Origin of the sequence: Methanosarcina sp. UBA411 (genome assembly GCF_002495725.1) — an archaeon.
Classification (GTDB): Archaea; Halobacteriota; Methanosarcinia; order Methanosarcinales; family Methanosarcinaceae; genus Methanosarcina.
The window spans coordinates 1-57,671 of record NZ_DAGK01000033.1 but is presented as its reverse complement, the minus strand read 5'-3'; the positions used below and the strand labels follow the sequence as shown (position 1 = coordinate 57,671).

The window sequence follows — 57,671 nt, the reverse complement described above, 5'->3', positions numbered from 1 at the left end:
TGCTTTTTGCAGTTTACGCCGTTCTTGCTATTGTCGTCTTCCTCTCTGTAAACTACATATTAGGACGTGTTACTAAATGAGAAATTATATTATAATCCATTGTGGCTTTTTTCAACATGCATCGCTGACTTTTCAGAGAGGTTCTAAGCTGGATTGTTAACTTGTATTGAAATTCTGCTAATGCTTTGGGGACTTCTAAGCGCATGAATTGAGGAGTTAATTAAATGAATACTGATAACACAGTCACTTATAGTCTAAAAATGAAAACTCTGCTTGGTTTTGTAGAGCTTATTATCATTATCGGTTTATTCCTTTTTGTTCCTGCAGGTTCATTTAATTTCTGGCAAGCGTGGGTTTATTCAATTATATTTGTTGGGTCATCAGCAGCGATTACTTTTTACTTATGGAGAGTAAACCCTGAACTTCTGGCTCGTAGGGTTAATGCTGGACTAGGTGCTGAAAAGGAAAAAACTCAGAAGATTATACAGCTCTTTTCCTTCATACTGTTTATTGCCTTTCTCGTTATTTCCACATTTGATCATCGTTTTGGTTGGTCGCATGTTCCTTTCTACATTGTCATCCTGGGCGATATTCTCGTAGTTATGGGATTTTTTCTACTTTTTCTCGTTTTCAGAGAAAACGTTTTTGCATCCGCAATCATCGAAGTAACCGCCGGTCAAAAAGTAATAACAACTGGACCGTATAGCGTAGTACGCCATCCATTGTATGTTAGTGGTCTCGTTATGATGTTAGGTACCCCTCTCGCGCTTGGTTCATGGTGGGGTTTACTTATATTTATTCCCTTTACGCTGGGAATTATCTGGAGACTTCTTGATGAGGAAAAGTTTCTATCTAAAAATCTAGCAGGCTATAAAGAATACTGTCAAAAAGTTCGCTATAGGTTAATCCCATTTTTGTGGTAGGTATTGCATCAGTTATAGTCAACTCAGTAATTAATCAGGACTTACACACTTGCTGGTGGACTCTGGAAAACATTGAGGAATTGAAGGGGTTGCTCAACTAAGAATTACAAGTACCTTATCATATGAAACGAATTTTCATTTCAGTCGAATCTTCGTTTATTGCAGTAGTGCGAGCCAGCGTAAATTTGATTATTGCAAGATATGTATCATAAAAGGGGTTTAAGGTACCATGGTGAATATTAGTGTTAAGCGAGTTTCAAAAGAGAAGTTACAGCAGGAAGTTGAAGACCATATTGTTTCTGGGTGGAAGCTTAAACGGCATAATGAAAATGTAGCCATTTTAACCAAACCTGGTGGGTGGGGTTCTGGGGCTGGTCATATATTGGTATTCTTATTAACTGCCTGGTTGACTATTTTTATTGGTAATTTCATTTATGCCTTATATTCTAGACTTACTTCCGGTAGCGAATTGCAGATTAAAGCTGATAATTAAATTGGATTTGTGCAGTTTCTGCGATTCAAATACACACTAGTGTCTCGTCAATCCTCAATGATTCAATGATTAAGAGTAATTGCAATAGATTTTGTACGTCATTTTACTGTTTACGCGACACTAGCCAAACTTTAGATGAGGCGTCACTCGCCTGATAGGAATCCGATGCCAGTGTATATCACAATCAGGTAATAGCGATAGTGATAACCTACTAGTAGTGATGACCTGGTGGCAGTAACAAAACTCCGGAAAAAAGGAGATTGCCGAATCAGAGTGGAGAAAATAAAATGAATATATCAAGAAAACCCTGGCCTATTTCACTGGCAATATTTACAATCTGGCTGATTGTTGTTGTGGGAGGAGGGCTGCTGCAGGTTAGAGGCCAGCCCACTCAACTTGATGAATTGGTTAAAAGTCAGCTTATTTTTGGAGTGATTGTTGCAGTAGTCTTTTTGACTGGGGTAATCACTTATTTAAACTGGTGGGATCAGATTGGATGGAAAGGCCTGAATAATTCACGAAATATGCACCTGTTGTGGTTACCAGCCATATTTCTTTTCTTCCTGCTAGTGATAGTTTTATTTACAGGCCTGCCGCCAACCCGGATACTTTTAATAGTGGTTATCAATACCTTGCTGGTAGGCATCAGCGAAGAGTTGATGTTTCGAGGTGTATTGTTTCATGGGGCCTCGTCATCATTTGGGATATGGCGTGCAGTGTGGATCACGGCAGCTATTTTCGGTTCGGTCCATACGTTAAATAGCTTAATAACAGGAGACTTTAATGCAAGTGCAGTCCAGGCCTTTTTTGCAGGTATGTTTGGGGTCTGGGCAGTAGCCTTGAGGGTTCGCCTCGACACTGTAATTCCTTTAATCATCATTCATTGGCTATGGGACTGCCTTGCTTTTCTTACAAGTTCCTCTCAGGGGCTGGTGTTGTTATTCTTTTCGTTTATTCTATTCTTTTATGGCATCTGGTTATTACGAAGCTTTCGATCAACCGTTGCTCCGTTTGCTCAAAACCGTTGCGCCGGTTTATCACGCCGATAGGGTTTGGGGCTAAGGTCCTCAGACTCAAACATTGCTAGGGGTTTTTCGGTCAAGCCTTTTTTTAAAAGGCTTGCGATCAAACTTTTTTTGAAAAGGCTTGGGGGCAAGCAATTTTTTGAAAAGGGTTGATTTTCAAATACATGTGATCATCTGACTCCACCGGAGATGAAAACGATATTAGCAATAAGTTTTAAGCAGGTTTTCCAGGAATATCCATATTTTCTCAATCGAAGGAATGAAGATTCTTTCAGAAGGGCAATGCGCATCTTTGATCGTTGGCCCGAAAGAAATCATTTCCATATCCTCATACACTGAACCGATTATTCCGCATTCAAGCCCTGCGTGAATCACTTTAATCTCAGGCTTTTCTCCAAAAGTTTCGGTATAAACTTGCTTGCATTTTAAGAGCAGTTCCGATTTCAGGTCAGGTTCCCAGGCAGGATATTCGGGCTCATGTTCAACCCATGCGCCTGCGAGTTTTGCGACGGCTTCCACCTTTCCGCTAATTTCAGCCAGCCTGGGATTATTTGAACTGCGCTGGCTTGATACTATCATCATTTCATTTTCAGCCGTCCGTACCGTTGCAAGGTTATTTGAGGTTTCGACAAGTCCCTGAATAGTCTCCGACATCCTGTAAACTCCATGAGGCAGTCCTAGAATTAGCTCGATCAGCTTCTCTTCGGTCCCGGCCGAAAAAAGCCGAATATTAAACATTTCATCTCTTGAGATCTTGTTTTCTGCAACTTCAAAAATTATTTCCCTGCTAATTTCTTCAAGATTCAAAGTAAGATTAGGGTCGGTTTTTGAATATTCAGCCTTAAATACCTGCCTGAGATCTGACACGGCTTTCTCGGCCTTTTCGAGTTTTTCCCTGTAGACTGCAATAAAAGCTTCTGCAGTACTGGGAATTGCATTATGGACACTACCCCCATTTAGCAGGACAATCCTTACATTTTCTGCCCCTATCTTTTCCTTTAAGCCAGCAAGTGCTAGGGAGAGCAACTGTATTCCATTTGCGCGCTGCTTATTGATTTCAACTCCAGAATGTCCGCCTTCCAGCCCTTCAACCGAGAGTCTGAAAAACTTGAATAAATTTTCTTTTTCAGTGTCAAGTAGTTCCCATTCAACAGGAAGTGTGATCAGTGAATTCTGTCCGCCTGCGCACCCTATTACGAAAACGCCTTCTTCTTCGGAGTCAAGATTAAGAAGTACCTTTCCTTCAAAGAAACCGGCCTCAAGCCCCCTTGCTCCAGTCAAACCTGTTTCCTCGTCTACTGTAAAAAGTAGCTCAAGAGGTGGATGTCCAATTTCTCCTTTTTTTCCTGCTTCTGCTAGTACTAGCCCAAGTGCAAGTGCAATCCCGTTATCCGCACCTATGGAAGTTCCTTCTCCCCGCATCCAGTCTCCATCGCAAATACACCTCACAGGATCTTTGGAAAAGTCGTGTTCTGAATCTTTACATTTCTCGCAGACCATATCCATATGCCCCTGCAGGATGAGTGTGGGAGAGTTCTCGTATCCAGCTGTTGCCGGGGCTTTAATAAGCACATTGTTTAAGGAATCAGCTCTTACCTCAAATCCTTTAGATCGGCCCCACTCCTGTAGCCAGATGGAAATCTGTTCTTCATACTTTGAACGTCTCGGGATTTTATTGATCTCCTCGAAGACTTCGAGGATCTGTTGAGTTTTCGGGTGCATAAGGATCAGTTTTTATTTTTCCTGGGTTGTTTATGGGATTATCTTAGATTGTTTTTAGGGTTGTTTTAGAGTATTATCAAGTTTTTATTAGGACTGTTATTAGGTTGTTACTAGTTTAGTTTACGGAATCACGTATTTTTATAATTAATTGAAAACCGTCATGTAGTTTGGATAAGTCTGAACAATATCTCAAAACTAGTCTGAACAATATCTCAAAACTAGTCTGAACAATATCTCAAAATTATATTGCCAAATTTAATCTAGAACTCCAGAGTCCTTTAGCCTTAATCTTTTTATTTGCTTTTCGGCTTTGTAGAAGTCCTAAATTGTAGATCTTTAGAAAAAGGTTTTAGATTAAGAGCTATATAAAAACCCTCCAATCTATGAACTATTTAATCTATGAAATGGATTGTAGCGCCGGTTTTCCGGGTTGAAGTAAACCTAAAGGAAACGGGTTTATGAAGAGTTTTTACAGAACTTCATTTTCTACTTCTTATCGTCAATACCGGACAAACAGCAGTTCTTATAACCTCGTCGGCAACGCTGCCTAACAGAAATCTTTCAATGCCACTTTTACCCTGTGTTCCGACAATAATAAGATCAACTTTTTTTTGTTCTGCAAATTCAGTGATTACATGTGCCGGCCTACCAGATAGTATGAAAGTTTCCAGATTCACACCTTGTGCAGTTTCTTTTACCCAGTTGACCGCTTTTTCTCCCTCGTCCCTGATTCTTCTGTAAAGATTCTCTGAAATTGGAACTTCAATAGCGGATTTCATGAGGCTTTCGTCCATTACATAGATGGCGTATATTGTGGATCCGCATGCGCGGGCAATTTTTACTGCTTCTTCAACCGCAGACTTATTTTTTTCAGATCCATCAGTTGCTATCAGTATTTTTTCGAATAACTTCATCATTAATTCACCCACTCATAATGTTAGCTTAAAGATCTGAATTGTATCTCAATTTTCACTGGCTTTTTTGCTGTTTCTGCTCTTCTATTGGATTTTTATCAGTCTCCCCATTAATCTCATGCATTTGCGTTGGACCGCGCATTGCTGATAGAACCGTAGCAGTGATAGAGAGGATTGCACCGATATAAAAGGACAATCGCAGAGAAGGCATAAATGCCTGTGCGAGGGTGGTCGGGAACCAGGTTGTACCGGTTAGGATCTTTATGGTCTCCGGGCTGATTGTAGCGACGACTGACTGAGGCACTCCAGCGAGGATAGTACTGACTGGATTATATCCCAGAAACGCTGCAAATAATGCACCGGTAGGAGGGATTTCACTCATTGGAGCAATGAGATTTGAGGCACCGACTTCTGTCAGTGATATTGCTAGTTCCTGAGGAAATAATCTCGTCAGGCTGACAATAACAATTGTAAAGAACATAGCCATAGAGGTAACCATGCCGCTATTCTGCAGCATTGCTCTCATTCCCGATGCAACACCCCGTTCATCAGAAGGCACGGAATTCATAATCGCTGCGATATTCGGTGCACCGAACATGCCGTTTCCCAGGCCCATGATAAGGAGAGCAACAGCAAAGATTGGGTAATCGAAATCATATGGCAGTTCAGCCAGTATCAAAAATGAGATGGTGGTAAGGAGAAGACCGGATGTCGCGAACAGTCGGGAACCGTATTTATCGGAGAGCCAGCCCGAAAGGGGTCCCATAATCACAAAGCCAGCAGTTAAAGGCAGCATGAAAATCCCTCCCCAAAGGGGTGTCGACTCATAACTATAGCCGTGGAGCGGCAGCCATATGCCCTGAAGCAGCATGATTAACATGAACATCATACCGCCACGGGCTATCGCGTTCAAAAATCCAGCTATGTTCGCAAAGGAAAACATCCGGCTCTTAAAAAGGCTTAGTCGGAACATCGGATCCTCTAAACGGCTCTCTATTATTGGAAATACAATTAAAAGAACAATCCCGATAAATAGCGATGCGATTACCCAGGGATCGCGCCATCCCATAGGATCTTGCTCGTATGGAAGCAAGGCATATGTAATACCAATCAAAAAGATTGTAAGGCCGCCTAAAAACGCCAGATTTCCCCATACATCTATTTTCTTGGCCTTTTCTGGTAAATTGGTCTCCTTGAGCTTAATGTAAGCCCATACAGTACCCAGGATCCCAACTGGCACGCTTACAAGAAATACGTATCGCCAGTGATAGAAGGCGAGTATGCCTCCAAGGATGAGTCCAATGAACTGTCCTGAGAGAAACGCAACCATATTCAGTCCTAATGCTTTGCCTCGTTCATTTTCCGGGAACGCATCTGTGAGAATCGCTGCGCTATTGGAGTAAGTAAATGATGCACCGACCGCCTGGACAAGTCTGAAGACAATTATTTCGATTGCTCCTGCATCACCAGTATCAGGAGTGAGATAAAGCAGGATTGAACCAAGAGTAAAAATAGCAAATCCGACATTATAAAGCCTAACTCTGCCATACATATCAGAGAGTCGGCCGAAACTAAGAAGAAGCGTTGCAGTGACCAGGTTATACCCCATAAGCACCCAAATCAGATACTGAAATGAGGTTAGAGGATCAATATTAATACCATCGAAGATAGCTGGCAGCGAAATGAGAATGATACTTCCATTAACGGATACCATGAACATCTCGATAGTCGTAATTGAAAGCACGATCCATTTATAACCAATGCCTTTATGCTGCATGCCTGCTGGGTTTTTTACACCTTGACTCCCTGTCAGTAATGACATAATTCTCATAATCATTAAATCCCACTAGCCTCCTCTTGGTGTATTCATCAAACGCCGGAAGTGAGTTCAGAATTATGTAGGAATAACAGAGAAATTCTACTGTTCACTGCTCTTAGTAACTCGCCCCCTTATTTTTTCGAGTCCCCGTATCCTGAAGATTAAAACCTCAAAAGTGGCACTTTTTTACATCCTAAAAGATAAGCATATCCACTGTTTAGACTTCAAAACATATCCCACGTAAGTAGACAGATGATGATACTAGACCTATAGCGTTTGCAATAATAGCAATAACCTAATAGTTGTTTTAAGTTTGTACTCGTTTGTAGATTCGTGGATTGCTAGTGGGATTGACAGTAAATAGTATACTGGCTTTATTCTATGATTAACAGAGAGTAGAGTGACAAAAAGGGACAAAATATTAATAAATGCTGATAACAGCACTGATGTATCTTACTGATGTTATTCACAAACAAAGTTCGATGGTTAAGTTATGGTAAATTACCTGAATAAAGGATCATACCAAGTTAACTAAATTAAAAAATTGGGCGTTATTTGACGCCCTCTCTGAAAATTAAAAGACTACATTCCTGTATCTAAATTAAATCCTGTATCTAAATTAAATGATATACTATAGGAGTTTTCATCAGGGATGAGGCATCATTTTTTCTCTTTGCGGAGCAATTACTTTTTGTGTCCTATCGGCTAACTGGCGCTTAAACTGTTTGACGTTTTCTGCCTGATCCCGTTTAGCTAGCTCACTGTTCGCTTTGCTGACGACCTCTTCACTTGGCACGCCAGCTCCATTCACTTTCCACTGGAACTTGAAACTGTACCATTTATCGGAGAGCTCACTGAGCCGTTTGTATTCCATATTCGAAGGCATGATGTCAAGCTGCTCATCGATTACCTTATTTACATAATCTTTATTCGGCTCGAAAACGACCAGTGGTTCGATAACATCAGCCTTTATGATATCTCTGATATCCCTGCCTTCGTACTTTTCAAGGAGGCTGGCACAGCCCTGGAAGTGCGAAATCTCCATTTTTGCAAAATCTTCCCAGATTGCTTTTATTCTTGGATCGGTTTCGGTCTGGGCGCAGGATAAATAGATATAAGCTTCACATAGCTGCATGAGTGTGGACTTTTCGAGCATTGTTTCATGCGGGTCACCGAGCAGCCCGTACTGTGTCACGTGCTGTTCTTCAACGTCGGCAATCTCGGAGTAAAGTTGCCTTGCAAGTTCGTCAGAATACATGAAACCGTGGGATTTGTAGAATAGCTCGGTCTGCTGCTCGCCTGCAACAATGGTGAGATAGTTCATCTTGGTTTTGATGTCAGCCGTATCTTTATCATAATGTTTGCGCATTGTGTCGTCAGGATGACGGTGGTGGGCAATTGTCGGTCTTGCGGCTTTTATCTCAGTTTTGCCCTGAACAATAGACTCAGGATCTCCTCCTTCCATGTAATCATAAAGGCAACTGTAGCGGTAAAGGTGGTCGAAGTCCTCAAGCAGGGCAAAGTCCAGCGTCTGCTTTACATATGGATCCAGTTCATTTTTGGCAAGATTTGCAGTGAGATCAACAGCTACCTGTTCATAACCAAGTGTGGTCTCTATAATAGTCTGTAATAGTCTGGTTAGCAGGATTTAGCCAGTTAACCGTCTGCTGCTGCATTGAATCCGCACGCCTCATCGCTGCCATCTGACGTTTAACTTCCGGATCGACAGTCATTCGCTCCATCGCATGCGACATAAGAACCGAAGCATTCTCAATTCCGTTCATCAAGATTACCCGGGTTCGAGTGTATGTATCGACAGATTTTTTGTAATAAGGAGGTTTGACAATATCCTTCCAGTTCATAAACTGCTCTTTTATCGGAATATTATCCATTTCAAAAGGTCTGAATTGTGCCATTACCGTTTCCCCTAGATCTTTTACCAGTTCTGGCCCTTTATATAATATCAACACCTGGCATAACTCTAGTTGCCGAGTACAGAACTCTACAAAGAGCGAGGCCATTCCCTTTTGCCACAACATCTTCTCAGCAGAGTACCCCCACATATCTGCAATAATTCCTGTCCTGAGCTTCAATAACCTCGGCTGCAGGCAAGAGGACTGGCATCTAGCTGGCCCTATTTAATTTGAATTAATTGGATATATCTATAAATCCGACCTATAAAAATCAATCATATAATATGTTTGAGATGAGTATCTCGGTCTCAATATGAAAAATAATAATCAAGCAATAGAAAGCTGTACAAATAATAAAAACAATATAATAAACAAGAGTATATTACTAATTTGTTAATTCAAACTTAGATAAGGATGCTAATGTTAGTGTATTAATTCAAGCTTATAATACTGATTTCCGGTCAACAGTCTGGCTCGACAGACTTACCAGGCCAGGAAATAGGACATGAGAATTCCTGTAGGATAGGGGGCAGGTTTGCGTGCCGGATACGTTGGCTATGCTGGTTTCCTGGGCTGTAGTTATATTACGTTTCGTTATACCGCTCTTTATTCCCAGATACCCTTTACCCGCAGTAATAGCTTCTATGATCCTTGATACCGTAGATCAGACAATTTTCCAGCAGTTTACGAGCCTGCCTCTTGAAGGCTACCAGGAATACGATAAGGCTCTTGACATTTATTACCTTGCAATTACGTATCTTTCAACCCTGCGAAACTGGTCAAACCTTTTTGCATTCAAATTAAGTCGTTTTCTTTTTTACTACAGGTTGATAGGTGTAACTCTTTTCGAGATTACACAACTACGTGAGCTACTGCTGATTTTTCCTAATACCTTTGAATACTTCTTTATTTTTTATGAGTTTGTCCGCCTTAAGTGGGACCCAAAAGTGCTTACAAAAGACAAATTGATCACCACTGCAGCTTTTATCTGGATCTTTGTCAAGCTACCACAGGAATACTGGATACATATAGCCAGAATAGATACAACCGACTGGATAAAAGATAATCCATTAAATTTGATAATTGTTATTGGCTGGGCCGCTATCCTTATTTTTCTAGCTTGGTGGCTTCTGCGGGACCTGCCCCCTATGAGGTCCGGCTTAACAGTTGCTGCCAGTTACAGAAATTTCCCTTTTGACGGATCTTTAGCTAAGAAGGTAATAGATAATTACACGAGCAAGAAATTTTTTGATAACTTCATCAATTATGAGTTGATCGAGAAAATTTTGTTGGTTTCCCTCCTGAGCATAATTTTTGCCCAGGTACTTCCAGATGTACGGGCAAGCAACTTTCAGGTTGCAATCGGGGTATCTCTTCTCATTATAATAAATACCGAATTGAGCCAGTGGCTTTCCAGGCGTGGGGCTCAATGGAGGTCTATTATCCAGGAGTTCATAGTAATGTCTATTGTAAATTTTGGAATTGTCCTTATGTTTCATGTCCTGATAGCCAGGTACGAAGGCTCAATAAATCTCTTTGGCACTCTATTCTTCGTTTTTCTCCTTACCCTGAATGTTACCCTGTATGATAAATACCGGAGGTCGCAAATCTGGAGTCAGGCAGAGTCAGCTATTTTTGCAGGTCAAAAGTGAAAGAGTAAGAAATTGTGAGTTATATTCTTTTGAATCCTGAACAATTACTGCCGGATCGGAACAATTGATGGTACTTAATCAGTGCAAAGTACTCACAAACGTACAAAAAAATCACTCATCAAACCGATATTGGCGCCAAATAAATTATATTTTGAATTAATAGGATAGATGATTATTTATAAGACCACGTTTATATACGACTCTTTATATAACTGAAAAATTATAAAAGTGCCGCCTACAAAAAGAATTTAAAGCTAGGAAAAAAATAATAAAGTAATAATTGGAATAGAAACTTTTGACTTTACACCCAAATTATCAGAGAATAATATGAGAAGCGGTAATAGAACTTCTGGTATTAATATTATTGAAAACCTACCATCGTGGGGAACACATTTCTGCCAGTTCTATGGGACAAAAGAAGATTTAATAGATATACTTGTTCCCTACTTCAAGGCAGGACTGGAAGATAATGAGTATTGCGTATGGTCTATATCAGAACCTCTAGATGAAAAAGAAGTAAAAGAAGCCTTGAAAGTGTTTATTCCTGATATTGACGCTTATCTAGAAAACGGGCAAATTGAAATTATTCCTTATACTTACTGGCACGTAGAAGAAGATACTTTTGATCCACAAACGATATTAAATGACTTGGTTGAAAAGACCAGTAAGGCCCTCGCCAATGGATATGACGGTTTGAGGTATAGTGGAAATGACTTCTTTGATCACGAAAAGTTATTGGATTCTGTTATTGGCAAATATCCAATAATGGCTCTTTGTACTTATCCAATTGACAAGTGTAGTTCAATTGATATTATTGAAATTGCCGCGAATCATCAGCTTACTTTGGGCAAAAGAAAGGGAAAATGGGAGCTAATAGAAGGTTCAGGGAAGAATATTAACAATTGCGAGCAAACCGAAAAAGCATTGCAAGAAAGCAAGGAAAGGTATAAGGCAATATTCGATAATAGTCTTGATGGTATCTTTCTTACAGTTCCAGATGGGACTATTCTTGCAGCCAATCCAGCCGCCTGCCAGATGTTTGGGATGACAGAGGAAGAAATTATTCGGGTTGGAAGAGATGGGAATGTAGATACATCTGATCCAAGGCTCAAGTATGTCCTAGGGGAAAGGGTCAGGACAGGCAGGTTCAAGGGAGAACTCAATCACAGGCGGAAAGATGGCACAGTTTTCCCAAGTGAAATCTCGGGTACATTATTCAAAGATAAGAACGGTCTTACGAAAGGGGTCATGATAATTAGGGATATTACCGAGCGCAAGCAGGTTGAGGAGGCTTTTCGGAGGAGCGAAGAGCTGTTGCGTTTCGCGCTTGAAACTAGCCACACAGGTGCGTGGGATTTCAACCTTGTGGATCATACTACCTATAGGTCGCTTGAGCACGATCGTATCTTTGGATACGAGCAACTACTTCCTCAATGGACTTATGAGATGTTACTTGATCATGTGCTCCCTGAAGATCGTGAAATGGTTGAAGCGAAATTCCGCGAGGCGATGGCTGAGTATAAAGACTGGGATTTCGAGTGTCGTATCCGACGAATAGATGGTGAGATCAGGTGGATTCGGACGGCTGGACGGCATCGAGTAGATGCTACCGGAAACATACGTATAGCGGGCATCGTCCAAGATATAACCGAGAGCAAGCAGGCTGAAAAGGTGTTGCGTGAGAATGAGTTACGTAATAAGGTTACCGAAGCTATCGAGGTTGAACGGCGGCGGCTCTTTGACGTGCTAGAGACGCTACCTATAATGATAACTTTGTTAACACCTGACCATCAAATTGCCTTTGCCAACCGCTGCTTCCGTGAAAAATTTGGTGAACTCTGCATTCGACAGTGTTATGAGTATTGTTTTGGACGAACCAAGTCATGTGAGTTATGTGAAGTATATAAAGTACTTGAAGCCGATCAGCCCCACCGTTGGGAAGTCAACATGCCGGACGGAAGCATATTTGATACTTATGACCTTCCGTTCACAGACGTTGACGGTTCTCCTATGATCCTTGAGATGGATATTGACATCACCGAAAGAAAAGCAGCAGAAGAAAAACTTCGGGATAGTGAAGAAAAGTATCGAAACATCGTTGAGACCTCAAACGAGCTTATAATCATACTTGACAACGAAGCCGTAATTACTTACGTTAACAAGAGAATGTTAGACATGCTCGGATACACTATGGAGGAATCTATTGGCAAATCAATATGGGATTTCATCAGTGAAGAAAGTAAACCTATTGTCAAAATGAATTTGGAAAAGAGGAGGCAGGGAATAAGTGAGAACTATGAATTGAAACTCGTTCGTAAAGGCGGTTCACCCCTATGGACACTTATTAGTACTAAACCCCTTTTTGACAAGGAAGGCAAGTATGTAGGCGCTATGGGTATGTTAACTGACATTACAGAGCGCAAAAAAGCTGAAGAAACTCTTACTAATATTGAAACTTCCCGTAAAAAGGAAATCCATCATAGAATAAAGAATAACCTTCAAGTAATTTCCTCCCTACTGGACCTTCAGGCTGAACAGTTCAAAAACCAGGAAGATATTAGAGATTCGGAAGTTCTCGAAGCCTTTAGAGAAAGTCAGGACAGAGTTATATCAATGGCTCTTATCCATGAAGAATTATATAGAGGTGAAGAGCTCGATAAACTTAACTTCTCGCCATATATTGAAGAACTTGCTAATACTCTTTTCCAGACATACAGGCTTGGTAACACCGATATCAGTTTAAATATAGATCTGGAAGAGAACCTTTTCTTTGATATGGATACCGCTGTTCCACTGGGGATAATCGTTAATGAGCTTGTTTCCAATTCATTAAAACATGCATTTCCTGACAGAAATAAAGGAGAAATTCGAATCAAACTTCACAGGGAATACTCCATAGAATTTGAAAGCAAAGACTACGAAAGTACCAATAATAGATTCACTCTGTCAATTTCCGACAATGGTGTGGGCATTCCTGAGGATCTTGATATAGAAGGGCTTGATAGTCTTGGCATGCAGTTGGTAACTTCTCTTGTAGATCAATTAGATGGTGAACTTGAATTGAAAAGGAATAATGGGACGGAATTCACGATGAGGTTCATAATTACAAAAAAATGAACAAGTTATTTCATTTTCCAAATATATCTTATGGAAATTATTTTCGTTACCTATTGAAGCTCTCTACTCAGACTTCGTTATCAGTACATGTTAACTATTAAGTACTGATACTTATATACTAAAATATCTTGACCCTTTAGTTCTGAAATCTCTTTTAAAATACTTGATTAATAATTATATGCTGTTGTAAAATTCAGTTTTCATAAATTTGCATAAATGATCAGGCTTTATAGATTATTCTTTTTACTTATTTGAATACTGAGTTACTTTATAAAATAATCATGTAACATAATTAGAGCTTGCAGAGGGGAAACTGAAAATATTCTTATGGAGTTAATCGCAGATTAATCAATTTTAAACATAGAAAAAAAATTAAATATGATGGGTGAGTTAGATAGACGCATGGATATACAGTTAAAAAAAGATTTACTTTCTGTACTTGGTTGGCTTGTTCTCTGGATTATTGTCAGAAGTTATGTAAATGCCTGTGCCACTTAACTTTGGAAATCTGAAAAAGAGATTAGAACTATTGAAGCTGCTTAGGTAGTTTTTGATTAAATCATCAGATTTGCATACGCTAAGGGTTCTAATATACAATAAGCAATTTTTTATGTCTATACTTGGATTATCCTTCATGGCTGCTTCCTGGACTCATTCCAGAATTCTCGGCGCAAAGCATAAGGTCTTTTCCTGGCGGATAGATAATCGGGGAAACCTCTTCATAAAAAGGAAATTCAGAAATAATCGGTTTCCCAGAGTCGATAATATTAGCTGTATCCATCTGGGCAGGCTCTATGAGTCTATGCTGGATGGAGAATGGAAATCCCTTGCTAACGACGCTGCAAAACTGTGTATGGGTACGGAAAAGGATGGAATCGGGAAATTTCTGTATGAACTTCGGCCAGAGGTGTCTTCTGCCCAGCTTTCAAGCCAGTTAGGAGCCATCTTCTACCAGGCCGGAGTCTGGGAATGGAATGAAGGGAAAAGGGGAATAAAGTTCCTGTTGCTTTCGGAAAACTGGCAGGAAAAGACAAGTCAGTATAAGTCAGTATTATAGAGATTCTCTAAACTTAGAAAATGAATCTGCTTTTTTTGAAAATTTACTGGAACCCGAGGGTAAAGAAAAGCCGAAGAGGCAAAAACAGGAAGTAGTAAGAGAAGGGCAAATTAACACAGTTCAGAATGTTGAGCAGATGAAACTTTCTGCTTTTTTCTGGGATTATGAAGGATAAAAGAAAAAATACTCTATAAAACACTATAACTCAAATTTTAAACTCGATCCTCATAAAAAACGTTGAAAAGCACGGAATGGTCCATCCATACGTTATAGAAAATAAGCAAAATCTGTACGCGTGCTTCCTTTACTGGTTCTATGCAAGCGTGATTATAAGTTCTAAATACATTTTCTCTAGAAAATTTATATTATTATTACATTATGATAAGCAATGTATGTTATACAGTTGTAGTATTATATATTACACAGATATGGTGCATGCTATCAAATTAGACAAACGTGATTGGTAATACTACTAAGACAAAACAAGTTATCTGCCTAAAGTAAGCTCATGATCTCCATGTGTATTTTTTCTGTCGATATTCTTTCTGTCGATGTATCTCAGTATTTCTAAATGGGACTCTTCGAACTCTTTGAGCTGTGAATAAATTTTGTGGTGGCTAAAATGATCTCTGATAAAGGACCATGGAACAAGCATATCGATAAAACTGAAGAGAATCATCGAAAAATTTCTGGTACAGACATGGTTGAGCTAGCAACAAAATATGGCACTCCCTTATATGTTTTATTTGAAGACCTTATTGTAGGAAATTATAAGAAATATCAGCAATCACTTGAAAAAGAGTATAAAGATCATCTAATATGTTATGCAGTCAAAGCAAATGCAAGTAACTATATTCTCTCTCTTCTGTCAAAATTAGGCTCTGGAGCGGATGTTGCTTCAGAGTACGAATTACAATTAGCACTCAATGCAGGGATTTCAGCCGAGAAAATAAGGGCAAATGGAAATTGCAAGAGTGAATCTTATCTTGAGGAATGCATAACCAGAGAAATTATAATAAACGCTGATCCCGAAGAGGAATTAAAAACAATTGATTCAACTGCAAAAGAATTGGGAGTGCCTGCAAAAATAAATCTAAGACTTGCAGGTTTTCCAATTAAGCATATCACTTCAAGAGCTATTATGACTTCAAGTGACTGGAGTAAATTCGGGATTGATATCAAGCGAGCTAGTTCAGTATTCCAAAAAGTCCTGGATATGGATATGTTAATTCCAAACGGCCTGATGGTTCATCTGGGATCGCAAATAACTGATATTAGTGCATACCACATCGTTCTTGATACGCTGATAAATCTATCCAGAGATGCTCAAAGAGCTGGATTTGACATAAAGGAAATAGATATGGGAGGCGGGTTGGGTATCCAGTACTTCGGATTTGAGGATTGGAATACAATTAAAGAGAAGATAAAAACTACGCGAAAAGAAAATTATACATGGGCTAATGAGTTTATCGGATATGAATATAATTTCGATTTAAATAATCTGGAATGGATTGGTGAGGAACTCTCATGCAAGTATACTCCAGATACCTTTATTCCAAAATTATTAAACGAGAAATTTTCTGCAAACAAAACATTTAAAGAAAAATTGGAAGAAATTGGATCTCCACGTCTTGTTATAGAACCCGGGAGAAGTATGGTAGGGAATGCTGGAGTAACTATTGCAAAAGTTTGTCATGTTTCAAAAACCCCGGGTGGAGAGAATATCGTTCATGTAGATTTGGGAGTTAATTCTCATACTTTTGGTACTATAGTCCCGGAACAGTTGCACAGAGTAGAAATTGCAAACGATATTGAAGAGGGCGAACACTTCGAAACATTTATTGCAGGAAATTTATGTTTTACTGGGGACCTCCTTTGCAAAATAAAGAGTAAACTAATGAAAAAACCTCAAAGAGGAGACTATTTACTATTCTATGATACTGGTGCATATTCAGATTTCTTTGCCTCAAATGCTAACTTATTTCCAAGACCTGCAAAAGTTGTGATTACAAAGGAAGGTATTTCCAAGTTATTGGTTCGAAGAGAAAATTTTTCAGAAATATTTGGGAGATATGAACTCTAAATTAATTTACCAGTAATAAAATAATACGTCCAAGACTATCTCGTGAAAAAAATATGGAGTTTATAAAAATATAGTGTCTATTGTAATTATTCCGCCTGAGCAAAAAACATAATAGTCTTCTTTATAAAGATCTAATCTTCTTTATTAAGATTCAATAGGCAAATTTCAGTGAGCTGACTTCTTAATTGTTAGCTAATGATCACGTTTTCCCTTTTTTCATCAGTAGTAATGAGACGTACCTATAATATCAAAATTGATATTAACCAACTTCCTTTTTAAGCTAAATAAAATCAATTTTTTGATTAAGCCGTGAGATTTTCTGAAAGTGAATTTTACCCAGTGATACTTTACAAGGGCTGGAATAGAAAAATACAACATGTTACAGGTTGTAAGTAAAGTTCAACCGTTATAAACTAGGCATGAGGACTGTTATATATGAAGCCCGCCTGTCCAGAAAAGCGTTCATGCACCGGGAAAAAGAAGCAGAAGCTAATAGATCGAATGTCTGCAGATCGGAAATTGATGAATAAAATATCGAGAGACCGAAGATCAGTAGATAAAATACCAGAAGATCGAAGATCAGTAAACAAAATATCGAGAGACCGAAAATCAGTAGGTAAAAATCTGGTAAATCGAAAATCGGTAAACAGAACACTGACAGATAGAAGTTCAGCATCATTTCTTCATTTTGTACTTGCCTTACTGATGATAACTATCTTTTTGACGGATCCGGCTTCCGCAGTTGTAGTGTCTGGAAATACGCATCTTGGAGTCGAGGTCTCGGAAATTAACCCCAATCCTGCCAGGCCGGGCGAGGATCTGCTCATAAAGATCAATATTCAGAATTCCGGAGACGAGCCAGCAGAAAACGTGATAGTAGGGATTGAGGAAATCAATCCTTTCATTTTTAAATATAGCACGTCAGAGCTTTACGGTTCCGGAACGAACACCGAACGAAATTTCCAGATTGAACAAATGCGGCAGCGTTCCAAGGTTGAACTGAATTTCTATTTCAGGGTAGATCCAGAGGCTGAATCCGGAATCTATCAGCTTGAATTCACTATTAAAGACAAGAGCGGGACAAGTTTTTCGAGAAGAATTCCTATTCGGGTGGAAGGAAATCCGGATCTTGTCCTTAGAGGAACTGAAATTCTTCCTGTGAATGAGGATAATTCCTCATCAGGTGCCATAGTTCCTGGGCAGGAGTTCTACCTCAAGACATCAGTTAAAAATGCAGGAAACGGGGACGCAAAAAATGTTAGGGTAATGCTTAACCTCAACAACTCATCGCCTTTAATCCCGCTGGAAGATAACGTCCGTTTCTTTGAGAACTTGAGTGCAGGCAGTTCCGAAAATCTCTCGTTCAAACTTCTCCTAGGCAGCAATGCCGATGTGCAGCCCTACAGGATTCCCCTACGGATAACAGCCTCGAACAACACTGACAGTTTCCAGATAGACAAGGTGCAGGAAATTGGAATTAACGTACTTAATCGAGCGCAAATTGATATTTCAAGCCTGAAATTTGATCCGGAAATTCCTGTCAAAGGGCAGCAGGTTTCCCTGACTTTAAGGCTTGAAAATGTTGGGGATGGGGAAGCTCGCTCAGTCAAAGCCAGGCTTGAGGGGCTTGAGGGCAGTGGCAGTACAGGGGCTTTTCTCGGGCGGCTGGATAAAGATGATGATGCTCCTGCAGTCTTTACATTCACCCCTGGAAAAACAGGTGATCAGGATGTGACACTGCTGGTCGAGTATGAGGATGATTTCGGTGAACACAAGGTTAGCGAGAACCTGACTTATAATGTGAAAAGCCAGGAAGGAGGCATTTTCCCGATTGCGATCGGAGCAGTCCTGGTTCTTGCAGTTGCGTTTTTCTATATGAGAAAGAAAGGCAAGCTCTAGAATCCTGAATACAAGCCTGAAAATGGAGTTAACCCGAAAGGACGCTTATCATGCTCGAAAAAGCTCGATTTTCCTTCTTCCTTGCTAGCCGCTACATAATCAGGGGCAATAAAGGGATTACAATCTTTACAATCTTTGTTCTGGCCCTGATCTTTATACAGCTTGTACTTTTTTCAAGCATGCTTGCAGGAGTTACTCTCAAGTTCAATGAACTTATGGTGGACTTTCAGACCGGAAACGTTGTGGTCGAACCAAAGGAAGAGGAACGCTATATCGAAGATGCCTCAGCCCTCCAGAAGAAGATAGAAAGTCTTCCGCAGGTAGTAGGAACCTCGGCTCGCCTGAAAACGACCGGAAACTTCCATTATAAAGAGAAGGAAATGGGAGCTACGGTTTATGGGATAGATCCTGCGGATGAGATATTCGTAACAGGTCTTGAGGGCGCTGTGATTAGTGGGGAATTTCTGAGCAGGCCTGATAGAGGAGAGATCATTCTGGGCAGGGAGGTCTCAGGAGGTTTCGGAGCCCTTATGGAATCGAGGTCTTTAGGAGGTGTAGAAGTCGGAGACACTATTGAGCTCACAATCGGAGGCGTAACTCGGGAATTCAGGGTAAAAGGGATCTACACAACGCGTTACTTCATGGCTGATGCCTCAGCCTATCTTGCCAGAGCCGACCTTGAAGAAATGCTGGGTATTGGGGGTAGGGACCTTGCCCAGGAAATAGCTGTTAAAACCACAGATGGTTCATCTGAGTACGATACTAGGACTTCACTCCTCTCTCTTGGAATTAGTGAGAATATCCGTACTTGGCACGAATTTGCAGGTATTCTCCGACTGATCGAAAGCACGCTTGGGCTGGTTAGGAATATTATGAACGCCGTCGGCCTGCTAATTGCTTTTGTGATAATCTTTGTGGTCATTTACGTAAATTTAGTGAACAAAAAGAGACAGATTGGGGTTCAGAAAGCCATAGGGATCGAACAGAACGTAATAGTTGCATCCTTTGTGCTCCAGGCCATGCTTTACGCAGGCGCGGGCGTTATACTTGGCTACACGTTTATGCGCTTCGGGCTTGTGCCTTATACGGTTTCCCACCCTGTAGAAGTCCCGCTTGGAGCCATGAGCCTCAGGCTGGACAATGCAGAAGCCATAAATCGTGCAGTCCTCCTGTTCCTGGCTTCTGTAGTAGGCTCGGTAATTCCTGCGTACAAACTGGCTCAGAAAGATCTTCTTGACCTGATCTGGGGTAAATAAAGGGTGAAACTATGGGAAAAATCCGAACACAGACTGGGCATGCGAAAAAAAGTATGGAAAAAATCCGAAAACCGATAGAGGATACTATTATAGAGGGTGTGGATATCGTACGCACCTTCAAGATGGGAGAGGTAGAGGTTCGGGCTCTGCGCAGCGTAAATGTAAGAATCCGGCGTGGAGAGTTCGTTGCAATCATGGGCCCGAGTGGTTCAGGCAAGACTACTCTCTTGAACCAGCTCGGCCTGCTTGATACCCCAAACTCGGGAAAGGTCATTATAGACGGTACGGATACCTCCCGCATGTCGGACAGAGAAAAAGGCAAATTCAGGCTGCATAACCTGGGTTATGTCTTTCAGGACTATGCTTTACTTCCCGAGCTCAATGCTATGGAAAATGTCTATATTTCCCTTATGATGCAGGGCAAAAGTAAAACTGAATGCGAATCCGCGGCCGCAGAAATTCTTGCCGCAGTTGGCCTTGGCGACCGCCTGCAGCAGCTCCCCTCCAAAATGAGCGGCGGCCAGCAGCAGAGAGTCTCAATAGCCAGAGCTCTTGCCCATTCCCCAAGAGTCCTTTTTGCAGACGAGCCCTGTGCCAACCTTGACTCCGAGACCTCAAGGGAAGTCCTTGACCTTTTCGAGAAATTCAATACGGAAAAAGGACAGACAATTGTAATGGTTACCCATGAAGAGTGGCATGCCGAATACGCAGACAGGGTAATAAGGTTGAAGGACGGAATAGTTCAAGAGTGAAACTTGTGAACAGGCATAGATTTCTATACAGGATTGGATTTCTGTTAATATTGAATGTCTGACAAAGTTGAATATTAATCGGGATATAAGGGTTGGCATTGTTGATTTCAGTTGAATACCCGCTAGTTTGCTGCGGGGATGGAAACTTCCCCGGTAACAGTTGATGATTATATAATTTATCGATTCCGTTTTTCGGTTGTTAACTTCTGCTCAAACTAAGTCGTTTAGGGTTATTATTTTCTCTAACGGAATTTTGAGCGGTGGCGTGAACATACTCCGTTGCTTGCAGCAGGAAGCGCCAGCGCAACTTTGATTCAACTGGTGATGAAATTTGAGCGAAAGAAAAATTGTTGAAGCTTCAAGTTACTGGAATAATTGGAACTTTGTGAATTATTTCTGATTAGCCGGTAGTATGTTGTCACCGTCGGTAAGACATGGCAACAACGTATATTTTTCAAAAAACTTATGTTATAAAGTAAATAATCTGTTTAATGGTTCGTATGACTGACGAGAAATTCTTTTATAAGTATCAAAGTTTTGAAGATGAAAATGGGGATTATAACAAGCACGTAATAGAAAATCTAGCTAATAATCAGCTCTACTTCCAACATCCGCGCGAATATAATGACCCATTCGACAGCTTAATCCATTATTATACAGAGAGTACAGTAAAAGCTTACATCGATAGATTAATGAATGAATCACAATTAACTCGGGAGCAAAGTATTGAACATTTGGAAGAGTTAATTGAAGAAGGCGTTTTTAAACGTAAAGGCGATTTACTCCGTGGAGACTTTTATGCTAAAGACTACTTTCCTCCTATGCCCTTAATGTGCTGCTTTTCTAAAAAAAACAATGATATCTTGATGTGGAGTCACTACGCGAAACACCATAAAGGAGTTTGCCTCATTTTCAAATCGAAGTTAATAGAAGGAATACCCCATTTAACAATCAATTATCAATTGTTAAAACTTCATCCAATAATATATGACAAAAAAGCACCAGCCCCTATAAATATGCGTGATCAAGCTGAAGAAACGGAACAAATGTTTAAATTTTTGTCAACGAAATCATCGGATTGGACATATGAGAGTGAATATCGAATTTTTTTAACAGAAAAACTCGCTAAAGGAAACCTAAACAAGTTTAAGAAAGAAGAACTCAAGGGCATTATTTTAGGGGCACGGGTAGGCTATTTCAGTGCTAACAAAATTTACGAAATTATAAATCAACATTATTTGAGTAAAGGAATAGATGTCAAATTTTATAAAGCTAGAATTATTCCAGAAGAGTATAAAGTGTTACCTGTGGAAATAGATCTAAAAGAACATCTACCGATATTATTCAGAAAGATGAAGCTGGAAGAGGAATACAAAAAAAATCATAACATTTCGGATACATTAGAACGTCTAAAACGGGGATCAAATCATTAAATAGTATCCAAAGGTTGTTGGCTTTCTGTTGTTTGTTCGTTCCCTCTTCCTCTGCCCCCCCAGCTACTCGGTTTAGTCGAGTTTTACATGACATGAAGCAGAATGCCAAGTCAGATAAACCGTTTACTCTTAATGCCCATATTCTTGAAAGAGTGAATAAGTGGGAAGCATTGGTTTCAAGTCAAAAGTAAAAATGTGTATGTTTTTACTGTAAAATGTAAAAATGTAAATTTTACAGGTAATAATTGTGTTGTATCCTGAAATTATTTCGCAGATTAAAAATTCTGAAAGTTTAATGCATGATACAAGAGAAGGCAATGCAAAAGTTAAACATTGAATAAACTCCAACTCAATTTTAGTAGTGAAGAACGATCTTTTAAAAATGAAATAAATTCTAAGTTAAGTGAAATACTGGGTTACCTATACATAATATTAAACTACACAGAATCACTTACTGTTTTTATTTCCGGGAAACTGGGTTTCTGTTCCTTTGAATTCTCAAGTTTTTCTAATCTTCTTAACTTCACAAGTTCAATGAATTTTTGGAAAAGTTTTTTAGTAACTTCTGCAATATATTTAATGTTAAATTCCAATAATGGGAAGGATTTACATGTTTTTTGAGCCTGTGCTGGTAAAATATAAAACTTATTTGAAGCACTATTACGGGCTTTTACGGCTCTTAATAATAGCTGAGAGATTTACCTTTCTTTTCCTGCTTATGATTTTATTCAATGCCTACGAGTTTGCTTATTTTCTTCCCGGAATGGAGACATTTTCTAAAACCCAGAACTACATTGACCTCTACCGGTTCAATATTATTTTAATGGCTGTGGGAGCGGTTATACTCACTTTTTTCGCATTAGCCTGCGACAAATTGCTCAGGAAAAAAAGGGAATTTAACTTCATAAGCATGCTTGAAAGGAATTTTCCAGGGCTCAAGACAAAGCTAGTTACGGCCTGCGATAATAAACAAAATTTCAATATAGTTACAAATGAACTTTTTCTCGATGTTCTTAAAGAATTAATCGGCATTAATATCAAAAAACTTGCTCCACACAGGCAGATCCTCCGCACGTTTGTAATATTTTTGCTATTTAGCGGATCAATCTTTTTCTGCGTAACTGAAGGTTTTAGCTTTGACATTTCTCCCAGACAGTTGACAGAGAAAATTCCGGATTTACCGGACGGAAAGGCATCAGGCGAAGTGGAAAATGAAACTGTTGATGAGACCGAGTATGGTATAGAAGCTGTCATAATAAAAAACGGGGAACAGGTTGAAATGGAAATTAACCCGAGCCTGGGACTTGGATTTACAAATCAGGTAGATTCAGAGACAGCCAGTGAGTTTAATGAAAGCTCAAACAGCTCTAAAAAAGGATTCAGGTACAGCCAGACGTATACTGAAGACCTGCCTGAAGAATATGAACCGCTGATAAAACAGTACTTTGAAAAGCTCTCATCTTAAAAAGAGAGGAGTTCCAATGCGAGAAATACAGGAAATCCAGCTTGAAGATTCGGAACTTAATTTAAAACCGACCTATGAAAAAGCCTCCGAAATTTTCGAGGTTATTTTTAAAGAGATAGGCAACGCCATAGTCGGCCAGAAGGAAATGATAAGGCAGATCCTTATAGCCATGCTGTGCGAAGGGCACGTGCTGGTCGAAAGCAATCCTGGACTGGGTAAAACCCTGACAATATCTACGATTTCCCAGATTATGAACATGAAGTTTAGCAGGATACAGTGTACGCCTGACCTCATGCCTGCGGATATAACGGGCACTGACATAATTGAAGATGATGAGAAAGGCTCCAAACACTTCAAGTTCAAGCAGGGCCCTATTTTTGCAAACATTGTCCTTGCCGATGAGATCAACCGTGCCTCGCCAAAAACTCAGTCTGCGCTGCTTGAAGCCATGCAGGAAAAGCAGGTAACAATTGCAAATACTACATATCTGCTTGACAAACCCTTTTTTATACTCGCTACCCAGAACCCGATTGAGATGGAAGGAACCTATGCCTTGCCCGAAGCCCAGCTTGACAGGTTTTTACTGAAAATCCAGCTGCAATACCCGGATAAAGAAGAGGAGTTCGAAATTGTAAACCGGTATGCAGAGGCATTTAGACCGTCTGTCAGAAGATGCATAGACAAAGTAACCTTCCTTGAACTCCAGCAGATCACCCGGAGAATTCCGATTTCCAATAAACTCAAAAGATACGCAATCGAGATCGTAAACTATACTCGAAATCTGCCTGAACTGATAGAAGCCGGTGCATCCCCGCGGGCGTCAATAGCCCTCATTCTCTGTGCAAAAGCAAACGCATTTCTTGACAACCGGAGATACGTCGAAAAAGAAGACATAGACGCTATGGTACTCCCTGTCCTTCGCCACAGAATTATTCTCTCATTTGACGCTGCACGGAACAATACTACAAGCGATAAAATTATACAAAAAATCCTGGAGGATAAAAAACAACTATATAATGAACGAGAAAACGGCTGAAACTGGCGATAAATCTGGCAGGAGGCAGGGATTGAGTATGGTTGAGGTGTAAGTAAGTGGCTGGATACAGGGAATAGAGTATGGTTGGAGATTATAACCTAAGGTGGTTGGAGGTAAGGATAGGATATGGGCGGTGCAAAACATAAGATAGACACTTCATTCCTGACTCAGCTTGATAGGTATTCACTCCCGATCAGGAACAGGGTAACAGCCGTTCACTCAGGCAGCCATCTCTCAACAAGGAAGGGATCCGGGCTTGACCTTGTAGACCATAGAAAATACAATCCAGGAGACTCGTTAAAAAGAATAGACTGGAATCTCTATGCCCGTACTGAAAAACTGTATATACGCAGGTTCGAAGAAGACAAAAACCTGAATATGGTAATATTGCTTGACGCCAGCAGCAGCATGCTCTTTCCAGAGAATTATCCGAACAAATTCGAATACGCATCAACTGTAGCTATAGGAATTTCTTACATTGTAATGCGCTACAACGACCAGTACATGATTGCAACCTTTGCGGAGAATGTAGACTATACTAAAGCCCTCAAAGGAAGGGAAGAATTTCTTAGAACGATTGACAACCTCTCCCAAATCTCAGTTAGTGGGAAAACAAAGCTTGCAGACTGTGCAGACTCCATATATCCCAGAATAAAGTCAAAATCAATGGTTTTTATAATTTCAGATTTTCTGGATGATCCCGATTCTATCCGATATGCTGTACACAGGTTGTGCAGGCATGAGCTCGTACTTATACATCTCTATGAAGAAACCGAGATCAACCTGCCTGAAACCGTAGACGGTACAGTCAAATTTATTGATAGTGAGACAAATGAGGAATTCAGCATCTCAGTGGGCCAGACGTTCAGGAAGGAATATGCAGCCGAATTCGGGAAACATATGGACGAGCTGGATAAAATCACACACGATTTTAAGATTCCCTATTTCAAGATCAGTATTGACAATCGGCCTATTGATGCTATTCTTACTATCATAGGTAAAGGGTGACTCTGCCTATGGATTATGAATTTCCTTTGGGTCTGATTGCGCTTGCAGGTATAATTCCTCTGATTATAGTTTACTTACTTAAACCCCGTCCAAAACCGATAATTCTTCCTTCTTTGATGTTTGTCCGGAACATCAGCAGGAATTCATTGGATTCCAGGCGTAAGCCCAGCAAAAAAATAACAGATCCACTCTTCTTTTTACAGTTACTTGCGCTGATCCTTATGGCGTTTGTCATTGCAGGCCCTTTACTTGAAAATATCACAGAGAATTCGGAAAGAGTTGTGGTTATCATAGACTCATCTGCCAGCATGGCCGTACCTGACCGAATCGAGGCTGCCAAATCCATAGCAATAGAATGTTTGGGCAAGGAAAACACTGTCATTGCTGCCGAAAGTATGCCTGTGGTGCTTGCAAAAGCAATAGATGCAGCCAGTGCCGAAGAGATAATCAACGACCTGGAATCCAAGGATACTTCTGGTGAGATTCCTGAAGCTATTCTGACCGTTGTAAACGACGAGGGAAATCAAAAAGCAAAAATTGTAGTCATATCTGACTTTGAAAACTGGGCAGGGAAAGCCCCTGAAACATATATGAAAATCGCCAGGGCGAAAAATATGGAACTTGAGTTCAGACAGGTAGGCAAAGCAACTTCCAATTATGCAATTATAGGCGGATATCTGAAAGATCAAAATGATGGAACCTATGAGTACACCTGCACTGTCAAAAACTTTAATAATGAGAGTGTAAAGCTCGATGTGCAGCTGGAAAGCAAATCAGGCCTAATTTCTACCCAAAAAATAAGCAAGCCGATATCGCTTGGGGAATTCGGGACTCAGCAGATAAAATTCTCCAGTATTCCTCAGGGCATATCAACTGTGGAAATTCTCAATAAGGATTCAGTATCCTGTGATAATACTGCCTGGATTTCTATCCCTGAAATTAAGATGAAGCAAATGCTTATATTAACAGACCTTGATCCGGCAATAAGCAAATCCCCTGTTATTACGGCCTTGTCCCTTATGCCTGGCCTTACGGTCGATATACAGCACGATCTTCCGGCCGGTGATGCAAAATATGATACTATTGAAAAATATGATACTATTGTCATAGATTGTGAGCATGAACCCCTTCCAGCATCCACCATAAAGAAAGTCGTCTCTTATGCGCAAAGCGGGAAAGACCTGATAGTTATAGGAAACGGGTGCCTGTATAACTCTTCGGAAATGCATGAGTTATATCCTGTTCTTCCTGTAGAGATAAGCTCAATTGAAGAAGACTCCAGCCATACGATTGAGACTACAGGGAGCGGAACACAGATTTTTGAGGGAATTTCGTTTAACGACGTTTACACTCGAAAGTACCTGGCTGCGGTTCCGCGTGAAAATGCCTTAGTGCTTGCCGAGCTCGAAGGAGCCGGGCCTGTAGTCTGTACCTGGAAGATTAGCAACGGGACAGCTACCTATGTGGGAATTAGCGATACTGCTGGAAATGATGCGTGGGACAATTTCCCTACGGTTCCCACGTATCCGGTATTCTGGGCAAAGCTTCTCAAATACTTATGGGGAATCGGGGACATCAGTGAAACCAATGTAAACACGGGCAGATACCAGGCATTTGACCAGAATGTAAGAGTCAAAACCCCTGGGGAAACGATCAGCAGTAAGTTTGTTTACTATGATAAATGCGGGCTTTATGAGCTGAACCAGAAAACCGTTGCAGCTAACCTCTATGATTCCACGGAGTCAAATACCTTTACTGAGAATCGATTAAATCTGACAGGCGAGAGCAAAGGTATCCTGAAAGAAGACCTGTATACGAAATCGCCTGACAAATTCCGGAAATACCTGATTTACACCGTACTGCTCCTTCTTATTCTTGAGAACGTGGTCATGTTCAGGAGGCGAATAATATGAGCTTTGATTTTAGTATGGGTTTTGGTTTTCTATATAAATCTGAGCTGCTTCTCCTGCTGCCTCTGGCGGTCTTCTTGCTTTTCGGGCTGGGAAAAAGAGCCAGTAAAAAACATCTTTTTTTCCATGTACTTGTTGCATTCCTTCTGATTCTGGCACTAGCAGCTCCATATTCCGCAGAGATAACTTCCCCAAAGACCAATCAATCCAAGATAACCATAATTTCGGACGAAACCACAAGTATGGAACTGCTTCAGAAAGGGAGTGCGCAAAATATATCCGAGAAACTTAGCAGCAAGGTTCCTGTTACAATTACAAGCATTTCAGGCTCGCAGACTTCTCTTGGGGATGCTATTCTGCAGCAGGCATCTCCTGAAAATTATGTTCTTATAGTTTCGGACGGACAGAGCAATTCAGGTACTCCAATTGAAGACGCGCTTTCCTATTGTTACAAAAATGGTTTCCCTGTAGCTGCACTTATCCCTAATGCGGTTAGAGAAGACCTCAGCGTAGAGATTGAAGGAGAAAATGAGCTTGTAATCGGGAATGAGGCTCCTTTCAAGGTTCATGTCCGGAAGTCAACTGAAAATGAAATGAAGTATGAGCTGAGAGTTACTGTTGACCACAAACAGGTGATGGAAAAGGAGGTTACCCAGACAGGGAGGGTAGAAAGTTTTGATTTCAATCATACATTTGATGCACTGGGGCCGCATACTGTAAAAGCAACCCTTCATCCCGCAAGCATAAACGTTAAAGGCCTGGATTATTTCGAGAATAATAACCAGTACATGAAAAGCGTATACGTAACGCCAAAACCGAAAGTACTTTTTGTAACCGATGAACCTGATTCGCCTCTGGCAGCCATACTTAATGAGGTTTATGAAGTACATCCTGCAAGGTCATCCGTTTCTCTTTCATCTGGTTCCCTTAACGGCATGGATGCAGTTATAATCGACAATCAGGCAGCATCGACAATTTCAAATTCGGAAGTCGAAGCCCTCAGGAAGTATATTATTAATGGCGGCGGCATGGTAGTGGTCGGAGGAGATTCTTCTTTTGACTATCCTGCTGAAAGTACATATCAAAATAAGCAATTTGAGGCACTTCTGCCTGTTACATCCAGCCCTTCAAACTGGAGAGGCGGCAGGAATATTGTCCTGATGCTTGATGTTTCACCGAGCACCCTGCAAAGTAACAAGATTGGAGGACGTGTTTTAGATGACATACTCTCTAACGCTATTGTGCTTCTTGAAAGCGAGCACCTGAAAGATGCGAGAGTGGATGTTATCACATTCGGGAGCAAAGGAAAGGATATCACAAATGGGTTTGTGGATATGTCCAAAGAATCAAATCGGGTATGGATTGAAGGCGAGATTCGAAAAATTACCCCTTCAGGAGACTCAACATCACTTGAACGAGGAATGTTAACTGCACGCAGTCTGCTTAGAGGGCAGAACAGCAGTGCAGATGCTGAAATCATAATCGTTTCTGATGGTGGGATAGGCAATAAAAATGAAGGGGATAAAACGTTTGAAAAGGCGGTAAGTTGTGCAGATTCGCTTCGAGAAGAGGGAATAGGCATCCATTTTGTCCATATCCATTCCCCAAGCACCGAGCGCCAGGTCAATCCCAATGGCAATTATTATGCTTACCTCCTGATGAACAAAATCAGTTTATCAAAAAATTATAACAAGATTGAACCGGGACAACGGGTGAATGTCAGTTTTTCTGAGAAACCGGATGAGTCTGAAGAGATAGAAGATGATTATTCCAGCGGCGCACTGATAGTCTATGACCCAAGGCATTTCATTACAAGGGAGATCTCCGAAATACCCCATGATCTTCTGGGCTATAATGAAGTAAGCCCAAAGCTGGAAGCAAACCGTCTTGTAACAACCAGGCTAGGCAAACCCGTAATCACTGTTTGGAGGCTTGGCCTTGGCAGGGTTGCAGCTATTACAACTGACAATGGATACGGTCACGGGATTCCCTGGGCTTCTTCTCTATATTCAGGAAACGACAGCCTGGTGATTACAAGAACCCTGAATTGGGCAGTTGCAGATATCGATATGTACGAGAGTCTCCAGTTAAAAGTTCCTGACCTTAAAATAAACCAGCCAGGAAGGATTCTTATTACAACTAGAGAAGAAGGAGTTCCTGAACTTTATTTTGACAAAAAGCCTATGGAAATAACACCGATAGGGAACAACATGTACGAATCATATGTCACCCCAACAACTTTCGGGCTCCATAAAATCTCCGAAAAACCTGCTGGCGTAAATCAGACTGAAGAATTTGTTCCTGAAATTTTTGGCGTCGAAAACGTCTCCTGGAGACCTGCCTCTGCGAACTACCCTGATGAGTATATGTATATCGGCGAAAATCCGTTATTTCGAACAGGTCTTCTCGAAAACGGAGGAACAATTTATACAACAGCCGATATTTATTCCCGAATAACAACCGATTCCTTAACTTGTACTGAAAAAAAAACCATGACAAAAATAGTGTATACAAAATATATCCTTATTCTAGCTTTCCTCATATACTTGATATATACCATATATCATACCTATAACACCCGTATGAAGTAAGCTAGATTTCAGCTTGATTTTATCTACAACTTCAGCTTGATTTCATCTATAACTTCAGCTTGATTCCATCTGCAATTACTTTTTCTGAATTATCTTATTCTGAAATTCTTCCGTTCTGGAACATGATTCTCTTCAATAATAAATCAATTTTTTAATACAGTTTTAAGCTCAATTTGTGTAATATTACAATCATTGTATTTAATAAAATAAGCATTCGTTCAATGAACTAAGGTTAGAAAGGTACACAAAAAAAGAGGCATAAAATAAGATTAACTGTTAAAAATATTATATACTATAACTGCATATTATAAACTGCGTTCTCATCCTTTTAACACCCCACTAGCAAAGAGCACCTACTCCAGAAAATTACTCCACAGTAAAGGGGTAAAAAGAGAAACTCGCAAAGTATGAGTCAAGTACCTCAATACCTCTTCCCCAACTACAACAAAGTGAGTCTCTTGAATACCGTTCGGAACTCCCAGGTTTTTTCGGATGAGAACGTTACCTTATTTTAAAAAAGTTTTCAGAACCCGAGTCCCGTCTCGGAAGGACGGTGCCTTTTTCGCTCACGTCTTTCGCTCGAGAGGGCTGAATTATGGGCAAGAAAAACTATATTTTTCAAATCATTCAAGACGGCTGATTAAAAAAGTTTGATCACAAGCCTTTTCAAAAAAGGCTTGAGCGAAAACCCCTGGCAACGTTAGGGTTTAATAAGAACCTTATCCTCAAACCCTATCGGCGTGATCACAAGCCTTTTCAAAAAAGGCTTGAGCGAAAAACCTTGCTAAATTGAAAACCTCGAACAACGGCATGATCAACCGGCTCAACGGTTGTGGCTCAACGGTTGTGGCTCAACGGTTGCGCTTTAAAATTAGACTATCTATTACGGATACTCGAATAATTCAGTTTTTTTGAATGAGTTGACTTTTTCTTTGTTACTGCACCGCGGAATTAGATGTAATATTTACTTCCAGATGTAATATTTATTTCCGGTTGCAGCTGGTACTGTATCTTAATGCTATAAGGTTAAACCAATAAAGAAAAATTAGATCTTTGTAGTAACAAAATAGAGTTTAAATAATATTATATGTTAAAAATATTATATAGAGTGGGAGCATAGTATAACTTGCGTTCTCATCTAAAGACCACATAGCAAGACCTATTCCACAAGAAATACTTCAACGCCTACTCCGAAAAATCTACTCTAAATGTGAAGAGATAAGAAGCTCGCAACCCGTGAGTCCAGTACCAACCTCTTCCTGAACAAGACCTAATAAGTGCCGTTCGGAACTTCCAGAATTCCTAAGGTGGGAACGCATCTTTTTCTAAAGAATTAAATTAAAACTATCAGTAGTTAAGTAAAAAGATAGTAAAAATGAAAAATAGATTCATAATGCGATAGTCTCGTTCTCTATTTTCCGCTTGAAAATAGCAGTTACTCTGCCTTCTTCATCAATATCGTTCCTTATTAGAACCAGTTCCCATCCCTCATTTCCTACTCTTTCAAGTTCAACCATCATCTGCGCCAAATTTAAACCGTCAAGCTTACGAGAATCGTACTCCCATAGATGTAGCATTTAATACCCCTCCAGTAACGATAAAGATAATTTTTTTAATGTTTATATTGGAATAAAACTATAAATAACCTGAACAGAAGGAAAAAAACAATCCGGTATTTGCCTCTGCTTCAGGCATAACTATCTCTTCTTTTTTCAAGTTTATTTACTGGATTTTCCTGTTTTTTTCGGGTATTATTCCTTATAATCTTAGAGTTAACTAACTGAACCTTAGAATCGGGTAATTCTTAAATCAAAAATCGAAAAAGCACATGTCTCTTCTACCTAAGCCTGCGTATTCTCTCGCGTACAATAAAATCGAGTACTAACTCGAGATCTGGATGCGTGGGCCTTCGCCTGAGTTTTCCGCTGTATCCTGACTTTGGAATCAAATGGGAGCGTAGTAAGACTATACCTTTCCTCATGGGACTCCAACCACCCTTTTTGCACAATTCTCAACTTATCATTTCAGGTCAGAGATTTTTACGGTCTTTTTTTAAAGATTCCTTCTTTTTCTCTACCCGTTCAAGAAGTGCTTTTCCAAGGTTTGAATAGTCTTTTTTCACAGCCTTTTCTTTTTTTGCGGTTTTTTGGGTAAATATTGATTCTTCTTCTTTGTTCTCAAAAAGGCTTGAAAACTGATCAAAAGCAAGAACAGATGCCTCTAGCAGCTTTTTTTGTTCGGACAGGTTTCCGGGGGAAAGCTTTCCTGCGCGTGTGAGAAGCTCTGCAAACTGTTCAAAGATTTCGAGAAACCTCTGGTTTTCAGCCTGCTCCCTGACTTCATCAGCCATTTTTGAGAGGTATCGTTCACTTTCAAGTTTCGCTATGCCTGGTCTGTCGCTGAAAAGAATGAATAACAGGGCCTGATAAAAAGGATAATAGAATTCTGGAATATGAAAGCCAACAGAGGCTTCGGATGCTTCTTTAAAGTAATTGACAGCTTCTTTTAGCCCAAAAATATAAGTAGCTTCGTTTTCTGCCCTTAACGCCCTCCAGAGAGAAGCTCTTCCAAGCGAGCGGAAAGCATATCTTCTGACATAAACGTAAGGATTATCAGTAAGTGCCTGAAGATCTCTCCAGGCCTGGGTTTTATCCGGCACATGGAAAAAAGCAGATCCAAGAGCCCTCGTTGCCGCCCTTTGTACAAAACTGTCGCTATGATCTGAAAGCCTTAAAAGATCTTTCCAGGCTTTTTCTTTATCTGGAATCTCTTTATAGCCTGAAGATAGGGCAAGAACCGCTCCTTTCCGAACTTCCCGGTCTTCTACTGATGCGAGCCTTAAGAGCTCGTTCCAGGCTTCCTGCTTATCTTCACAATAGGCAAAAGCAGCAGCAAGAAGTTCTGCGGCTCTCTTCCGGAGTTGGGCATCCTGGCTTTCAGTAAGCCTAACAAGGTCGAAAAAAACTTCAGATTTTTCCTCAACCACTGGAAAAACCTCAGAAAGCAGGTCTGCAGCATCCCTTCTGGTGCCTGTGTCCTCATCCCCACTCAGGTTAAGGAGTTCGTTCCATATATCATGTGTTTTGCCAGTATATCGGGAATAGGCAGCAAGTAGGGCTTCTATTGCCCCTTTTCTCCTCTGGGGGTCAGGATCCGAAATCAAGCTAATAAGCTTATTTACAACCTCTTCTTTGTCAGAAAGACCAGAGCCTGACCTGGGAAACAAGTCTACCATATCTTTTTTTCGTATGTATGTCCTGCTCTCTACTTCATGCCCTGAATAATCAGATGCAGACTTTTTAAAGAGGTCCGAAGCAGGCTTTTTATAATCTTTTTCTTTAACCTGGAGATTACCAATTTTTTTTTCTCCTAAGTTACAACTTTCTTTAGATATGTCATCTATTCCAGATCCGCATTTTTCCCACAATTCATCTTGCTCTCTGGAGTTAGATTTTCCCATCTTTTCCCATTCACTTTCACTTACCACAGGTTTATTAGTTAATTCGGGATAAGCAGAAGCAAGCGTATCCACAACCTTTCGGAGCGCAGGACTATTCTTCGTTTCGGCCAGGTGTAGAAGCTCTGAATATGCTTCTCTCTTGTAGAAAATGTATGGAAAAATCTTCGTAAGAATGTTAACTGCTGTGCTCTGCACACCTTCGTCCTCATCCCCTGAAAGTTCGGTGAGTTCATTCCAGAGTGCAGTTTTGTTATCTAGGCCTGGAAATAAGGATACAAGTGCATTAGAGGCCGCATCCCTTACATAGTCATCTCTGGCTCTTGTTAGGCTCAGGAAATCAGCCCAGACCTTTTTCTTATCCAGCATCTCAGGAAAGATAAAAACCAGGGCATCAATAGCTTGCTTTCTAATATACTCATTCTCGTCTTCTGTAAGCCTGAATATGTCATCCCAGGCCTTTTTTTTATCCGGGATATGAGAAAAAACCGGAGGCAGAGCCAGAAGAGTTTCCTTCTGAACCTCAGGGTTTCCTGATACTGCAAGTTCCAGCAGAGTCTCAAGAGTTTCATCTTTCATTTCGTCTGGCATCTGTGTATAAATAATTCCAAGTGTCCGTGTAGCCTGCTCTCTAACCTTTTCATCCGTAGATTCGCTAGCCAGTCTCAGTACTTCGTTCCAGGCTTCTTCTTTTTTCTCATCCGGCAGTTCCGGAAAAATCAGGCTTAAAAGCAAAGCCGACTTTTCTCGCACATAAGAAAATTCCGAAGCTCCCATCTCAAGTAAATCTTTCCATATCTGTGTCTTGTCAGGGACTTCCTTTATTAGATAATAAAGCGAGCTGACAATTTCCCTGTTCACATCTTCCATGCTTGATCTGGAATTTATTAGCCCGGCAAGGTCTTTCCATGCTTTATTTTTGTCCGGCATGAGGGAAAAAACGCTGATCAGAGCATTTGCTGCAGCTATCATTACTGATTCTACCGGATAAGCTGTCAGATTAACAAACTTATCCCATACTAGCTCCCTATCCGGCACATTAGGAAAAACCGTTGCAACGGAATTGATAGCTTCTTCCCTGACTGCATCATCTTCATCAGAGCAAAGCCTTAAAAGATCTTCAAAAGCCTGTCTCCTATCTGGAAGAGCCTCAAAAAAAGTTCCAAGCTGCTTTGCAGCCCTTATTCTCTCATCCGAGTTCTGACTGAAAGTCTTATTGTGTATCTCTGGCTGCTCACTCAAGAGTTCCCACCAACTTTGCTCTAATGCCATCCTATTTACAATATCCCAATCTGGCAGGTTTCCTCATATAAGTATTGATTCTGGATTTTAGAGGCAGTGAAAAAAATCAAACATAAGACTGAGAATTAAATACAGGCTTTCAGAGAATAAATTGCAGCGTTATTAGCTAATACTAATTGAAAAGCCAGAAAAACCAGCCTCTGGAAAAGGGTTGTATAAGGCAAACTGTGAGAATATAACTTTTTTGCGGATATTGGGATACATACTTATAGGGTTTCAGAAAAGTCCACAATTGAAGGTCTATCGCATTGTATTTATTGCATTATATGTATTTATTGCATTATATTATTGTTTACTTTTGCTATTATGGATTAATAATGTCGGTCTGAAATTGTTAGAGTGTAGGCTTATAATTATTGAATTATAGGACTTATGTAATAGATTATATAGTCCGATGAGGATCTTAAGCCTGCCTTTGTCAGCTTATTGGCGACTGAAATAGAAAAGAGACTGGAAAAGAAAATAAAAATAGAATGTTGTGTTAAAGAGAAGGCTGAAATAATGCGGCAACAGGACGTAATAAATAAACAGTTGGCACAAAAAATAACAGATTTTCTCGAACCTGTTATCCCCTATCTGGCCATCGGGTCTAAAAGAGCGGCTGAAGAAGCCTGCAAACAAGTGGGGTCTGAGATCTGGGAGATTAAAAGGAGACTATGGAGAAAACTATGTTCGACAGAGTGTGTCAAATTAAAAGAAGCCGCAGGAGATCTTATTATTGCGCCCTATGATATGGATGTAAGGCAAGTTTTGATTCAGGAGATTTTAGAATTGCTTGAAAGGAACCCTGATTTGGCTAAAGAAATTTCATCTTTTATGGAACATAAAGAAGTACAGAAGCTAATGACCGAGGACAGTTCGGCCAGAATTATAAAACAGGACTTAGAACAAGGCTCAAAACAAACTTTGAATGATAAAGTCAGAGTATTTGAAGAATTGAACAGTCTGCTTGAAGCCTTCGTAGCAAGAAAGGGTATTTCTAAAGCTTTGGATCAATTCAAAATGCCGGATATCGAAAAACCTGTTCAAGGTCTGGGAATTTCAGGCGAAAACAGTGCAAGTGCCTTACGAATTAAGCAAATTGCAGAAATTAAACAAATAGCAAAGACTGATTTTGCAAGAGCTGAAGCTGCAAAAAAGAATATTATAAACATTAACTTTCCCAAAACCGATATTGAACTCCAAAATGAAACTCAAAAAACCCAGTCACTTTTATTGCTGATTTCTCGTCTTGAGAAGCCGGAAAAAAAAGAGATTATAGAAGAAGCCCTTGATTTTGCTTCCCGGATTCAATATGGCGATTTAAGGTCGCAGGCCCTTTCCCTGGCTGTTCTGTACCTGGAAGAGCCAAAAAAAGCCGAATCTATAGAGAAAGCCCTTGAAGCTACCTCCCATATTCAGGAGGAAAATGAAAGAGCCCTTGTTATTTCCTCACTTCTTCCTCATCTGAGGGGATCAGGTAAAGAAGAGCTTATTGAAAACATCTTTTGCGCTTCACATCATCTTAAATATGGAGACGTAAAATTCCAAATCCTTTCCTCGCTTGTTCCGCATCTTTACGGGTTAAAAAACGAAGCCATTATTGAAAGAGCCCTTGAACTGATAGAGGTGATTTTCTCTGACTATCAAAAGGTACAGGCTCTCTCATTTCTTATCCCATATTTAAATGAGCAAAGAAAAGAAGAAATTCTTGAACAAGCTCTTCAATTGGCTTTCGGCCTTAAAGATAAGGACATGAGGCCCGAAGCTCTTTCGTATGTTCTTCCTCACCTGGAAGAATCTAGAAAAGAAGATATTCTTAAAAAAGCCCTTAATATGGCATCCGGGATTAAATCCGAATTCCAAAAGGCTGAGGCTCTATCCTCACTTACTCCATATCTTGATGAGCTGGAAAATGAGTAATTATGGTTTGTAGAACTCTTCTTTAAACAAGCTACAAGAGGCTGAATGCAGGCAGATATTATAAATAAATAAATAAATAAATAAATAAATAAATAAATAAATAAACAAAAAAATAAACAAAAAATATATTAATTGAGCCTAATGGCTGATAATTTTTGTTTACTCATTTTTAAATATATTTTTATTTTTAACGATTTCTAAATAAACTTCAGTTTAAAAGTTTTTTACTTGAAATTACATGAATTTTCTAACTAACATATAAAATAAAGCGATAAAACAAATAATAAGGAATAAATGCATCATTACTCCAAGCATTACTTCAGAACTTATATCGTGGTCTTTTAAATATGGAACATTTTGTTTGATACCGGATAGGAAATTCCCAAGAAAGTCTGCCATAAGTATACAATAATTTTTTTCCCATATATAGAATTATAGGTCATGTCCTCAAGTTGTTAAACAGGTCCCTGAAGATTAGATAATTCCTTCAAACTTCATATGATCAGTTATTATTTCCTCTATTTCTGAAGTTCTTTGGAATCATTTTTTGTTTCCAGATTCGATTTTTAGTTTTTAAGGATCTATATGGGAAGAGACCCGTTCTCAGGGAGATTTTAAAGAATATTCGGGCAGAGAGCCGGTGAAAAACAAAAGCTTTTTTTTCAAATTGTGCATGTGTTTAGGAGATGAGCACCAATTCCATTCCAGCTAAGAACGATAAAGGCAAAGTGGTTGTTTCATGGACTGGGGGAAAAGACAGTTGCCTTGCATGTTACGGGGCAATCTCTGAAGGTTTTGAGGTTTCTCACCTCCTGAACTTCAGCGAAATCCAGAGGCACTGCTCCCATGATATTAATCCTGACCTGCTTTATGCACAGGCTGAAGCTCTTGGAATTCCCCTTATCCAGAAGGACTTTACTTCATATGAACAGGAATTCAAAAAAGTTGTCCGTGATTTAAGGAATAACGGGGGAAAAATAGACGGAGCGGTTTTCGGGCATATCAAGACTCACAAGAACCTTGTAGATAGGATATGCGAAGACCTGGGCCTCGAGCTAATAATGCCGCTCTGGCAGAGGAATTCCGAGCAGATTCTAAATGGCCTCATAGATTTGGGGTTAGAAGTAATCCTGCTCAGCGTTAAAGCCGATTTGTTAGGGAAAGAGTGGCTGGGTCGAAAGATCGATGAAAATTTCATACGCGACCTGACAAAGCACAATCCCTCAATAGACCCCTGCGGTGAAAACGGGGAGTTCCATACATTTGTTACCGACTGCCCGCTGTTCAAAAACAAAATAAAAGTCATGGAGAGTAAAATAGTCTTGAGGGGAGGCTACTGGTTCCTGGAGATATCAAAGTTCAAAGCAGAGCGAAAATAAGCCGATATATTCAACTGAATACTTGATTTTACTATAAAAATTTAGAATTCCTTCCTCAAAGGTATACTAATCATTATTTTTGACATTATGGATTTCATAGATCAATTTCGAAAATTTCAAAAACTAAAATACAATAATTATTGATAGTATATTTTTTGGGCATCTTAAAGGCAAATCAAAAGTTTAGAAGGGAAAAAAGATGGCTAGTTATAAACATCCGTGTAAATACTGCGGTAAACTGATAGCGCGCGATTCTAATTTCTGTCCGTTCTGTACACAGGAGAACCCTCTTGGGCCTATGAGATGCCCTGTATGTAGATACCCTCTTGAGGACGGGGCAAAAGTATGCGGGCACTGCGGTATTTTGCTGTGGATCACATGTAATAGTTGCGAAAAAGAAACATTCCTCGGGGATAAGTGCAGCAATTGCAGTGCTCCGATTGTAATTGTCTGCCCTAATCCGAAATGTCGGACCATGCAGTCCCCTGCAAGCAAGAATTGTATCAAATGCGGTAAACCGTTGAGGTAATAATATGGGATTCAAGGCGTCACAACTTCAGCCTTTTACAAGGAACTATGAAGACAACAGTTCAGAATCAGGTTTCCAGTTTACTTTTTACTGTGACATCTGTCAGGACGGCTACAAAACAAGATTCATCGAATCCAGGATATACAGGAAGACAGGTCTCTTTGGCATGGTTGGAAGAGCCCTCTCTACAGGCTCTGACCTTGTAGGCCAGTACGGTGTTGGAAGTGCACTGGAAAGAGGTGTGGATATACTCAATGACCGAAAGCAGGGAATGTCTCCTGAATGGCGCAAGGAGTGGGAAAATGCCTTTGAAACAGCCCAGAACGAGGCAAAAGAACACTTCTGCAGATGTCCAAGATGCAAACACTATGTCTGTGAAGCCGATTGGAATGAGCAGGATAATCTCTGTGTAGAATGTGCGCCAAGGGAAAATGTTGAGCTGACTGCAATAAGAGCAGAACGCATGGTAGATGAAATGAGGGATAAAGCTGAGAATACAAGTGTATTCAAAGGCAATATAGAGAGAAGGCAGACTTTATGTCCGGAATGCGGCAAACCCTCAGGTGAAGGAAAATTCTGCAATAACTGCGGAGCATCCCTTGCTCTCACAAAATGTCCGAGTTGTGGTAACAAAGTATCCATTGGTACCAGGTTCTGCGGAGAATGTGGTACAAGGTTAAATTAATTTCTCTGATTAAACAATTACAGGTCGTACACTTTTAACTGGTTGATATTTCATCTTAGAGTACCTTGGGCTAACTCTGCATCAATTCTCTAAACTTAAGCATGAGCAGGAAACTTACGCATAAACAGAAAATTATAGTGTACACAAAGTGAAAAACGATAATATGCAGAGCCCAAGTTTGTGAAATTTCTGGAGAGATATCAACCTATTATTGATAAATATATTGAGTTTCGATACAGCAAGATTTTTACTTCATGTGACAGAGACCTACATGTAATGCATCATTAATTGCCAGCAATCTGGTTATCCAAACCCTATATTACTCCTTCCTAAGGTTCCATCCTCCATAAAGACAGATCAAGCTCCCCAATAATCCGAATCCTGGAGTGGAGTTATTTTTGCTCGGTTTATTTTCATTTGAGCTACTACTATTATTAGATTCGGAATTGTTAGTATTATTGTAACTATTATTGTTTGAATTATTGAGTTCGACAGCATTTTCTTCAGATGATAAATTAATTCCTTCAACTTCTATATCTTCAGTTGTATTGGAGATTGCCCCCGTGCTTTGATCAGCCATATTAGAATCTGTAAAAGGCACAATTACAACTCCAGTAGGATAGATTCCTGCATTCACCGTAGCCGTAACAGTATTTGTGGCTGTGTCAATCACTGAGACATTGTCGCTGTCAGCGTTTGCCACATATACCTTTTTTCCGTCAGGTGTAAATGCAATTCCCATGGGCCATTCTCCTACAGGCACTCTGGCTGTGACGGTATTTGTTTTTGTATTAATTACAGTGACACTATTATTGTATAAGTTTCCTAAATATACCTTACTTCCATCTGGACTGACTACAATTTCACGAGAAAAAGTTCCTACAGGCACGGTGGCTATTACACTATCTGTGGCTGTATCAATTACAGAGACAGTGTTGTTGTTAGCTACATATATTTTATTTCCATCAGAAGTAACTGCAACACGATGAGGCGAGTCTCCTACAGGCACGGTCGCTGTAACATTATCAGTGGCTGTGTCAATTACAGACACAGTGCTGCTGTTATAGTTAGGTACGTATACCTTTTTTCCGTCCGGTGTGACTACAACTTCATAAGGACTGTCTCCTACAGGTACGTTAGCTGTAACTTTGTTTGTAGCCGCATCAATTACGTAAATAGTGTTGTTTCGACTGTTTGCAGCATAGATTTTTTTTCCATTCGGTGTAAATGCAATATCATAAGTACTCGGCCCCACAATAATCGGTGCCATTAAGGTATTTGTCGCTGGGTTGATTACAGAGATATCGGTGTTGTCTCGCTGCTTCGTCACATAAACTCTTGTTCCTGCAGGGTTAAATGTAATTCCCGAAGGATAACTACTTCTGATATTCACTTTGGTATTGACTGTGTTTGCGGCTGTGTCAATTACATAAACAATGCAGACGTCGTCTATAGTTGCGGACGCTACATATACCTTTGTTCCTGCAGGGTTGACTGCAACTCCTATAGGCCACCCATCGCCGAGAGGCACTTTGGCTGTAATATTGTTAGTTGCTGTGTCAATTACAGCGACACTAGGAGTCGGGATAGCACCATTATAATTCGTATCGTAATAATAACCTCTCAGATTATAATCCCCTAGATTTGTCACATATGCAAATGGAGCTGCACCTGCTACACCAGCCAATATTAAAATCGTAAGTGAAGTTATTCCCAAAACTCTTATGAGAGTATGCTCTCGATATGTTTTATCATATGTTGTTTCTTCCATTTTAAACCCCAACTTATGGACTCATTAAAAAGCAACAACATCAGCGATTTCCTCATGGATTTTGTTCATGTCAGCACATAAAAATTGAAGAATTTCAATCCCTCATGATGTGCAGTGTTTCGATATGTCAGGTTTCTTAAGTTTGTACATCAGACTTGAGAGGCAATAGATCATTAATACCAGTATTTCAGGTTCTCCAAGTCTCGCATTACTTTTTCCGGAGTTTCCATCCCACATAAAGGCAGGTCAAGCTCCCTAATAATCCAAAACCTGGAATAGAGTTATTTTTGCTCGATTCATTTCCACTTGAGCTACTATCATTATCAGGTTCAGAATTATCATTTTTTGACTTATTGAGCTCAACAGCGTATTGTTCTTCAGATGATAAATTAGTTTCTTCAATCCCTATGTCTTCAGTTGCATTGGAGGTTACCCCTATGCTTTGATTAGTCATATTAGAATCTATAAAAGGCCCAATGGCAACTCCAGTAGGATGGCTTATAGTATATTTTCCCGAATTCACAGTCGCTGTAACTTTGTTTGTAGCTGTATTAATTACGGAGACATTGTCGCTTTCGGCATTTGTCACATATATCTTTTTTCCGTCCGGTGTGACTGCAACTCCTAAAGGAGCAATTCCTACAGGAACTGTGGCTGTAACAGTGTTATTTACTGTGTCAATTACAGAAACATTGTTACCGGGATCATTGTAGTTACCGGAGTTTGTCACATATGCCTTTTTTCCATCAGGACTGACTGCAATATCACTGGGGTTATCTCCTACGGGCACGGTGGCTGTAACATTGTCTGTAGCTGTGTCGATTACAGAAACTGTGTTGCTGCCTGAATTAGTCACGTACACCTTATTTCCATCAGGAGCAACTGCAACTTCATAAGGACTACCTTCTACAGATATAGTGGTTATAACTTTGTTTGTAATCGCGTCAATTACAGAAGTAGTATTGTTGAAAGTGTTCGTAGCATAGATTTTTTTTTCGTCAGGACTAATGACAACATTACGAGTAATCATCCCCACATTAATCTGTGACATTAAAGTATTTGTAGCTGTGTCAATTACAGAGATATTGGTGCCATCACGGTCCGTCACATAAACTTTTGTTCCTGCAGGGTTGACTGCAACTTGCATAGGATAACCTCCTACATCCACTGTGGCATTAACCATGTTTGTCGCTGTATCAATTACAGAGACAGTGGCAGTGGAGATCCCTGGGGTTGCCACATATACCTTTGTTCCTGCAAGGTTGATTACAATATCTCTGGGCCAGCCTTCTACAGGCACAATGGCTTTAAGATTGTTAGTTGCTGTGTCAATTACAGCGACAGTAGGAGTAGGCACGACAGGTGCGACAGTACCATTATAGTTCGTATCGTTAGAATAATTCCCCAGATTTGTCACATATGCAAATGGAGCCGCACCTGCTACACCAGCCAATATTAAAATCGCAAGTGCAGTTGTTCCAAAAACTCTTATAAGGGTATATCCTCTGCGTGCTTTATTAGACTTTGCTGCAGATGGAAGTAGAATAGAAAAAGCGGTAATAGGTGTTGTTGATATAGTTTTACTTTTCATCTTTTATCCCAGGCAGTGTTTGTCTTTCATGCTAGTGCTTCGATTCCTTAAATACGCTCATAAACCTGAAATTCTAAACCTTAACCATTGATCAATGAATTCTTCCTTCGATAATGGATCAATTTTTGAATCGATAATTAGGAAACTGCTTTTGAACTCCATAAACTCCGTTTTATTGGTTTTTTATAAGTTTTCTGTGTAATCTCTCAAGCAATGCAATTTTCAAATTAATTTTGATATAAGCTTATTATTTGATCATTAACAGTTAGAAAATTTGGCCGGAAGTATTTTATATGAGCACATATCTTGAATCATATTCAAAAAATTTTTATAAAAATAATCGGTGCAACTTTACAGTCATAAAAGCTAATATGCCAGTAGATCTATATCAAATCTAGACTACGTTCTCCAATCTTAATATCTGGGTGAATAAGTTCGCGCATCAAAGGTACTCTCCAATGAATTACAAGCTTCAAGGCTGAGGGGTCATCCTTTATTGGCAAACCTTTAAACCTGCCAAAAGCCTGTAAATAAGTCCAAAGACAATAGCAATCGAGGTTATTCAAAGTAATATGTTTTTACAGGATTGGTCAGTATAACTTTATAACAGAGATTTTTCTGAAAACCAATATTTTGCGAGCGCAATATGTATGCGCGTGTATCGTGCGCGCATAAAAAGAAAAACAGGTCATAGCTAAATTGTCGGAGGGTGTAGGAGAGGGTAATGCCACAAGAATTACCCTCTCGTCTTACGTTTTTTTATGAAAAAGCAGCTGTGTCAATTATACTCATTCTTTAATTGTACTCAATAATTCCTCCTGACTAATAGTTTCATCACTTCCTATAGCTTGCCCGTCATCAGTTAAAGTGAACTTCCCTTGCTTATATCCTGTAATTGTGAAGTGTTTAGGGCCAATATTCTTGATTTGTGGGTCGATATCTTCGATTAAATAAAGCAAAACTTTTTCGCCAGTTTTGAGGCTAGGTTCATAATCTGTTGACATACTGTCGTTTCCAACTATCCCACCACTCGTTCTAACAGTAAGCTCGTTTGATGATAATGGATTTTTAACATATTTATCCACACTTATAATAATGTCAGTATAGATTACGTTCTCTAAGATGATCTCACTACGTGATTTATTCGGTCGTTTTCCATCGACAGTGTTCCATTTAGGTGGCAATATTTCCTTAACTGTGCCTATGATAACAGTATCTGAACGATTATTTAAGTCGGTATATGTGTACTTTTGTAGTAGTCCGCTCATAGGAATGTTTATTGGTTTATTGGGACTCTTTATTGATTCATCAGCATTACTTGCTAGTTTGGTATTATCATGTGAGACATTTGGCAGACCTAAAACAACTAAAGTTAGCAAAGAAAGTGACCCAATTAAAAGAATTCCATATTTTGTATTATTTTTAATTGCCATAAATCGTCACCTCTTAAGGATAAATAGACCTGATACCTGCTATATCATCTGAAGTGAGAGATCTCTTCTTGGTCTCCCCCAATTTTGAGTACTCGTACATTGTTGCCTCAGTATCGTCAGGAGGATGACCTAAAGTTAACCAGTATCCAAATTCATGAGTGGCAATATTTTGCACATCATACTTTCCTGATTCTCCTGAGGTTAACCAACTATAATCACTATTGAATCTTACATAACAAGCTTCCATTCTATCTCCATCGGCATCCGGATAAGCCCTGGCAATCAGGCCATCTGACCCAAGTGAGGAATAATACAGATAGTTTGTGGACACCGCCGACCAAGAAAAGCGGAAGTCTGCACCAGCATTATTCCATGTAGTAGAAGCTGAAACTAGAGAAGCGTTCCAGCCGGTTGGAATTGATGTAGCCTTCTTAACGGTGGCAACTCCAGCATACCAATAACACCCGTTGTCGACATATGCTGATGCCGGAATCACCCATGTTAATCAGAAATATGGCTATCAATAATGTTCCAACTAACATCCTTTTATTATGGAGTTCGGGTTACCTGGAAAGTACTTTTGAACTCCATAAATTATTTCTAGTATGTTATATATAAACCCCAAACTTTTTCACCAAATTATTAAACTATCCCTTTTTCATACTTTTTTCGAATCATTAATTATTTCAGAATCATTGATAGTTGGATGATTTGGCCACAAGTAATTTGTTTGATTATATGCCCCAAATTATATTCAAAAATATATATAAAAGACAACTTATAAAGCTCTAAATCTATTAAATTAGATATTTAATCAGTTCATGTTAAATTTAGGCCAATTTATTCTCTAACTGTAATATGTGGGTGAATAAGTGCGCCTGTTAAATGTGTCCTCCTTTGATTTACAGGCTCCAAGTTGAGAAATCATCTCATACAGTTAAGTTCACCTTTCTTTTCTTTATATACCTGTAAACTATTTTATGAATTATAGATTTAGTTTAAAAATAAACATCTATTTTTCTCATTATCAGCAAAAGTGTCAGAACTTCATCATTAAAAGCAGTTGAGACTTCTAAACTTCAGAGACTTTCTCATTGGAACTGTCACATCAAAAAGTACTTGGCATTCTCACTTTCTGAAATCTGATGGCGTTATTCGATGGCGTTATATTTCTTGCAAGTGAATGAATAAATGGAGATTCTGTATAAGAAAAGTTACTTTTAAGAAAAAATGATTGCGACTGACGGCTCGGTCTGCTCAAGGGTTGCTACCAATAAGAAGATAGAACTTGCCAGACTGAGCGGAGGGACGGTTTACTCAGTTTATGTGATATTTACGGAGTATTTTTCTTCGATAGCTGTGGATTTTAACCGGGAGAGAATGCATGAGACCTTGAGAAAAGATGGATACAAGGCCCTAAAAATTGTAAAAGGAATCGGAGAGCTGGAAAACGTCAAAGTGAAATCTATCCTGCTTGAAGGCCAGCCTGTCGCTGAGCTGATCCGGTACGCCGAAGAAGAAAAATGAATAATTATTGTTATGAGTAGTCTTGGCAGAACCGGAATTAGTCGGCTACTTTTAGGCAGCGTTGCCTGATACGTTGTCCGACATTCAGAGGTTCCGATAATGGTTGTAAAAAAGTATGAATCCTGAAGCTGAGCTCATTAAAATTATTGCTTGCAACCTCCGGATTTTGCGTTTCCTTTGACTTTTTGCTTCCGGATTTTGCCCCCTCAACCTTCGATTTTCTTCTTCACGGCTGCGGCTGCATTTTTCGGAGAGTCGGTTTCCCAGAGTTTCCTGACTTTTGCACTCCTGAGGGCTGGCATTAAGGCCTCAAGCTTTGCCTGCACGGCTGCAAGCATTTCTTCGTCAATTCCAGGGGGCTCTATGCCCATAAACTTCTGGGCTTTAAGGGTCTCGGTCTCCCTATGTACTGCACGGTCTACTCCTTTCCTTACTCCTGTCTTCAGGGACTCGATTGCGTCTCTCCACTGGGCAGCCCAGGGGGTATCAGGAATTTCAGTGTGGTGAATATCAGTCCTTTCCACTTTGATAGCTGCAAGGTGGCAAGCTTTAACACAGGCTCCGCAATAGGTACAGAAATCCTCTGCAAAAGCAATTTTTCGCGGGTCTTCAGGGTCTGTAGGCACATACCAGAGTTCGGAGGGGCAGACATTAAAACAGCCGCGACAGCCCTGAGGATCGCATTCCTTCAGGTTCGTTTCAATAAGGCTCAGTTCTCCTTCCATGGGTTTTTGCAGATCTACGGCTTCATACGGACAGACCGTTTTGCAGCGGGCACATTGAGTACACTTCAGCTCGTCTACCTTAACTTTTCCTTCAACCTTTGGAGCCTCGCAGGGGCGTTCTCCTTTTACCTTGATTGCTTCTTCAGGGCAAATATCCTGGCAGAGCACACAATAATCGCATTTATCCTCATCAACAAGGATCTGCTCGAAAGGTACGGGATTATCAGGTGTGGGCTCACGTTCCAGCAGGATAAAAGCATCACAGAACCGGGCGCAGATTCCACAGAAATTGCATTTCTCCGTATTAATTTCGATCTCGCCTTCTGCCCCTTCCTTTAAAGGTGCGATCTCTTCTTTTTTCGGGAAGGTGAACTCGACCTCAATTGCATCCTGAGGGCAGGCTCCCTCACAGAGCGCGCAGGGGAGGCATTTCTCATTGATCTTAACAAAGGTATCGTACTTCGGGTACTGTTTCTCGTCAGGAACTTCTCCTATAGCCTCAAAGGTGATGGCATGCACAGGGCAGAGATTTGAGCACATCCTGCAGAAGGTACACTTTTCAAGATCCATCATAACCGCAGGCGCGTCAAGCCCGGTTGCAATTTCATGAAGAGGTCCCATTTCAAGCGCTTTTGTGGGGCAGATTTCTGCACAGATTCCACAGCCATTACAGCGCTTGTAATCATAATCCAGAGTCTTGATGGATTTTTCGGTTGCCTGGGTATAGAGAAAATGGGAACCCTGAAGATCCATGCTGGTAGTAACAGTGATCTTTTCCTGGGTTTCATCCTCAGCAGGCTCGGGGGTTTGAGCTTCGAGATCCTCGACTTCGAACTCATCGGCTTCGAACTCTTCTACTGTAGCCTCTGCAAGTTCATTTTCTCTGGCCTCGCAGCAGCCTCTGCAGACGTGAGCTTCCTGTTCGGTGTACTCGTCACTCACTGTGCCACCTCCTCAAGTTCGGTTTCAGTTTCATCAAGCTTGAGCTCGGTTCCTATGGGACCGATTTCCTCAAGTTCCCTCACAAATTCAGTAATCGTGTTTGAGAAACGTTCTCCTTCTGCAGCCGAGATCCACAAAGTTCTTAGCCGTCTGGAGTCTAGCCCGATTTCCGCTATAACTTCCTTTAAGACATCCATCCTCTGTTTTGCATCAAAGTTCCCGTGGATGTAGTGGCACTCGTCCATCCTGCAACCCGCAACAAGTACTCCGTCGGCTCCGCCTTTTAAGGCCTCAAGCACAAACTCCGGGTTTACCCTTGCCGAGCACATTGTACGGATAACTCTGATGTTTGTTGGGTAATGCAACCGCGACATCCCGGTCAGGTCTGCACAGGCGTAACTGCACCAGTTGCAGAGGAAAGCCACAATGAAAGGACTCTGGGATCTATGCGCAGTTGCAGCCCGGACCTGGGCAAGAATTTGTTCATTTTCGAAGTTCCGCATCTGGATCGCCCCTGCAGGGCAGGCCGCACTGCAGTCTCCACAACCGTAACATGAAACCTCATCGACCACAGCTTTTTTATTCTCAATCTTAATTTTCCCGAATTTGCAGACCTCAAGGCAGGTCCTGCAACCTATACATTTTTCAGGATCAACATGAGCTCCCATAGGATCAGCTTCAAGTTCTCCTGTTCCGAGGAGTTGCATAACCTTGGATGCACATGCACTCCCCTGGGCAATCGAAACCTGGATCTCTTTGGGCCCTGAGGCGCAACCTGCAAGGAAAACTCCACTAACAGGAGCATCTACAGGGCGCATTTTTGGGTGGGCGCTTGCAAAGAACCTGTCTGGCCGCCTGGCAAGGTTTAACATCCTGCCTATCCCTTCTGCCGCTTTGCTGGGCTCATAGCCTGTTGAAAGCACAACAAGGTCACAGGCCTCTTCTTCAACCCGGGATTCCAGAGTATTTTCATAGCGGAGTACAGGCCTGCCGTCTTCACCTGCGTAAATTTCGGCAACTTTTCCCCGGATGAAATCTACACCCATTGCCTGCGTCCTTGTATAGTATTCCTCATACATTTCCCCTGCAGCCCTGATGTCAATGTAATGGATTGTGATCTCAGTATCAGGGTAGCGTTCCTTAACCATCTGGGAATTCTTGAGTGCGGCCATACAGCAAACCCTTGAGCAGTACTCATTGCCTACGGTTTTATCCCTTGACCCGACACACTGGATGAAGGCCACGCTTTTTGGGGGTATGCCTGTGGAAGGCACAAGGACTCTTCCACCTGTAGGCCCTGCAGAGTTAAGCATGCGCTCAAGCTGCATATTTGTTATAACATCAGGGTATTTCCCAAACCCGTACTCCTTTTTCCTGGACGCATCAAAGAGCTGGTAACCTGTTGAAACAATGACTGCTCCGGCTTCAAACTCAATCTCTTCAGGTTTTTGCTCGTAATCTACAGCATCGGCAGGACAGGCCTGTAAACACAGTCCGCAGCCTACACAGTGGTCAGGGTCTATGAGCACTACCTGCGGAACGGACTGGGGAATTGGCATATATATAGCTCTGGTCTTCCCGACTCCGTAATTCATGGGATTTTCGATCTCTACAGGACAGACCGCAGCACAGAGATCGACACAGCCTTTGCATTTGTCTTCAAGTATGAATCTGGGTTTGCGTTTGACTTTTACATGGAATTTGCCGACAGATCCGGAAATGTCGGTAACCTCGGAGTAGGTGTAAAGGGTAATATTAGGATGATTCTGAACTTCCGTCATTTTAGGGGCAAGCACACAGATGGAGCAATCGTTTGTGGGAAAGACCTCGTTCATCAGGGCCATTTTACCGCCTATCGTGGATTCCTTTTCTACCATTGTGACTGGAAAACCGGCTTCGGCAAGGTTTAGAGCTGCTTCGATTCCGGCTACTCCTCCTCCTATGATAAGGACATTTCTGCTTGCTCTGGAACTCGTTGCACTCAATTCTTTCAGGAATTTTGCCTTTGCAACTCCCATTCTTATAAGATCAAAGGCTTTTTGGGTTGCCATCTGAGGGTCGTCGGCATGTACCCAGGAACACTGCTCTCTTATATTTACCATTTCCAGGAGGTAAGGGTTCAATCCGGCTTTTTCCATTACGTGCCTGAAGGTCTTTTCGTGCAGTCTTGGGGAGCAGGCAGCTACTACGACCCTGTCGATTTTGTTTTCTTTTATATCCTTGATGATGCCTTCCTGTCCGGAATCGGAACATAGAAACTGTACTTCCCGGGCGAGCACCACATCTTCCAGTTCAGCTGCCATTTCCTGCAGAGCCAGTACGTCTATTACTCCAGCAATATTCAGCCCGCAGTGGCAAATATAGACTCCGATTCGCATGATTGGTGACTCCGTATACATGTGTTTAATATTGAATGTTAACGATTATGTCACGACGTAGTTTAATTATATAAGTTGAAAGTTGTAATTTCTGGACTATATTATGAAAGATATATCCAGACATTTTGCCATACAGAAAAGTCAGTTTCGGTACAGCTAATCAATAAAGACTTTTTAAACTGAGAGTGACTTTATGATTTTCAAGTTCATGAACCTTTTACTTTCACATGGCCCTGTTCCTTTTTATCTTTATTAAGTACTAATGGGTTTATCAATCGCTAATAAGTTCATTACTAACTGATGATTCATCACTCACTAATGAATTTGTTACTACCGGTCAAGTAATTACTTCTCAATTAATTTGTCATTTAATCGGAATTATATCCTTAGCTACAAATCAATTATTTTTGCATATCCCTATACTTTTTCTTGTGAACTGAATAAAAGTATATGTGTTTTGTACAAAACCAAAACCTTTATTTCATAAGGCTTCTCCAAATTTATTATAATTTATTAAATTTTTTAGAAATCAGACATTTTTTATTATTCTCCGAATATCCGTTTTCATTTATTTTTATTAGTTGTTTCTAATTAGGTAATTTATGACAGTCTATTTATATAACAGAGTTTAACAGTTTGTTTGCTACAGAATTCAACAGTTTATTTATATAACAAACCTTATATTTATTGATATATTAACTTTCTTATTCGTTAACTAGCTAACTAACCAGAATTTAACCTTATAAGTTAAATTTAAACCGTTAACCCCGTTTGACTTATGCTCAATGCGCACTTTAATTGATAGCTGGGGATTATGCACAAAACCTTAACATTATTAGTTCTGCCTTATTACCGGAGTATTACCAATTGATTTATAGTTTGAGAACTTAATTCGTAATCGAGAACCCAGTTTCAAACGGAAAATTCAAGAAAATAATAACAAATAATAACAGAAAATTAGTTATATGAGCGCTAGTGAAATGAAATTGATTACATCAGCGTGAGTAAGATAAAAGTGGTTATACTGCGTAAACTAGTTAATTCCTGCAGGACAAGGTTTTCTATAAATAACTTGAACAAAATTAGAGGTTATATAACGTATAATGAGTTGATGCTAAGCTGATGCTAAATACTCAGTTATTCCCTTAAGTATTTCATACAACTAAAAAGTACCTAGTGTACTTTATTAGCATACTTTATCAACACTCCCATTTTACAAAGGGTTCATGTAGATTCACATATGATTCACACGTTCTTCTCATCATTATTCAGGATTGTTTCAATTTAAAGTTCAAGGAGTTATTTGTATGGCAGATCATAATGAATTAAAGGAAAAAATGTATGAATGGACTCAGAAATATGCAGACAAAGCAGGTTATAGGCTTAATCCGGATAAGGAAGCTCTTGACTATGTACTTGATGGACTTACAGTTAAGCTTGAGAAATTCGGAAGGCGTTACTGCCCCTGCAGAATAGTTACAGGAGATGAAAAGGAAGATAGAAAGATCGTATGTCCCTGCATCTACCATAAAGAAGAAGTTGAAAGGGACGGAAACTGTCACTGCGAACTTTTCTTCAAAGCGAATTAAATTGAGTTCATTCATTCTATTTGCCTTCAAAGAGGCTTTTTACAGATTTGTTTCCGGAGATTTTCCGGAGATCAAGGATATCCATTTGTGAGATCTTCTGATTTAAGAGACCCGGAAACAAAAACCTGTATACCTAAGGGAATCTAAATCTTAAGACCTGACTTAATCCATAGGGTTTGCCAGGCATTCTCTGATGCAACTTAAAAGTAACACCGAAAACAAAAAAGCGAGAGTTTAAGGAAGATTACTTATATATATTTAATTAAAGGTTATTTGACATAAGTTTTCATTTATACTCTTAATTTTACTTTTTAATCATTTTTAGCCTGTATACTCTTTGATGAAAACTGATATAATAAATTTGACTCAAGGGTGACCTGTAATGACAAATGCAATGGAACTCTATCAGATGCTTCCAAAGACTAACTGCAAAAAGTGTGGAAAAACTTCCTGTATGGCGTTTGCAGTAGCTCTCATGGCCCGCGAGCTCACACCTGAGGACTGCCCGCCCCTTAAGGAAGAATCAAAGTATAAAGAAAACTATGAAAAGATAAGTGAAATCTTCAAACCTTCCGAAGGCGCAACCGAAACAGGGCTTATAGTACATGAAGAACTATGTTTTGGCTGTGGAAACTGTGTGGTTGCCTGTCCTCCTAATGTAGCAAATGATCCCTATGGAGTAGGCTCGGGAAATGCTCCCAAGAATGTTAATAAGCTGGTCCTTACCATAGAAGATGGAGTTGTAAAGGCCCAAAACTTAGAGGAATGCCGCCGCTTTGGAAAGAACAAAATTCTCTGTAATGGCTGTATAGTGACTTGCCCTGTAGAGGCAATCGAGTTTGTGTGAGGAAGCGGATATGGAGAAAAATTATTATGTATGCACAGGCTGTGGACTCCTTTGTGACGATATTGAGGTTGAATCCGAAAAGGACAAAATAAACAAAGTTTATACAGCCTGCAGGATAGGGGTAGCCCACATGAAGGAAACCAGGGGTGAAGCAAAATTCCTGGTTGATAATAAGCCTGTAGATGAGGTAACTGCAATCAATGAGGCTGCATCGATCCTTAAAAACGCCAGAAATCCTTTGATCTTCGGACTTGGGACTTCCACAAATGAAACTCAAAAAATAGCAATTGAGCTTGCAAAAAAAATCAATGCTACTCTTGATGATCCTTCCTCATTCTGCCTGGGCCCTCTAGCTGAGGCTCTCATTCAGGATAAGCTTAAGACCTGCACTCTTGACGATGTAAGGAATAAAGCTGATGTTATTATATATTGGGGAACAGACCCATCGGACTCCCATCCTCGCCAGCTTTCGAAGCATTCCTACTTCCCCAGAGGAAGCGAAAAGCAGAGGGGCTGGGAAGAAGAAAGGACAGCTATTGCAATCGATGTCCGAAAGTCTCATACTGCAAAGATCTGCGGGAACTATTTCTTCCAGATTCCTCCAAAAGGAGATACGGAATTTATCGATGCCCTAATTGCAGGGCTTTCGGGAAAGCTTCCCAAAACTTCCTATAATTATCCACCTAAGAAAATCCTTGAACTGGCAAATATCCTTAAAGGGGCAAAATTCGGAGTGATTTTTGTAGGGCGCGGGCTCATTTACTCGCTTGAAAACCTTGAGCCTCTTTTCAAGCTTATGAAAATCCTGAATGAGAAAGCAAATTTCCATCTCATACCCATGGTAGGAAATTATAATACCATGGGCTTTAACGAAAACCTCTTTGCAGAAGCAGGATATGTGAACAGCGTAAAGTTCGAAAACGGGACTGTAAAGCATGGGCCCGAATACTCAATCGTTGAATCTCTTAAAGCAAAAACTGTAGATGCAGCCCTTATAATAGGTTCTGATCCGCTTTCAATCCTTCCTAGATCTATTGCAAAGAACATGCTGGAGATTCCTGTTATCTCTCTGGACCATTGTGAAACCCTGACTTCAAAGCATGCAAAGGTCTACGTCAATACCGCAATAAGCGGAGTAGAGTCAGGGGGAAGTGCCATACGCATGGACGGGGTAAAAGTAAACTTTGAGCCTGCTATTGAGACAAATAACCCGTCTGATGAAGTAATTCTCAAAAAAATCATGGAGGCCCTATGATGGATTTCGGATCTTTTCTTGCAGCTCCCGAAATAAAAGTCAAAGTCATAACTTACAGGGATATCTTTCAGGATAAGGCTATGCTCGAAAACCGTTTTGGGGAAGAATACAGGAACCTATCTGCTGTCATAAAACTTGACCCCGCAGATTTCAAACAGTTGAGCGTGAAAAAAGGCGAGACAGTCATTTTAAAAAATTCCTTTGGAAGAGTTGTGGTAAAAGCTGAGGAATCCGGATACGAAACTCCTCACAAAGGTATCGCATATATGCCCAAAAGTCCCTGGTCCAATATGCTGGTATCGGATGAAACTGGAGGTACAGGAGTGCCTAAATTCAAAGATATATCCGTAACAGTTACCAGTGCAAAAGGAGAAAATGTGACTGAACTCAATTTTTAATTTCTTTTTCGCGATAAGGGGATAACTAATTTCCTTAAAAACCCCTTATAATTCCTTTAAAATTACCTCAAAACCCACAAAAATTACTAAAAATTACCTTAAAATATTACCTCAAAAATTTTCCTAAAAAATTTCCTTAAATTTCCTTAAAAACTTTCCTTAAAAATGGCAAAGTTGTTTTATTTTCCTTTTTTGTGGCTAGTTTAATTGCAAACTGGATGAGAACATGGACAGTAAACTCCTTAAATTTACAAAAGTCTTCAAAAACGGGATTACTTTTTATCGCTTTGAAGGCTTTGAAAACGTGGACTCAAGATGGGAACTGCCCTGTGAGTACCTTTCAGGTTCTCACTTTGCAGCCTGGAATGGGCTTCTTCTGTATTCGGATGGAAATAGCATAAAAACTCTCTGTCCAGGAAACTTGATTTCCTTGAGTGAGTATCAGGAACTGACGAAAATTGTTCAAGTAGGAAAACAAAGGCTAAGAGAAATAAAACATAAAATGGATACTTAAAGATTTAAAAATTAAAACATGATTAAGGTCTCAATTAAAGTAAGACATTGTAAACTCTACTGTCTAACTGGAATTGATCTGGAATGAAAGATACAAAAGAGGAAAGAATAATTATGGCTATTCAATGGGGATTATGGTATTTGTTTCCCCTCAGCGCTTTTGTAGAACAGATCAGATATACTTTTTTAAGACCAATCGGGTATTTATTATTAACATTTGCCTTTACTTTATTCATTATGGCTAATAAAGCGCATGGTTCTGTCAATAAATTAAAATTGAGTGCTTACCCCATGCCTAATAGCTCTGCCAAACTGGTAACAAGTGGAGTTTATGCATATATTCGCCATCCTATATACAGCAGTTTTATTCAGATGTCCTTTGGAATTGCATTCCTGATAGGAACTTCAGGAAGCATAGGAGTAGCAGTTATATCCTTAGTTTTTTACTATTTCAAGTCCAGATACGAAGAAAAACTGCTTATTCTAAAGTATCCAGATTATAATCCATATAAAGAAAGAACCGGAAGATTTATGCCTGAAATATTTAAGCTTTATAAGCATATATAAGCATCATTAGCTGTCGAAAAGTATTCTCTTGAATGTAAAAAATTCATTTGAGTTTAATCTAGGCAATATTTAACAGAAATATAGTACAAGAAATTGATTCTCAATCTCCATGTTCTTGAACAGGTTTTCTGGCAGAAAGCACTACAAAACTTCCTTTTCCATGACCTTTTTCCGGAATTTCGATTTCCTTTATTTCCCCGGGCGGTTTAAAGAGAGTCTGACAGATCTCAAGCCTTTCGAACCCAAGTTTTGCCAGATCTGAAGATACCTCGGCTGTCGAAAGAAAATGCGCTTTCGAAAAAAACCTGCCTTTTTTATTCCCTGATTCGAGATAGCGGCCCTGAAGGCTATCCCTATCAAGGATTCCGGCTAGTATTTGTCCGCCTGGCTTTAAGATTCTCAGAGTCTCCCTGAGTGCCTGGTTCGGATTTTCAAAAAAAGCAAGTGCAGTAACGATTAAAACAAGATCAAATTTCTCTTTTTTAAAAGGAAGAAACTCTGCAACTCCAAGCACGACTTCCAGTCTGCGTTGCTTTGCGAGCATTGCCATAGCCCGTGCCGGTTCAAGCCCTAGCCCGACTCCGAGAACCGAGGCGAACCTGCCTGTGCCAGCTCCGATTTCAAGGGCTTTCAGTTTCTCTAGATTTTCGGGCAGAAAAGCTCTCAGGGAAAGGAGTTCGGACTCGTATGCAAGTTTATATTTCTCATACCAGGCATCATATTCCTTTACAAGCCTGTCAAAGCTCTTCAATGAGCCCATTATACCCCACTCTCGTTTTTTATTCGTATTCTTCCTTAATCTTTAATTTTTTATCCTTTTTCTTTTCAGAGATTTTCATCTTTTTCTATACCGGTAAACAGCAAGCAAACCGAAAATTCCATAAATCAATTTAAATCCAGGTAAGCTCGTGACTACACTTTGCTTTTCATTTTCTTCCATAACATTTACTATGAACGATTTTGAAGCAGTCCCGTTTTCATTACCTACAGTGAGATTCACGGTATAGGTTCCAGGCGCTGTAAAGGTATGGACAGGGTTTTCATCCGCCGAATCGGGATTTCCGTCGCTTTCAAAATCCCAGTTTTCCTCGCTTTCATTTTCCGAAAGGTCAGTAAACTGGACCGAAAGTGGAGGACGACCGCTGCTAACATTAGCACTAAAATTTGCAACCGGAAGAACCGGTTCCTGAATATTGGCAGCTACCAGAGGCCCACGATCAACGTAGTCACTGTTTTCAAGTTTGTAAACTTTGTCAGCAATGCCGTCTCCATCTGCATCAGGCGTAATCTCCGAGTGTCCCAGTCCATCAGGCTTTGCCCAGTAGTTTCCTGCAAGGTAGGGTCCACCTACAATGTTCGTACCCGGGGTTTTTTCGATATTATATATATTGCCGGTTCCGTTATTAGGTATAGCGTTGACAGTATTATTGAAGTAATTATTAAGAACACTGTTTTCGTCACTTTTAGGACAGACAAAAAGCCCATAAACCTCATTTGAAGTAATATTATTGTCTGAGATCTTATTGTTATCTGAATTACCTAGGTGTATGCCTCTGCCATTATTGAAAGCTTTATTTTCTGACAGGGTATTGCCTACTCCAGTTGAAAGAAGTATTCCATAATCCTTGTTTTCCGAAAGCGTATTATTTGAGAAAACGTTTCCCTCAGAATTCGGAGCAAAGATCCCATACCTGTTTTTTGAAGCCCTATTCTCGGAGATTGTGTTATAGTTGGATTGCTGAATGTCGATTCCTTTATCGCCTTTTCCAATGAGGTTTCCAAGAATTGTGTTGTAATCCGACGTATTCAGATATACTCCGATAGTATTATTTATCAATCGATTATTCTCAACAGTGCAGTTCTTGCACTTATACATATAGACCCCTGCATGGTCTTTATTTGCCTCCATTATTTTAAATCCGCTAATCGTGACCTTATTAGACTCTATATTGAATACATCTAAAGCCGGGTCTTTAGCCATTATTATTGTATTTGCAGGATTTCCAGACTCTGATTTTATTATCAGATTATGTATTGTTACGTTGATGTTTTCGGTATAGGTACCTGGCTTTACGATTATTACATCACCTGAAACTGCGTTGTTCACAGCAGCCTGTATGGACTCACCTGACTGGACGAAAATCTCATCCGCCGTTCCGATACCAGAGCTTAATACCAGGATAAGAAAAACTAACAATAAAGTGATTAATCTGGTTATTTCAATTCCTCCGTCCACTCAAGGAAAGCAATGAAATATTATTATTAAATTATTATTTAATTGCTTTATATGACTATATAAATTAAGGATAAGTTGCCATGTAAATTCTTTTTTAATCTAAAGTAGATCCTTCTACAATATCGTAAAAAGATGCCTTACTCGATCCTTATATGAAAAACATGTAGGAATTCACATTCATTTATGCATAAAGTTCGCTTTATCTATATGGAAACTTATCCTAATTGCCAGAGTAGCGGGAATAATGTATAAAACAATATAAATATGCTGGTTTTAGTCGACAAATCAAAATAAATATACGATGTTGGTAAATGCCTAAATCCGATGATATTACGTCACATCTGAGATAATTTAGAGAAAAATGGTCAAATTTATACACATATGCGAAATCTTATAAATTTGGGAAAAATAAGATTGTTGAATCTAATGAATCTAATTATACTTGTTGGATAAAATTAGCTTGCTGAAAATTGGATGGGATAAAGATACTAAGTCCCCATCCTTTCTTGAAATAATTTATCGAGTTTTTTTCTGTTTTTCAATTATAGTTTATCTTCTTTTATGGAGGAATACCGTA

43 protein-coding genes (1 of these 43 running past the window's edge) are annotated in these 57,671 nt (G+C 40.0%); 28 read left to right on the top strand and 15 right to left on the bottom strand.

Going from position 1 to position 57,671, the window contains the following annotated elements:
• From BP861_RS12880 to BP861_RS12865, 4 genes are all read left to right on the top strand, one after another.
• On the top strand, window positions 1-80 hold the end of the coding sequence (locus BP861_RS12880) for a matrixin family metalloprotease (RefSeq protein ID WP_292376163.1). Its footprint begins 550 nt before the window's first position; the window shows 80 of its 630 coding nt (coding positions 551-630); its start codon lies off the left edge, out of view; it ends in the stop codon at window positions 78-80.
• A gap of 144 nt (window positions 81-224) precedes the next feature.
• Window positions 225-923: a methyltransferase family protein gene (locus BP861_RS12875; RefSeq protein ID WP_292376161.1), complete on the top strand. Its 699-nt coding sequence runs from the start codon at window positions 225-227 to the stop codon at window positions 921-923.
• 229 nt (window positions 924-1,152) lie between these two features.
• Window positions 1,153-1,416, top strand: a complete 264-nt coding sequence (locus tag BP861_RS12870; protein WP_292376159.1) for a hypothetical protein — start codon at window positions 1,153-1,155, stop codon at window positions 1,414-1,416.
• Window positions 1,417-1,703: 287 nt separating this feature from the next.
• Window positions 1,704-2,465, top strand: a complete 762-nt coding sequence (locus BP861_RS12865) for a CPBP family intramembrane glutamic endopeptidase (RefSeq protein WP_292376157.1) — start codon at window positions 1,704-1,706, stop codon at window positions 2,463-2,465.
• A gap of 177 nt (window positions 2,466-2,642) precedes the next feature.
• Here BP861_RS12865 and BP861_RS12860 read toward each other — a convergent pair whose 3' ends face one another.
• From BP861_RS12860 to BP861_RS12840, 5 genes are all read right to left on the bottom strand, one after another.
• Entirely contained in the window at window positions 2,643-4,163 is a 1,521-nt protein-coding gene (locus BP861_RS12860; protein ID WP_292376155.1) for an aminoacyl-histidine dipeptidase, read from the bottom strand.
• 479 nt (window positions 4,164-4,642) lie between these two features.
• A complete protein-coding gene (locus BP861_RS12855; RefSeq protein ID WP_292376153.1) occupies window positions 4,643-5,080 on the bottom strand; it encodes a universal stress protein in 438 nt (145 codons plus the stop codon).
• A 52-nt stretch (window positions 5,081-5,132) separates the two neighbouring features.
• Window positions 5,133-6,914, bottom strand: coding sequence for an MFS transporter (locus BP861_RS12850; protein ID WP_292376151.1), 1,782 nt, complete (start codon window positions 6,912-6,914; stop codon window positions 5,133-5,135).
• A gap of 628 nt (window positions 6,915-7,542) precedes the next feature.
• The gene (locus BP861_RS12845; protein ID WP_292376149.1) at window positions 7,543-8,361 is read right to left on the bottom strand and encodes a hypothetical protein; all 819 of its coding nucleotides are present in this window, start codon (window positions 8,359-8,361) and stop codon (window positions 7,543-7,545) included.
• Between the two features lie 130 nt (window positions 8,362-8,491).
• Complete coding sequence (locus BP861_RS12840; RefSeq protein WP_292376147.1) at window positions 8,492-8,812, bottom strand: hypothetical protein; 321 nt, start codon at window positions 8,810-8,812, stop codon at window positions 8,492-8,494.
• A gap of 536 nt (window positions 8,813-9,348) precedes the next feature.
• On the opposite strand from BP861_RS12840, the gene BP861_RS12835 reads away from it, so the two are divergent.
• The 13 genes from BP861_RS12835 (at window position 9,349) to BP861_RS12775 (ending at window position 30,068) form a co-directional block, all read left to right on the top strand.
• Complete coding sequence (locus BP861_RS12835) at window positions 9,349-10,461, top strand: hypothetical protein (RefSeq protein WP_292376145.1); 1,113 nt, start codon at window positions 9,349-9,351, stop codon at window positions 10,459-10,461.
• A 327-nt stretch (window positions 10,462-10,788) separates the two neighbouring features.
• Window positions 10,789-13,578, top strand: coding sequence for a PAS domain S-box protein (locus BP861_RS12830; RefSeq protein WP_292376143.1), 2,790 nt, complete (start codon window positions 10,789-10,791; stop codon window positions 13,576-13,578).
• A 610-nt stretch (window positions 13,579-14,188) separates the two neighbouring features.
• Window positions 14,189-14,635 (top strand): hypothetical protein, encoded by a 447-nt coding sequence (locus BP861_RS12825; protein ID WP_292376141.1) that lies wholly within the window; start codon window positions 14,189-14,191, stop codon window positions 14,633-14,635.
• 622 nt (window positions 14,636-15,257) lie between these two features.
• Window positions 15,258-16,718, top strand: coding sequence for a diaminopimelate decarboxylase family protein (locus BP861_RS12820; protein WP_292376139.1), 1,461 nt, complete (start codon window positions 15,258-15,260; stop codon window positions 16,716-16,718).
• A gap of 720 nt (window positions 16,719-17,438) precedes the next feature.
• Window positions 17,439-18,617 (top strand): COG1361 S-layer family protein, encoded by a 1,179-nt coding sequence (locus BP861_RS12815; protein ID WP_292376137.1) that lies wholly within the window; start codon window positions 17,439-17,441, stop codon window positions 18,615-18,617.
• A gap of 50 nt (window positions 18,618-18,667) precedes the next feature.
• The gene (locus BP861_RS12810; protein WP_292376136.1) at window positions 18,668-19,873 is read left to right on the top strand and encodes an ABC transporter permease; all 1,206 of its coding nucleotides are present in this window, start codon (window positions 18,668-18,670) and stop codon (window positions 19,871-19,873) included.
• A gap of 53 nt (window positions 19,874-19,926) precedes the next feature.
• Window positions 19,927-20,625 carry an ABC transporter ATP-binding protein gene (locus BP861_RS12805; RefSeq protein WP_292376295.1) on the top strand — a complete coding sequence of 233 codons (699 nt, stop codon included), beginning with the start codon at window positions 19,927-19,929 and terminating at the stop codon, window positions 20,623-20,625.
• A 491-nt stretch (window positions 20,626-21,116) separates the two neighbouring features.
• On the top strand, window positions 21,117-22,058 hold the full coding sequence (locus BP861_RS12800; RefSeq protein ID WP_292376134.1) for a DUF2971 domain-containing protein: 942 nt from the start codon (window positions 21,117-21,119) through the stop codon (window positions 22,056-22,058).
• 610 nt (window positions 22,059-22,668) lie between these two features.
• Complete coding sequence (locus tag BP861_RS12795) at window positions 22,669-23,523, top strand: hypothetical protein (RefSeq protein ID WP_292376133.1); 855 nt, start codon at window positions 22,669-22,671, stop codon at window positions 23,521-23,523.
• Between the two features lie 16 nt (window positions 23,524-23,539).
• Window positions 23,540-24,559 (top strand): AAA family ATPase, encoded by a 1,020-nt coding sequence (locus BP861_RS12790; RefSeq protein ID WP_292376131.1) that lies wholly within the window; start codon window positions 23,540-23,542, stop codon window positions 24,557-24,559.
• Between the two features lie 126 nt (window positions 24,560-24,685).
• Window positions 24,686-25,567 carry a DUF58 domain-containing protein gene (locus BP861_RS12785; RefSeq protein WP_292376129.1) on the top strand — a complete coding sequence of 294 codons (882 nt, stop codon included), beginning with the start codon at window positions 24,686-24,688 and terminating at the stop codon, window positions 25,565-25,567.
• An 8-nt stretch (window positions 25,568-25,575) separates the two neighbouring features.
• The gene (locus BP861_RS12780; RefSeq protein ID WP_292376127.1) at window positions 25,576-27,480 is read left to right on the top strand and encodes a vWA domain-containing protein; all 1,905 of its coding nucleotides are present in this window, start codon (window positions 25,576-25,578) and stop codon (window positions 27,478-27,480) included.
• Entirely contained in the window at window positions 27,477-30,068 is a 2,592-nt protein-coding gene (locus tag BP861_RS12775) for a vWA domain-containing protein (RefSeq protein WP_292376126.1), read from the top strand. The genes BP861_RS12780 and BP861_RS12775 overlap by 4 nt, the downstream gene beginning before the upstream one ends.
• Before the next feature lie 1,388 nt (window positions 30,069-31,456).
• Here BP861_RS12775 and BP861_RS12770 read toward each other — a convergent pair.
• Window positions 31,457-31,645 (bottom strand): hypothetical protein, encoded by a 189-nt coding sequence (locus tag BP861_RS12770; protein WP_292376124.1) that lies wholly within the window; start codon window positions 31,643-31,645, stop codon window positions 31,457-31,459.
• 452 nt (window positions 31,646-32,097) lie between these two features.
• A complete protein-coding gene (locus BP861_RS12765; protein WP_292376122.1) occupies window positions 32,098-34,767 on the bottom strand; it encodes a HEAT repeat domain-containing protein in 2,670 nt (889 codons plus the stop codon).
• 561 nt (window positions 34,768-35,328) lie between these two features.
• Here BP861_RS12765 and BP861_RS12760 point away from each other — a divergent pair.
• From BP861_RS12760 to BP861_RS12745, 4 genes are all read left to right on the top strand, one after another.
• Window positions 35,329-36,729 carry a hypothetical protein gene (locus BP861_RS12760; protein WP_292376120.1) on the top strand — a complete coding sequence of 467 codons (1,401 nt, stop codon included), beginning with the start codon at window positions 35,329-35,331 and terminating at the stop codon, window positions 36,727-36,729.
• Between the two features lie 686 nt (window positions 36,730-37,415).
• Complete coding sequence (locus BP861_RS12755; RefSeq protein WP_292376118.1) at window positions 37,416-38,108, top strand: diphthine--ammonia ligase; 693 nt, start codon at window positions 37,416-37,418, stop codon at window positions 38,106-38,108.
• A gap of 199 nt (window positions 38,109-38,307) precedes the next feature.
• Window positions 38,308-38,637 carry a double zinc ribbon domain-containing protein gene (locus tag BP861_RS12750; protein ID WP_292376116.1) on the top strand — a complete coding sequence of 110 codons (330 nt, stop codon included), beginning with the start codon at window positions 38,308-38,310 and terminating at the stop codon, window positions 38,635-38,637.
• Window positions 38,638-38,641: 4 nt separating this feature from the next.
• A complete protein-coding gene (locus BP861_RS12745; RefSeq protein WP_292376115.1) occupies window positions 38,642-39,322 on the top strand; it encodes a zinc ribbon domain-containing protein in 681 nt (226 codons plus the stop codon).
• A 319-nt stretch (window positions 39,323-39,641) separates the two neighbouring features.
• On the opposite strand, the gene BP861_RS12740 is transcribed toward BP861_RS12745, so the two are convergent.
• From BP861_RS12740 to BP861_RS12725, 4 genes are all read right to left on the bottom strand, one after another.
• Window positions 39,642-41,093, bottom strand: a complete 1,452-nt coding sequence (locus BP861_RS12740; protein ID WP_292376113.1) for a beta-propeller fold lactonase family protein — start codon at window positions 41,091-41,093, stop codon at window positions 39,642-39,644.
• A 208-nt stretch (window positions 41,094-41,301) separates the two neighbouring features.
• Window positions 41,302-42,684, bottom strand: a complete 1,383-nt coding sequence (locus tag BP861_RS12735) for a YncE family protein (RefSeq protein ID WP_292376111.1) — start codon at window positions 42,682-42,684, stop codon at window positions 41,302-41,304.
• Window positions 42,685-43,472: 788 nt separating this feature from the next.
• Complete coding sequence (locus BP861_RS12730; protein ID WP_292376109.1) at window positions 43,473-44,117, bottom strand: hypothetical protein; 645 nt, start codon at window positions 44,115-44,117, stop codon at window positions 43,473-43,475.
• Between the two features lie 13 nt (window positions 44,118-44,130).
• On the bottom strand, window positions 44,131-44,613 hold the full coding sequence (locus BP861_RS12725) for a matrixin family metalloprotease (protein ID WP_292376108.1): 483 nt from the start codon (window positions 44,611-44,613) through the stop codon (window positions 44,131-44,133).
• 734 nt (window positions 44,614-45,347) lie between these two features.
• Between BP861_RS12725 and BP861_RS12720 the strand changes: the two genes are divergently transcribed.
• Window positions 45,348-45,644: a universal stress protein gene (locus BP861_RS12720; protein WP_292376106.1), complete on the top strand. Its 297-nt coding sequence runs from the start codon at window positions 45,348-45,350 to the stop codon at window positions 45,642-45,644.
• Between the two features lie 206 nt (window positions 45,645-45,850).
• On the opposite strand, the gene BP861_RS12715 is transcribed toward BP861_RS12720, so the two are convergent.
• Both BP861_RS12715 and hdrA2 read right to left on the bottom strand, forming a co-directional pair.
• Window positions 45,851-47,122, bottom strand: a complete 1,272-nt coding sequence (locus BP861_RS12715) for a 4Fe-4S binding protein (RefSeq protein ID WP_394339087.1) — start codon at window positions 47,120-47,122, stop codon at window positions 45,851-45,853.
• Between the two features lie 185 nt (window positions 47,123-47,307).
• The gene (gene hdrA2, locus BP861_RS12710; protein ID WP_292376101.1) at window positions 47,308-49,689 is read right to left on the bottom strand and encodes a CoB-CoM heterodisulfide reductase HdrA2; all 2,382 of its coding nucleotides are present in this window, start codon (window positions 49,687-49,689) and stop codon (window positions 47,308-47,310) included.
• A 1,307-nt stretch (window positions 49,690-50,996) separates the two neighbouring features.
• Here hdrA2 and BP861_RS12705 point away from each other — a divergent pair.
• The 6 genes from BP861_RS12705 to BP861_RS12680 all read left to right on the top strand — a co-directional run bounded on the left by BP861_RS12705 (window position 50,997) and on the right by BP861_RS12680 (window position 54,858).
• Entirely contained in the window at window positions 50,997-51,278 is a 282-nt protein-coding gene (locus tag BP861_RS12705; RefSeq protein WP_292376100.1) for a ferredoxin-thioredoxin reductase catalytic domain-containing protein, read from the top strand.
• Between the two features lie 382 nt (window positions 51,279-51,660).
• Entirely contained in the window at window positions 51,661-52,125 is a 465-nt protein-coding gene (locus BP861_RS12700) for a (Fe-S)-binding protein (protein WP_292376098.1), read from the top strand.
• A 10-nt stretch (window positions 52,126-52,135) separates the two neighbouring features.
• On the top strand, window positions 52,136-53,380 hold the full coding sequence (locus BP861_RS12695) for a formylmethanofuran dehydrogenase subunit B (protein ID WP_292376096.1): 1,245 nt from the start codon (window positions 52,136-52,138) through the stop codon (window positions 53,378-53,380).
• Window positions 53,380-53,778, top strand: coding sequence for a molybdopterin dinucleotide binding domain-containing protein (locus BP861_RS12690; RefSeq protein WP_292376293.1), 399 nt, complete (start codon window positions 53,380-53,382; stop codon window positions 53,776-53,778). Before BP861_RS12695 ends, BP861_RS12690 begins: the two co-directional genes overlap by 1 nt.
• Before the next feature lie 226 nt (window positions 53,779-54,004).
• On the top strand, window positions 54,005-54,292 hold the full coding sequence (locus BP861_RS12685; protein ID WP_292376094.1) for a hypothetical protein: 288 nt from the start codon (window positions 54,005-54,007) through the stop codon (window positions 54,290-54,292).
• A gap of 83 nt (window positions 54,293-54,375) precedes the next feature.
• Window positions 54,376-54,858 carry a methyltransferase family protein gene (locus BP861_RS12680; protein ID WP_292376092.1) on the top strand — a complete coding sequence of 161 codons (483 nt, stop codon included), beginning with the start codon at window positions 54,376-54,378 and terminating at the stop codon, window positions 54,856-54,858.
• 100 nt (window positions 54,859-54,958) lie between these two features.
• Here BP861_RS12680 and BP861_RS12675 read toward each other — a convergent pair whose 3' ends face one another.
• Together BP861_RS12675 and BP861_RS12670 are read right to left on the bottom strand one after the other, a co-directional pair.
• Window positions 54,959-55,618: a class I SAM-dependent methyltransferase gene (locus BP861_RS12675; RefSeq protein ID WP_292376090.1), complete on the bottom strand. Its 660-nt coding sequence runs from the start codon at window positions 55,616-55,618 to the stop codon at window positions 54,959-54,961.
• A gap of 75 nt (window positions 55,619-55,693) precedes the next feature.
• Window positions 55,694-57,094 carry a NosD domain-containing protein gene (locus tag BP861_RS12670; protein ID WP_292376089.1) on the bottom strand — a complete coding sequence of 467 codons (1,401 nt, stop codon included), beginning with the start codon at window positions 57,092-57,094 and terminating at the stop codon, window positions 55,694-55,696.
• Window positions 57,095-57,671 lie beyond the last annotated feature (577 nt).

Excerpts from the sequence above, each read along its gene's own strand:
- BP861_RS12715 (WP_394339087.1), bottom strand. The coding sequence starts at position 47,122 with ATGGATCTTCAGGGTTCCCATTTTCTCTATACCCAGGCAACCGAAAAA.
- BP861_RS12790 (WP_292376131.1), top strand. The coding sequence starts at position 23,540 with ATGCGAGAAATACAGGAAATCCAGCTTGAAGATTCGGAACTTAATTTA.
- BP861_RS12685 (WP_292376094.1), top strand. The coding sequence starts at position 54,005 with ATGGACAGTAAACTCCTTAAATTTACAAAAGTCTTCAAAAACGGGATT.
- hdrA2 (WP_292376101.1), bottom strand. The coding sequence starts at position 49,689 with ATGCGAATCGGAGTCTATATTTGCCACTGCGGGCTGAATATTGCTGGA.
- BP861_RS12775 (WP_292376126.1), top strand. The coding sequence starts at position 27,477 with ATGAGCTTTGATTTTAGTATGGGTTTTGGTTTTCTATATAAATCTGAG.
- BP861_RS12810 (WP_292376136.1), top strand. The coding sequence starts at position 18,668 with ATGCTCGAAAAAGCTCGATTTTCCTTCTTCCTTGCTAGCCGCTACATA.
- BP861_RS12870 (WP_292376159.1), top strand. The coding sequence starts at position 1,153 with ATGGTGAATATTAGTGTTAAGCGAGTTTCAAAAGAGAAGTTACAGCAG.
- BP861_RS12830 (WP_292376143.1), top strand. The coding sequence starts at position 10,789 with ATGAGAAGCGGTAATAGAACTTCTGGTATTAATATTATTGAAAACCTA.
- BP861_RS12825 (WP_292376141.1), top strand. The coding sequence starts at position 14,189 with ATGTCTATACTTGGATTATCCTTCATGGCTGCTTCCTGGACTCATTCC.
- BP861_RS12700 (WP_292376098.1), top strand. The coding sequence starts at position 51,661 with ATGACAAATGCAATGGAACTCTATCAGATGCTTCCAAAGACTAACTGC.
- BP861_RS12860 (WP_292376155.1), bottom strand. The coding sequence starts at position 4,163 with ATGCACCCGAAAACTCAACAGATCCTCGAAGTCTTCGAGGAGATCAAT.
- BP861_RS12690 (WP_292376293.1), top strand. The coding sequence starts at position 53,380 with ATGGATTTCGGATCTTTTCTTGCAGCTCCCGAAATAAAAGTCAAAGTC.
- BP861_RS12705 (WP_292376100.1), top strand. The coding sequence starts at position 50,997 with ATGGCAGATCATAATGAATTAAAGGAAAAAATGTATGAATGGACTCAG.
- BP861_RS12695 (WP_292376096.1), top strand. The coding sequence starts at position 52,136 with ATGGAGAAAAATTATTATGTATGCACAGGCTGTGGACTCCTTTGTGAC.
- BP861_RS12675 (WP_292376090.1), bottom strand. The coding sequence starts at position 55,618 with ATGGGCTCATTGAAGAGCTTTGACAGGCTTGTAAAGGAATATGATGCC.
- BP861_RS12720 (WP_292376106.1), top strand. The coding sequence starts at position 45,348 with ATGATTGCGACTGACGGCTCGGTCTGCTCAAGGGTTGCTACCAATAAG.
- BP861_RS12855 (WP_292376153.1), bottom strand. The coding sequence starts at position 5,080 with ATGATGAAGTTATTCGAAAAAATACTGATAGCAACTGATGGATCTGAA.
- BP861_RS12850 (WP_292376151.1), bottom strand. The coding sequence starts at position 6,914 with ATGATTATGAGAATTATGTCATTACTGACAGGGAGTCAAGGTGTAAAA.
- BP861_RS12800 (WP_292376134.1), top strand. The coding sequence starts at position 21,117 with ATGGTTCGTATGACTGACGAGAAATTCTTTTATAAGTATCAAAGTTTT.
- BP861_RS12760 (WP_292376120.1), top strand. The coding sequence starts at position 35,329 with ATGCGGCAACAGGACGTAATAAATAAACAGTTGGCACAAAAAATAACA.
- BP861_RS12785 (WP_292376129.1), top strand. The coding sequence starts at position 24,686 with ATGGGCGGTGCAAAACATAAGATAGACACTTCATTCCTGACTCAGCTT.
- BP861_RS12795 (WP_292376133.1), top strand. The coding sequence starts at position 22,669 with ATGTTTTTTGAGCCTGTGCTGGTAAAATATAAAACTTATTTGAAGCAC.
- BP861_RS12735 (WP_292376111.1), bottom strand. The coding sequence starts at position 42,684 with ATGAAAAGTAAAACTATATCAACAACACCTATTACCGCTTTTTCTATT.
- BP861_RS12745 (WP_292376115.1), top strand. The coding sequence starts at position 38,642 with ATGGGATTCAAGGCGTCACAACTTCAGCCTTTTACAAGGAACTATGAA.
- BP861_RS12680 (WP_292376092.1), top strand. The coding sequence starts at position 54,376 with ATGAAAGATACAAAAGAGGAAAGAATAATTATGGCTATTCAATGGGGA.
- BP861_RS12865 (WP_292376157.1), top strand. The coding sequence starts at position 1,704 with ATGAATATATCAAGAAAACCCTGGCCTATTTCACTGGCAATATTTACA.
- BP861_RS12755 (WP_292376118.1), top strand. The coding sequence starts at position 37,416 with ATGAGCACCAATTCCATTCCAGCTAAGAACGATAAAGGCAAAGTGGTT.
- BP861_RS12820 (WP_292376139.1), top strand. The coding sequence starts at position 15,258 with ATGATCTCTGATAAAGGACCATGGAACAAGCATATCGATAAAACTGAA.
- BP861_RS12780 (WP_292376127.1), top strand. The coding sequence starts at position 25,576 with ATGGATTATGAATTTCCTTTGGGTCTGATTGCGCTTGCAGGTATAATT.
- BP861_RS12805 (WP_292376295.1), top strand. The coding sequence starts at position 19,927 with ATGGAAAAAATCCGAAAACCGATAGAGGATACTATTATAGAGGGTGTG.
- BP861_RS12730 (WP_292376109.1), bottom strand. The coding sequence starts at position 44,117 with ATGGCAATTAAAAATAATACAAAATATGGAATTCTTTTAATTGGGTCA.
- BP861_RS12840 (WP_292376147.1), bottom strand. The coding sequence starts at position 8,812 with ATGGCACAATTCAGACCTTTTGAAATGGATAATATTCCGATAAAAGAG.
- BP861_RS12875 (WP_292376161.1), top strand. The coding sequence starts at position 225 with ATGAATACTGATAACACAGTCACTTATAGTCTAAAAATGAAAACTCTG.
- BP861_RS12770 (WP_292376124.1), bottom strand. The coding sequence starts at position 31,645 with ATGCTACATCTATGGGAGTACGATTCTCGTAAGCTTGACGGTTTAAAT.
- BP861_RS12750 (WP_292376116.1), top strand. The coding sequence starts at position 38,308 with ATGGCTAGTTATAAACATCCGTGTAAATACTGCGGTAAACTGATAGCG.
- BP861_RS12740 (WP_292376113.1), bottom strand. The coding sequence starts at position 41,093 with ATGGAAGAAACAACATATGATAAAACATATCGAGAGCATACTCTCATA.
- BP861_RS12845 (WP_292376149.1), bottom strand. The coding sequence starts at position 8,361 with ATGGAAGGAGGAGATCCTGAGTCTATTGTTCAGGGCAAAACTGAGATA.